The 56,462-nt window shown below is 70.8% G+C and carries 51 protein-coding genes and 5 pseudogenes (2 of these 56 running past the window's edge); 31 read left to right on the forward strand and 25 right to left on the reverse strand.

The annotated features are described in order from the left end of the window. Positions 1-145: the 5' end (the start) of a galactonate dehydratase gene (gene dgoD, locus ACXKR8_RS47800; RefSeq protein ID WP_458270809.1), read on the reverse strand. Its footprint begins 998 nt before the window's first position; 145 of the gene's 1,143 nt are visible here — the first part of the coding sequence; it begins with the start codon at positions 143-145; its stop codon lies beyond the left edge, outside the window. A gap of 324 nt (positions 146-469) precedes the next feature. Between dgoD and ACXKR8_RS47805 the strand changes: the two genes are divergently transcribed. The 8 genes from ACXKR8_RS47805 to ACXKR8_RS47840 all read left to right on the forward strand — a co-directional run bounded on the left by ACXKR8_RS47805 (position 470) and on the right by ACXKR8_RS47840 (position 8,413). After that, positions 470-1,228: an NAD-dependent epimerase/dehydratase family protein gene (locus ACXKR8_RS47805; RefSeq protein ID WP_458270810.1), complete on the forward strand. Its 759-nt coding sequence runs from the start codon at positions 470-472 to the stop codon at positions 1,226-1,228. Positions 1,229-1,292: 64 nt separating this feature from the next. Next, the gene (locus ACXKR8_RS47810) at positions 1,293-2,585 is read left to right on the forward strand and encodes an ABC transporter substrate-binding protein (RefSeq protein WP_458270811.1); all 1,293 of its coding nucleotides are present in this window, start codon (positions 1,293-1,295) and stop codon (positions 2,583-2,585) included. Further along, positions 2,585-3,550, forward strand: coding sequence for a carbohydrate ABC transporter permease (locus tag ACXKR8_RS47815; RefSeq protein WP_458270812.1), 966 nt, complete (start codon positions 2,585-2,587; stop codon positions 3,548-3,550). Before ACXKR8_RS47810 ends, ACXKR8_RS47815 begins: the two co-directional genes overlap by 1 nt. A 19-nt stretch (positions 3,551-3,569) precedes the next feature. Beyond that, positions 3,570-4,436 (forward strand): carbohydrate ABC transporter permease, encoded by an 867-nt coding sequence (locus tag ACXKR8_RS47820; protein WP_458270813.1) that lies wholly within the window; start codon positions 3,570-3,572, stop codon positions 4,434-4,436. Next, positions 4,433-5,518 carry an SMP-30/gluconolactonase/LRE family protein gene (locus tag ACXKR8_RS47825; protein WP_462100175.1) on the forward strand — a complete coding sequence of 362 codons (1,086 nt, stop codon included), beginning with the start codon at positions 4,433-4,435 and terminating at the stop codon, positions 5,516-5,518. Before ACXKR8_RS47820 ends, ACXKR8_RS47825 begins: the two co-directional genes overlap by 4 nt. Further along, entirely contained in the window at positions 5,421-5,837 is a 417-nt protein-coding gene (locus ACXKR8_RS47830) for a hypothetical protein (RefSeq protein ID WP_462100740.1), read from the forward strand. The genes ACXKR8_RS47825 and ACXKR8_RS47830 overlap by 98 nt, the downstream gene beginning before the upstream one ends. Positions 5,838-6,059: 222 nt before the next feature. Beyond that, the gene (locus ACXKR8_RS47835) at positions 6,060-7,163 is read left to right on the forward strand and encodes a carbohydrate binding domain-containing protein (protein ID WP_462100176.1); all 1,104 of its coding nucleotides are present in this window, start codon (positions 6,060-6,062) and stop codon (positions 7,161-7,163) included. After that, positions 7,148-8,413, forward strand: coding sequence for an RICIN domain-containing protein (locus tag ACXKR8_RS47840; RefSeq protein WP_462100177.1), 1,266 nt, complete (start codon positions 7,148-7,150; stop codon positions 8,411-8,413). Before ACXKR8_RS47835 ends, ACXKR8_RS47840 begins: the two co-directional genes overlap by 16 nt. A gap of 270 nt (positions 8,414-8,683) precedes the next feature. Here the strand turns inward: ACXKR8_RS47840 and ACXKR8_RS47845 are convergent, their stop codons facing one another. Together ACXKR8_RS47845 and ACXKR8_RS47850 are read right to left on the reverse strand one after the other, a co-directional pair. Continuing rightward, the gene (locus ACXKR8_RS47845; protein WP_458274906.1) at positions 8,684-9,718 is read right to left on the reverse strand and encodes an IS3 family transposase; all 1,035 of its coding nucleotides are present in this window, start codon (positions 9,716-9,718) and stop codon (positions 8,684-8,686) included. Then, positions 9,715-10,113: a transposase gene (locus tag ACXKR8_RS47850; RefSeq protein ID WP_458266979.1), complete on the reverse strand. Its 399-nt coding sequence runs from the start codon at positions 10,111-10,113 to the stop codon at positions 9,715-9,717. The genes ACXKR8_RS47845 and ACXKR8_RS47850 overlap by 4 nt, the downstream gene beginning before the upstream one ends. Before the next feature lie 752 nt (positions 10,114-10,865). On the opposite strand from ACXKR8_RS47850, the gene ACXKR8_RS47855 reads away from it, so the two are divergent. The 4 genes from ACXKR8_RS47855 to ACXKR8_RS47870 all read left to right on the forward strand — a co-directional run bounded on the left by ACXKR8_RS47855 (position 10,866) and on the right by ACXKR8_RS47870 (position 14,342). Next, the gene (locus ACXKR8_RS47855) at positions 10,866-11,015 is read left to right on the forward strand and encodes a hypothetical protein (RefSeq protein ID WP_458270817.1); all 150 of its coding nucleotides are present in this window, start codon (positions 10,866-10,868) and stop codon (positions 11,013-11,015) included. After that, positions 11,012-12,022 (forward strand): ROK family protein, encoded by a 1,011-nt coding sequence (locus ACXKR8_RS47860; RefSeq protein WP_458270818.1) that lies wholly within the window; start codon positions 11,012-11,014, stop codon positions 12,020-12,022. Before ACXKR8_RS47855 ends, ACXKR8_RS47860 begins: the two co-directional genes overlap by 4 nt. Before the next feature lie 652 nt (positions 12,023-12,674). Then, positions 12,675-13,826: an ISAs1 family transposase gene (locus ACXKR8_RS47865; protein ID WP_458270819.1), complete on the forward strand. Its 1,152-nt coding sequence runs from the start codon at positions 12,675-12,677 to the stop codon at positions 13,824-13,826. A gap of 27 nt (positions 13,827-13,853) precedes the next feature. Next, on the forward strand, positions 13,854-14,342 hold the full coding sequence (locus tag ACXKR8_RS47870; protein ID WP_458270820.1) for a DUF6215 domain-containing protein: 489 nt from the start codon (positions 13,854-13,856) through the stop codon (positions 14,340-14,342). A gap of 58 nt (positions 14,343-14,400) precedes the next feature. Here the strand turns inward: ACXKR8_RS47870 and ACXKR8_RS47875 are convergent, their stop codons facing one another. Further along, positions 14,401-15,339, reverse strand: coding sequence for a class I SAM-dependent methyltransferase (locus ACXKR8_RS47875; protein ID WP_458270821.1), 939 nt, complete (start codon positions 15,337-15,339; stop codon positions 14,401-14,403). 65 nt (positions 15,340-15,404) lie between these two features. Further along, a pseudogene (locus tag ACXKR8_RS47880) lies at positions 15,405-16,210 on the reverse strand (phytanoyl-CoA dioxygenase family protein). Between the two features lie 182 nt (positions 16,211-16,392). Between ACXKR8_RS47880 and eno the strand changes: the two are divergent. Beyond that, positions 16,393-17,676, forward strand: a complete 1,284-nt coding sequence (gene eno / locus ACXKR8_RS47885; RefSeq protein ID WP_458270823.1) for a phosphopyruvate hydratase — start codon at positions 16,393-16,395, stop codon at positions 17,674-17,676. Here eno and ACXKR8_RS47890 read toward each other — a convergent pair. The 6 genes from ACXKR8_RS47890 to ACXKR8_RS47915 form a co-directional block, all read right to left on the reverse strand. Next, complete coding sequence (locus tag ACXKR8_RS47890) at positions 17,665-18,141, reverse strand: DUF3291 domain-containing protein (RefSeq protein WP_458270824.1); 477 nt, start codon at positions 18,139-18,141, stop codon at positions 17,665-17,667. The two genes, eno and ACXKR8_RS47890, sit on opposite strands and share 12 nt — an antisense overlap. 32 nt (positions 18,142-18,173) lie before the next feature. Continuing rightward, positions 18,174-18,836 carry a helix-turn-helix transcriptional regulator gene (locus ACXKR8_RS47895; RefSeq protein WP_458270825.1) on the reverse strand — a complete coding sequence of 221 codons (663 nt, stop codon included), beginning with the start codon at positions 18,834-18,836 and terminating at the stop codon, positions 18,174-18,176. Between the two features lie 41 nt (positions 18,837-18,877). Continuing rightward, positions 18,878-20,131: a tetratricopeptide repeat protein gene (locus ACXKR8_RS47900; protein ID WP_458275263.1), complete on the reverse strand. Its 1,254-nt coding sequence runs from the start codon at positions 20,129-20,131 to the stop codon at positions 18,878-18,880. Positions 20,132-20,417: 286 nt separating this feature from the next. Beyond that, entirely contained in the window at positions 20,418-21,779 is a 1,362-nt protein-coding gene (locus tag ACXKR8_RS47905; RefSeq protein WP_458270826.1) for a M16 family metallopeptidase, read from the reverse strand. After that, positions 21,776-23,929: an ABC transporter permease gene (locus tag ACXKR8_RS47910; RefSeq protein ID WP_462100178.1), complete on the reverse strand. Its 2,154-nt coding sequence runs from the start codon at positions 23,927-23,929 to the stop codon at positions 21,776-21,778. Before ACXKR8_RS47910 ends, ACXKR8_RS47905 begins: the two co-directional genes overlap by 4 nt. A 48-nt stretch (positions 23,930-23,977) precedes the next feature. Further along, the gene (locus tag ACXKR8_RS47915) at positions 23,978-24,997 is read right to left on the reverse strand and encodes an ATP-binding cassette domain-containing protein (RefSeq protein WP_458270829.1); all 1,020 of its coding nucleotides are present in this window, start codon (positions 24,995-24,997) and stop codon (positions 23,978-23,980) included. 302 nt (positions 24,998-25,299) lie between these two features. Between ACXKR8_RS47915 and ACXKR8_RS47920 the strand changes: the two genes are divergently transcribed. The 9 genes from ACXKR8_RS47920 (at position 25,300) to ACXKR8_RS47960 (ending at position 37,130) form a co-directional block, all read left to right on the forward strand. Beyond that, the gene (locus ACXKR8_RS47920) at positions 25,300-25,512 is read left to right on the forward strand and encodes a thiopeptide-type bacteriocin (RefSeq protein WP_458270830.1); all 213 of its coding nucleotides are present in this window, start codon (positions 25,300-25,302) and stop codon (positions 25,510-25,512) included. An 88-nt stretch (positions 25,513-25,600) separates the two neighbouring features. Beyond that, on the forward strand, positions 25,601-25,816 hold the full coding sequence (locus ACXKR8_RS47925) for a thiopeptide-type bacteriocin (protein WP_458270831.1): 216 nt from the start codon (positions 25,601-25,603) through the stop codon (positions 25,814-25,816). Between the two features lie 145 nt (positions 25,817-25,961). Beyond that, a complete protein-coding gene (locus ACXKR8_RS47930) occupies positions 25,962-27,041 on the forward strand; it encodes a hypothetical protein (RefSeq protein ID WP_458270832.1) in 1,080 nt (359 codons plus the stop codon). Between the two features lie 63 nt (positions 27,042-27,104). After that, positions 27,105-28,187 (forward strand): LLM class flavin-dependent oxidoreductase, encoded by a 1,083-nt coding sequence (locus tag ACXKR8_RS47935; protein WP_458270833.1) that lies wholly within the window; start codon positions 27,105-27,107, stop codon positions 28,185-28,187. Then, positions 28,184-30,739, forward strand: coding sequence for a lantibiotic dehydratase (locus tag ACXKR8_RS47940; RefSeq protein ID WP_458270834.1), 2,556 nt, complete (start codon positions 28,184-28,186; stop codon positions 30,737-30,739). The genes ACXKR8_RS47935 and ACXKR8_RS47940 overlap by 4 nt, the downstream gene beginning before the upstream one ends. Then, on the forward strand, positions 30,736-32,535 hold the full coding sequence (locus tag ACXKR8_RS47945) for a hypothetical protein (RefSeq protein WP_458270835.1): 1,800 nt from the start codon (positions 30,736-30,738) through the stop codon (positions 32,533-32,535). The genes ACXKR8_RS47940 and ACXKR8_RS47945 overlap by 4 nt, the downstream gene beginning before the upstream one ends. After that, complete coding sequence (locus ACXKR8_RS47950) at positions 32,532-34,553, forward strand: TOMM precursor leader peptide-binding protein (protein ID WP_458270836.1); 2,022 nt, start codon at positions 32,532-32,534, stop codon at positions 34,551-34,553. Before ACXKR8_RS47945 ends, ACXKR8_RS47950 begins: the two co-directional genes overlap by 4 nt. Before the next feature lie 28 nt (positions 34,554-34,581). Continuing rightward, positions 34,582-36,150: a hypothetical protein gene (locus tag ACXKR8_RS47955; RefSeq protein WP_458270837.1), complete on the forward strand. Its 1,569-nt coding sequence runs from the start codon at positions 34,582-34,584 to the stop codon at positions 36,148-36,150. Further along, positions 36,147-37,130 (forward strand): lantibiotic dehydratase C-terminal domain-containing protein, encoded by a 984-nt coding sequence (locus ACXKR8_RS47960; protein ID WP_458270838.1) that lies wholly within the window; start codon positions 36,147-36,149, stop codon positions 37,128-37,130. Before ACXKR8_RS47955 ends, ACXKR8_RS47960 begins: the two co-directional genes overlap by 4 nt. Here ACXKR8_RS47960 and ACXKR8_RS47965 read toward each other — a convergent pair. After that, a complete protein-coding gene (locus ACXKR8_RS47965; protein WP_462100179.1) occupies positions 37,032-37,793 on the reverse strand; it encodes a hypothetical protein in 762 nt (253 codons plus the stop codon). The two genes, ACXKR8_RS47960 and ACXKR8_RS47965, sit on opposite strands and share 99 nt — an antisense overlap. A 134-nt stretch (positions 37,794-37,927) precedes the next feature. Between ACXKR8_RS47965 and ACXKR8_RS47970 the strand changes: the two genes are divergently transcribed. Beyond that, the gene (locus tag ACXKR8_RS47970) at positions 37,928-38,569 is read left to right on the forward strand and encodes a hypothetical protein (RefSeq protein WP_462100180.1); all 642 of its coding nucleotides are present in this window, start codon (positions 37,928-37,930) and stop codon (positions 38,567-38,569) included. Between the two features lie 66 nt (positions 38,570-38,635). Beyond that, positions 38,636-39,205 carry a hypothetical protein gene (locus ACXKR8_RS47975; RefSeq protein WP_462100181.1) on the forward strand — a complete coding sequence of 190 codons (570 nt, stop codon included), beginning with the start codon at positions 38,636-38,638 and terminating at the stop codon, positions 39,203-39,205. A gap of 96 nt (positions 39,206-39,301) precedes the next feature. On the opposite strand, the pseudogene ACXKR8_RS47980 reads toward ACXKR8_RS47975, so the two are convergent. Both ACXKR8_RS47980 and ACXKR8_RS47985 read right to left on the reverse strand, forming a co-directional pair. Next, positions 39,302-40,072 (reverse strand): annotated as a pseudogene (locus tag ACXKR8_RS47980) (LuxR C-terminal-related transcriptional regulator); the annotation flags it as partial. 26 nt (positions 40,073-40,098) lie between these two features. Then, positions 40,099-40,917 carry a helix-turn-helix domain-containing protein gene (locus tag ACXKR8_RS47985; protein WP_458270840.1) on the reverse strand — a complete coding sequence of 273 codons (819 nt, stop codon included), beginning with the start codon at positions 40,915-40,917 and terminating at the stop codon, positions 40,099-40,101. 339 nt (positions 40,918-41,256) lie between these two features. Between ACXKR8_RS47985 and ACXKR8_RS47990 the strand changes: the two genes are divergently transcribed. Continuing rightward, a complete protein-coding gene (locus ACXKR8_RS47990; protein ID WP_458270841.1) occupies positions 41,257-41,580 on the forward strand; it encodes a DUF1330 domain-containing protein in 324 nt (107 codons plus the stop codon). A gap of 103 nt (positions 41,581-41,683) precedes the next feature. Here ACXKR8_RS47990 and ACXKR8_RS47995 read toward each other — a convergent pair. Continuing rightward, positions 41,684-41,935 (reverse strand): annotated as a pseudogene (locus ACXKR8_RS47995) (serine hydrolase); the annotation flags it as partial. Between the two features lie 294 nt (positions 41,936-42,229). Between ACXKR8_RS47995 and ACXKR8_RS48000 the strand changes: the two are divergent. The 4 genes from ACXKR8_RS48000 to ACXKR8_RS48015 all read left to right on the forward strand — a co-directional run bounded on the left by ACXKR8_RS48000 (position 42,230) and on the right by ACXKR8_RS48015 (position 44,771). Next, positions 42,230-42,559 carry a hypothetical protein gene (locus ACXKR8_RS48000; protein WP_458270842.1) on the forward strand — a complete coding sequence of 110 codons (330 nt, stop codon included), beginning with the start codon at positions 42,230-42,232 and terminating at the stop codon, positions 42,557-42,559. 30 nt (positions 42,560-42,589) lie between these two features. Then, entirely contained in the window at positions 42,590-42,880 is a 291-nt protein-coding gene (locus ACXKR8_RS48005; protein WP_458266877.1) for a transposase, read from the forward strand. After that, positions 42,856-43,788 carry an IS3 family transposase gene (locus ACXKR8_RS48010; protein WP_458266876.1) on the forward strand — a complete coding sequence of 311 codons (933 nt, stop codon included), beginning with the start codon at positions 42,856-42,858 and terminating at the stop codon, positions 43,786-43,788. Before ACXKR8_RS48005 ends, ACXKR8_RS48010 begins: the two co-directional genes overlap by 25 nt. Before the next feature lie 62 nt (positions 43,789-43,850). Further along, entirely contained in the window at positions 43,851-44,771 is a 921-nt protein-coding gene (locus ACXKR8_RS48015; protein WP_458270843.1) for a tetratricopeptide repeat protein, read from the forward strand. A gap of 40 nt (positions 44,772-44,811) precedes the next feature. Here the strand turns inward: ACXKR8_RS48015 and ACXKR8_RS48020 are convergent, their stop codons facing one another. The 3 genes from ACXKR8_RS48020 to ACXKR8_RS48030 all read right to left on the reverse strand — a co-directional run bounded on the left by ACXKR8_RS48020 (position 44,812) and on the right by ACXKR8_RS48030 (position 48,040). Further along, a complete protein-coding gene (locus tag ACXKR8_RS48020) occupies positions 44,812-45,417 on the reverse strand; it encodes a dihydrofolate reductase family protein (protein WP_458270844.1) in 606 nt (201 codons plus the stop codon). A 125-nt stretch (positions 45,418-45,542) separates the two neighbouring features. Beyond that, a complete protein-coding gene (locus ACXKR8_RS48025; RefSeq protein ID WP_458270845.1) occupies positions 45,543-46,841 on the reverse strand; it encodes an amidohydrolase family protein in 1,299 nt (432 codons plus the stop codon). 26 nt (positions 46,842-46,867) lie between these two features. Then, the gene (locus ACXKR8_RS48030; protein ID WP_458270846.1) at positions 46,868-48,040 is read right to left on the reverse strand and encodes a trans-sulfuration enzyme family protein; all 1,173 of its coding nucleotides are present in this window, start codon (positions 48,038-48,040) and stop codon (positions 46,868-46,870) included. A gap of 171 nt (positions 48,041-48,211) precedes the next feature. Here ACXKR8_RS48030 and ACXKR8_RS48035 point away from each other — a divergent pair, with 171 nt between their 5' ends. Continuing rightward, entirely contained in the window at positions 48,212-48,649 is a 438-nt protein-coding gene (locus ACXKR8_RS48035) for an Lrp/AsnC family transcriptional regulator (protein WP_458270847.1), read from the forward strand. A 92-nt stretch (positions 48,650-48,741) separates the two neighbouring features. Here the strand turns inward: ACXKR8_RS48035 and ACXKR8_RS48040 are convergent, their stop codons facing one another. Beyond that, positions 48,742-49,389: a PhzF family phenazine biosynthesis protein gene (locus ACXKR8_RS48040; RefSeq protein WP_458270848.1), complete on the reverse strand. Its 648-nt coding sequence runs from the start codon at positions 49,387-49,389 to the stop codon at positions 48,742-48,744. A 223-nt stretch (positions 49,390-49,612) separates the two neighbouring features. Further along, a complete protein-coding gene (locus ACXKR8_RS48045) occupies positions 49,613-52,096 on the reverse strand; it encodes a DUF7617 domain-containing protein (protein ID WP_458270849.1) in 2,484 nt (827 codons plus the stop codon). Positions 52,097-52,773: 677 nt separating this feature from the next. On the opposite strand from ACXKR8_RS48045, the gene ACXKR8_RS48050 reads away from it, so the two are divergent. Continuing rightward, the gene (locus tag ACXKR8_RS48050) at positions 52,774-53,325 is read left to right on the forward strand and encodes an RICIN domain-containing protein (RefSeq protein WP_458275297.1); all 552 of its coding nucleotides are present in this window, start codon (positions 52,774-52,776) and stop codon (positions 53,323-53,325) included. Positions 53,326-53,463: 138 nt separating this feature from the next. Here ACXKR8_RS48050 and ACXKR8_RS48055 read toward each other — a convergent pair. The 5 genes and pseudogenes from ACXKR8_RS48055 to ACXKR8_RS48075 form a co-directional block, all read right to left on the reverse strand. After that, a pseudogene (locus tag ACXKR8_RS48055) lies at positions 53,464-53,547 on the reverse strand (DUF5372 family protein); the annotation flags it as partial. Between the two features lie 257 nt (positions 53,548-53,804). Next, a complete protein-coding gene (locus ACXKR8_RS48060; RefSeq protein WP_458270850.1) occupies positions 53,805-54,776 on the reverse strand; it encodes an NAD-dependent epimerase/dehydratase family protein in 972 nt (323 codons plus the stop codon). Beyond that, positions 54,773-55,210, reverse strand: a complete 438-nt coding sequence (locus ACXKR8_RS48065; protein ID WP_458270851.1) for a MerR family transcriptional regulator — start codon at positions 55,208-55,210, stop codon at positions 54,773-54,775. The genes ACXKR8_RS48060 and ACXKR8_RS48065 overlap by 4 nt, the downstream gene beginning before the upstream one ends. A 67-nt stretch (positions 55,211-55,277) precedes the next feature. Further along, positions 55,278-55,400, reverse strand: a pseudogene (locus ACXKR8_RS48070) (alpha/beta fold hydrolase); the annotation flags it as partial. Between the two features lie 479 nt (positions 55,401-55,879). Then, on the reverse strand, positions 55,880-56,462 hold the final stretch of the coding sequence (locus ACXKR8_RS48075) for an MFS transporter (protein WP_458270852.1). 845 nt of this gene lie beyond the right edge of the window; the window shows 583 of its 1,428 coding nt (coding positions 846-1,428); the start codon falls outside the window, past its right edge; its stop codon occupies positions 55,880-55,882.

Here is a 56,462-nt window from a genome sequence, read left to right on the forward strand (position 1 = left end):
CCAGCTCGTGGACTGCTGCGGCGACCGTTTCGGCCTTGCCCTCGACGATTGGCTCACCCCAGCCGATGACGCCCTCGTCGGTCTCGATCCGCAGGAAGAGCCAGCGGGGCGGGACCGGGAACGTCTCCATCTTCGTGATCTTCACATTGTCTCCGTGGATTGAGAGGGGGTGGGCGTCAGGCGCCTACTGGGCTGTTCGTGTGGTGCGGGCCGCTCGGGGGGGCCGAAAGGACGGGCGAGGTGCGGGACTGGCTGGCGTCTGGGAGTGATGGTTGCTGGAAGTGACCGTGTCAGCGCCCAGCAATCGTCAATAGCTCGTACGCAAATCCGTAATATCTTGATGCCGTGTGGCGCTTTGGTGCGGCTAAGTTAACTCTTGTTGCGGTTCTGCGTCCAGAGTCTTGACGAACTGCGGTGAGGGAAGTCTAGAGTGATGTCAATGGCAGTCCACAACCGGGAGGTGACTCGGATGCCACCCCTGCTGCTTGTCACTGGCGGTAGCGGAACTGTTGCGCGTGTGCTGCGGCCGGCGTTGAGCGGCCACTATCGACTCAGGACGCTGTCGCTGCCCACCGGTGACGCGGGGCTTCTCGGAGCCGACGAGGAGACGGTGTTCGCCGACATGCGCAACGCCGCCATGCTCGACCGCGCGGTTCGCGGGGTCGACGCTGTCCTGCACCTGGCTGCCCTGGCCGATCCCCGGGCGGATTGGGCGCGGGCGTCGGCGAATATCGAGATGACCGCGCAGTTGCTCGCCGCAGTTGAGCGGCAGGGCGTGGCCAAGGTGGTACTGGCCAGCTCCACCCATGCAGCCGGCCTGAACTATCGTGACGGCCCGTACCCGGTCGACCCCCGCGCACTGCCGCAGCCGTGCTGCCCGTACGGGGCGGCCAAGGTCGCAGCGGAGTCACTTGGTCGTATCCATGCCCGTCGCACCGGGGCGTCCGTGGTGAGCCTGCGTTTCGGGCTCGTCGGCTGGCCGCTGACCGAGCGCGACTACGCGCCCATGTGGCTGTCGGACCGCGACGCGTCCGCGCTGGTGCTCGCCGCCCTCGCTACCCGGGTCGGTGAAGGCGTCTACTTCGGCGTCTCCCGCTATGCAGCGTCCTTCTGGGACCTCGGACCGGGTCGGGCGGACCTGGGTTTCGAACCCGCCGACCCTCTTCCCCGGGCCCCGGAGGAGCTGCCGTGGTCGGTGGACCCGCCCTGCCTGATGTTCCCCGCATGAACCACCCTGGCTGACCGCCCGCTTTCGGGTACAGCCCTCCCCCTCTTATGAAATGAGCCATGACATGCGAAGAGTGCCTACCTGGCGTACCGCCTCGACGGCGGCCGGCCTCGCCGCGCTGCTCGTCTGCAGCGCGTGTACGGCGACAACCTCCAACTCCTCCTCGGCGGGAGCGAAGGAGTTCACCTACTGGTCGATGTGGAACCGGACCGAGCCACAGGCCAAGGCCTTGCAGGCGTCGATCGACTCGTTCACCAAGAGCACGGGCATCAAGGTCGACGTCCAATGGCAGGGCCGCTCTGTCCTGGACAAGGTGGGGCCGGCCCTGCTGTCCGGCAACGAGCCCGACCTGGTCGACCAGTCCCTCGACCAGCTGCAGCCGGCTCTGGGCGACAACGGTGAGGCCACCAACCTGTCGCCGGTGCTTTCGACGGACACGGGCGACGGGAGCAAAGTCTCCGACGTCATCCCGGCCAAGCTGATGAACCTGATCCCCAAGGACAAGGGCGGGAAGCCCTGGATGATCCCCTACACCGTCAGCAGCATCTCCCTTTTCTACAATGGGGCCGACCCGCTGGTCGCCAACGCCCCGAAGACGTTCAGCGACCTCCTCGCCATCTGTCGGCAGGCCAAGACCGCGGGCAAGGCGTGCATCGGCACCGACGGTGACCAGGGCTGGGCCACCCAGTACTGGCTCGACTACCTGCTCAACCGCAACGGGGTGTCCATCACCACCCTGGCTGCGGACAAGACCGGAGCCGCCTGGAAGGCGCCCGCGGTGCTCAAGTCCGTCCAGGAGGTGGAGCAGCTCATCAAGGGCGGCTACCTGATCAGCGGCTACGACGCCACCAAGTATCCGGCGCAGCAGAACAACTGGGCCCTGGGCAAGTCGGTGTTCTTCCTGATGGGCAGCTGGCTGCCCACCGAGACCGCTACATACGCCCCCAGCGGCTTCGACTACCGCTCCGTCAACTTCCCCACCACCAGCGACCCGAACAACAACGCAGTGGACATCGCACCCTTCGGCTTCGTCGTCCCCAAGAACGCTCCCCATGCCGCCCAGGCTGAGCAGTTCATCACCTACTTCATGCAGAAGTCGCAGCTCGCCGGCATCTCCACCATCGCGGGCAACATGACGTCGCGCACCGACACCGCGGCGCCGAAAGCCCTCACCGACGCTGCCGCCTCGTACCACGACGACCCGATCCGGCTGGCCGACGACAACCTCGACAACGACTACCTCAACAAGGCACTACTGCCCACGTTCAACAGCCTGTGGCTCGGCACCTCCGACGCGGCGACCTTCGTCGACAAGACCGCTGCCGATTCGGCCGCGTACTGGAAGGCCAAGGGCTGATGCCGAGCGGCCTCTCCACCCGGGCGGCGCCGACCGTACTGGCGGCCCGGCGCTCGCGGCGCCGGGCCGCGGCCAGCAGCCCTCTGGAACGCGCACGGAACCGCAGCTTCTGGCCCTTCCTGGCCCCCGCGCTGCTGCTCTTCACGGTCTTCTTCCTTGCCCCGATCGCCTTCAGCGCGTGGCTCAGCTTCCACAGCTGGGACGGAGTCAGCCAGATCTCGTACCGCGGGACGAAGAACTACGCCGGACTGTACGACGACCCTGTGTTCCGCACCGCCCTGAAGAACACCGGTGTCATCCTGGTCGTCGGCGGCCTGCTCACCTTCGTGGTCAGCTTCGCCGCCACCCTGTTCCTGCGGGACATGGCCGGCCGCAAGTTCGTCCGTTACGTGCTCTTCTTCCCGGTACTGGTCAACCCGCTCGTCTTCGGCGTCATGACCGGACTGCTCTTCCAGCCCGACGGCATCGTCAACCGACTCCTTGGCTACGTCGGCGTCAGCGACCCGCCCAAATGGTTGGCGGTGAACAACCTCAACATGATGATCCTGGCCACGCTGATCTGGGCGGCCGTCGGTTTCTACACCACCATCCTCATGTCCGCTGTCGAGCAGATCCCGCCCTACTACTACGAGGCCGCCGAACTCGACGGCGCCGGCGCTTGGCGAAAATTCATCAACATCACCCTCCCGCTGTCCTGGGAGGTGGTCACCGTCTGCGCCATGCTCTGGACGATCGCCTCCATCAAGGTATTCGAACTGGTCCTGGTCTTCGGCGGCAGCACCGGAGGGGAGCCACCGGTCCAGAGCTACACCACCGCCCTCTACGTCTACGAGAGCGGCTTCTCCACCAAATCCCAGAACGACTTCGGCGTAGCCTCGGCCGCCGCCCTGGCCAGCCTGGTTCTGATCACCGTCGTCGCCGTACTGCTGCGCCGCGTCATGCGCCGCGACACGGTCGAGAACTAACCACCCCAAGGAGTCCCTCGTGATCGCATCGAGCCGACTGGGCCGACCCCGGCCACGCCATCTGGGAACCGCAGTGATCTGGCTGATCGTTGTCGTCGACCTGTTCCTGCTGGTGTGGATGGTGACGACCTCCCTGCGCGACACCAAATCGATCTTCGAGCATCCGATCGACCTGCCCACCGAACCCCAGTGGAGCAACTACACCAGGGCCTGGGAAACCGGGGGCTTCGGCCAAGCCCTGGTCAACTCCACCATCGTGTCACTGGGCTCCGCCGCCCTCGCCGTGGCCATCTCCGCCCCGGCCTCCTACGCCCTGGCCCGCAGCCGACGACGTATCGGCGGTTCGCTGACCATCCTGTTCGCCCTCGGCATCGGCGTACCCGCCCAACTCCTCGTCATCCCTGTCTACCTGGCCCTCGCCAAAACCCAGGCCGCCACCCACATCAAGCTCCTCGACAGCAACCAGGGCCTGATCCTCGTCTATATCGGCCTGGCCATCCCCTTCACCGTCTACCTCCTCACCGGCTTCTTCAAGTCACTCCCGCTCGAAGTCGAAGAGGCCGCCATGATCGACGGCGCTGGCACCCTGCGGACCTTTACCCAGGTCGTCCTACCGCTGGCGCGTTCGGGACTGATCACCGCCTTCACCCTCCAGGTCCTGAGCGCGTGGAACGAGACCCTCTTCTCCATCGTGATGACAACCAGCACTCCGAACCGCACCCTTCCGGCCGCACTGCTGTCCTTCATCGACCAGGAGCAGTTCCAGGGAAGCGACTGGGGAGGCATGTTCGCCGGCGTTGTGATCATCATGGTGCCCGTCCTGATCCTCTTCGTCGTCCTCGGTCAGCGTCTGATCTCCGGCATGACCGTCGGAGTCGGCAAATGACCTCACTCCTCACCGCTCAACCCCTGGCTGGGTACCGCGGTGTCCTCGCAGAAGGCCCCCGCCACGACTCCCGCACCGGCGAACTGCTGTGGGTCGACATCCCCGCCGGTACGGTGCACCGCGGTCGCCTGACCCGAGGCGCCCTCAACCTCACCGCGACCTACCCCGTCGGCGGCATGGTGGGCGCTCTGACCCCCCTCGCCGACCCGGGAACCGGCTGGATCGTCGCCGCCGACGACGCGCTGTGCCACCTCGACGAACACGGCACCGTGACCGTCCTCACCCGCCCCGAGGCCGGTCGCGGAACCCGCTTCAACGACGGGGCCTGCGACCCTCTTGGGCGCTTCTGGATCGGCAGCATGCACCGACCCGTCCGCCAGGGTGCCGGACGCCTGCTGCGCCTGGAGACCGACGGAACCGTCCGCGCAATCCTGGACGACGTCACCATCTCCAATGGCATCGGATGGAGCCCTGACGGCACGCGGGCCTATTTCGTCGACACCGCCACCCATCGACTCGACGTCCTCTCCCTGGACGCCGACGGGGAGGTGACCGGCCGCCGACCGCTCATCACCTTCCCACCCGGGCACGGTGACCCCGACGGCATCGACGTCGACGACGACGGCTGCATCTGGGTCGCACTGTGGGACGGCTGGGCAGTCCACCGCTACTCCCCGGAAGGCGACCTCCTCGCGGTGGTCCACACACCCGTCAGCCGCCCCACTGCCTGCTGCTTCATCGACGACACCCTCGTCATCACCACAGCCGCCGATGGACTTACCCAGGCTGACCTGCGGACCCAGCCGACAGCCGGGCAACTGCTCACCGTCCGGGTCGGCGTACGCGCGCCTCAGGCCAGGCCCTACCGCGGCCCCTTTTCCCGAACCGGACGCCCTGATGACCACACCTGCCCAGAACCTGCGCCCGACCCTGCGGGCGCAGCCGCTCCTCGCCATCCTCCGCGCTCGCGACGGCCCCCACCTGCTGCCCGCAGTCCACACACTCATCGAGTGCGGAGTGCGCTGCCTGGAGATCACCCTCCCGACGCCTGGCAGCCTCGACGCCATTGCCGCCGCACGTAAAGCCGCTGGCCCCGACACACTGATCAGCGCAGGCACCGTGCTCACAGCCGAGCAGGTCCACAGCGCCGCCGATGCCGGTGCCGAAACGGTGCGAACCGCAGTCGCCCGCGCTCGCGCCAACGGCACGACTGTTTCCTTCGACGCCAACTACCGCCGAAAACTATGGGGCCGCGACCAGACCACCCGGGCCCTGCGCGACCTGATGCCCGGCATCGACATCCACTCACGGCCGCGCCGGCGCTGCGGCCTGTGTGAACAACCAGGTCCACCGCATTGCAGCGATACCCGTCACCGAGACCGACCCCGTTGGGGCAGGTGACTCTCTATCACATGGCCGTAGCCACTCCTGGCTGCGGCCATACTCTTTGCGGTAAAGCAGGATAGGGCAAGAGGATGGTCCAAACAGGTGGGATATATTGGATGAGCTGCCAATTTTATCTAAAGGTTCGTCCATTCTCTTGACGCACTTTAGGTGGAAGAAGAGACTGGCGGCCAACCGGACACAACAGCCTCCGGTCACCCCCACCCCAGGAGAACGGCAGTGATCCATCCTCTGCGCAGACCCTCACGCTCCACGCGTCTCAGGAGACCCATCGGCCTGGTCCTTCTCGCGCTCACCTCCATTGCCGCGGGCTTCGTCGTCACCCCCACGGCGTCGGCAGCTGCGGCACCAACCCCACCCATCAACCTCATCGGGAACCCCGGCTTCGAGTCCGGGACGCTCTCCCCGTGGTACGCCTGGAACAACTCCCAGGTCAGCTCCAACAGCCCCCGCACCGGCAGCTACGGACTGAAGATCATCGCACCGCCCGCCTCAGCGGAGCAGGTTGTCACCGTCCAGCCTCACACCACCTACCGCCTCTCCGGCTGGCTCAAATCCGGAGCCGCTGGCGAGGCAATGGTCCTGGGCATCAAGAACAACTACGGCGGCCCCGGTGAGATCGCGACCGTCACCGCCGCCACCTACACCGAGGCCGACGTCCAGTTCACCACCGGCGCCAGTAACACCCAGGTCACGGTCTTCTGCGACAAGGACACCGGAACCGCCCCCGGCTACTGCGATGACCTCAGCCTCACCCCGCTGTCCGACTGGACCACCGTCGTACCGGAGGCTGATTCGACGAGTGTGGTGAAGAACCCGGCGATGGGCTGGCAGTTGTACATGGAGAGCACGAGTGGTGCGTTTCCGGATGCCGCTACGTTTTGGAGTGAGGTCGATCCGTATCGTTCGGTGGCGGGTGAGTTGTACATCCGGATGCCGTGGTCGGCGTTCGAGCCGACCGAGGGGCACTATGCCTGGCAGGACGACCCGAACTTCATCGCGATCGTCGACGGTGCGCGGCAGCGGGGTCTGAGGCTGTCGTTCCGGATCATCGAGGACAGTCAGGACTACACGAGCCAGGCGACGCCGCAGTTCGTGTTCGACGACGGCGCAGCAAAGGCTCCGGTGCTGTCGGACACCGGCTTCCCGGACCCGATGCTGAACGATCCGGTGTACCGCCAGAAGTTCACCACGTTCCTGCAGGCGTTCGCGGCCCGGTTCAACGATCCCTCTGTCACCGACTTCGTCGACACCACGGGTCTCGGATGGTGGGGGAGGGGAACAATGTCCAGCTTGCCGGCGTTGACGTGGCGCCCACGTTGACCTGGGCGACCGGCCTGTACGCGAGCGCCTTCACGAGGGTGCTGCTGAACCTCAGCTACGGGGGCGGCAGTTTCCCCGTCGCCGCGCAGGACCAGGTCCTCGCCAGCGGGTTCGCGATCCGCCGCGACAGTCTCGGCAGTGCGGCCTACTTCCCGCAGAGCGCGCAGGACGCGATCACGGAGCACTTCCCGGCGACCCCGGTGTTCGGTGAGAACTGCTACCAGAACTTCGTGCTGCGCCCCACGACCTCGTGCGACGGCGCTATCGCCACCGACGGGCTGAGCACCGTCCTGACCCGCGTTGTCGCGGATGCCGAGAACATCCACGCCAACACTCTGGACCTGCGCTGGCCCACCACCGACCTCATCAGCTGGGTCCGCGACAACCCCGGCCTCGTCCAGGACTTCGCCCTCAACGGCGGCTACCGCCTCGCCCCCCATCAAGCCAGCTACCCCACCAGTACCATTGCTGGCGCTGCGGTACCCATCGACACCACCTGGTCCAACACCGGTGTCGGCGAACTCCCCAACGACCTCCACGGCTGGAACCAGAAATACAAGGTCTCCTACGCGCTGCTGAACCCCGACGGCACCGTGGCCGCCCAGTACGTGGACCCCAACACCGACCCCGGCACCTGGATCAAGGGCGCGCCGGTCACCAGTACCGTCCCAGCGATGTTCAACGCGCCGGCAGGTACCTACCAGCTCGCCACCGCCATCGTCGACACGACCCAGGGCAACACCCCTGCCATCAACCTCGCCCTCGCGGACACCCCCACCGCCACTGGCTGGCACCCACTCGGCGCGCTCACGATCACCCCCGCCTACACCGCGTGGTCCCTCAAGAACGTCAACAGCGGACTGGCGGTCGACGACAAAGACGGCTCCATTGCCGCCGGCAATCCGATCATCCAATACCCGTACTTCGGAACCAGCAACCAGCTGTGGTCTTTCCAGGACCTCGGCAACGGCTACGAACACGTGATCAACGTCAAGAGCAGCATGTGCCTCACCGTCGCCGGAGCGAGCCAGGCCGACGGGGCCGGGGTCGTGCAACTACCGTGCAGTACTGACACCAGCCAGTCGTGGGCTCTCCAGGACGTCGGCAACGGCAGTTGGCGCCTCCAGGCCGCCCAGAGCCTCAAATGCCTCGACGTGCAGACCTCGTCGACCAGTTCCCTGGCCGTGCTCGTCCAGAACGCCTGCAGCCTGACGTCAAGTCAGGAATGGGTCAGGGCCGGCGTTCAGTAACCGGTCCGGGTGTGCGGCGCGCACCCGGCTGTGCCCGCGCGCCGCACACCCAGAAGAGAACCGACCCCACACAAGGTCATACGTGCGAGTATTCAACTGGCTCGCGGCACTGGTCGCCGTCGCACTCGCCACACCGTTGCTCCCAGCCGTTGTCCCCGCCTCAGCAGCTCCCGCAGCGAACCACATGATCACGGTCGCACCGGTGGGAACGGAAGCAGTTGGCAGGCCCTCAAACCGGAACGTGTCAAGTCAAATGAGACGTTCGTACGGTTATGCGCTCTGTTGTGCTGATTCGGGTTCTCTGCGTTTGGCGGGGTCGTTGATCCACGCCTGATCGGGGATCTTGGGCGGGCGGGGGCGGCGGGCGAAGCGTTCGGGGTGGCGGGCGTATGCCTCGTTGAGCGTGACGGCGCGCTGGTCCTGGACTTGGCCGGCGGTGCCGAAGTGCACGGACGCAGGCGTGTGCAGCCCGATGCCCGAATGGCGATGCTCATGGTTGTAATAGGCAATGAATGAGTCGAACCACTCGCGTGCGTGGTTCAGGGAGTCGAACCGCGCCGGGTAGTCGGCCATGTACTTCGTGGTTTTGAACTGGCTTTCGCTGTACGGGTTGTCATTCGAGACCTTGGGGCGCGAGTGCGAGCGCGTCACGCCCAGATCGATGAGCAACTGCGAGACTTTCTTGCTGGTCATCGAGGTGCCGCGGTCCGCGTGCAGGTGCTCGGGGGCGATGCCGTTGCGTTCGACGGTCTCGCTGATCAACTCCTCGGCGCGCTCGGCCGATTCGGCCATCTCCACGGTGTAGCCGACGACGTAGCGGCTGAAGATGTCGATGATGACGTAGGCGTGGTACCAGATGCCCTTGTCTGGTCCGGCCAGTTTGGTGATGTCCCAACTGAAGACCTGCGAGGGGGCGGTGGCCACGAGTTCGGGGATGGACTTGGCGGCGTGGGTGGCCTGGCGGCGGCGCTCGCCGGTCTGGCCCTGGGCCTCCAGGATCCGGTACATCGTGCGCACTGAGCAGTAGTAGCGGCCCTCGTCCAGTTCGCGCGCCCAGATCTGGGCAGGTGCCAGTTCGGCATAGGCCGGGCTGTTCATCAGTGCCAGGATCCGCGCGCGCTCCGCCGGAGCCAGAGCTGAGGGCGGCGAGGGGCGCGGAGCGCGCTCGCGCGGCGGGGGCGGGTTGAGCCGACGGTAGTGCGTGGCCCGTGAGCGACCGGTCAGCCGGCAGGCCGCAGTGGTGTTCAACTCCCGCTCCAGCGACTGGAAGAGCTCGTCGGCGACCTGCTCGGCCTCGGCTTTCAGCCCGCACTCTTGGAGAGCAGTTCCAAGAGTGCGGAAGCTTTTCCCAGCAGCTCCAGGGCGGCGTCCTTCTGCGCCAGCTCCCGTTCCACGACGGCCAGCCTCTTGCGCAGCCGCTCGGCCTCGGCTGCTTCGGCGGGCCTCTTGGGGCGTGCGGGCGAGGTCCGCCGGTCGGCGAGCGTGGCCATCGCTCCGGCGTCTCGCGCGGCCCGCCACTCGATGATGTGCGAGTGGTACAACCGCTCGCGGCGCAGGACCGCGCCCTTCTCCCCGCTGGGGGCGGCATCGTACTCAGCGACGATCCGCAGCTTGTATTCCGCCGTGAACGTGCGCCGCTTCGGCCGCGGGGCCGGGTCGGGCTCGGGGGCTGTGCGTGAGGTGGTGGTATTGGAAGCCATGCCGGGAATCTCCTGTCTCGCCCATCCAGACTAACCCGGACGAACCGGACGTCTCAGTCGAGACTGTCAGAGAGGGAACACGGCGTGCTACTGACCTGGGACCGCAACGACTGGACCGTGTAAACCCGCGAGATTGACTTCCCAGCCGTGACGACGGGGCGGATCCGTATCACCGTCACCGCCGCCAACAGCCAGTGGGGAAACATCGCGACCAACGAATCACACCAGGTTACGCGGCCTGACCGCGCACGGAACTCCTCCGGGCTAGCTCTCCATCCGTGCGGCACCGTATCTGGGACCACGTTCCGGGCCGGCGGTCAGACCCCCACTCCAGGCCACTCAGTCGTAAGCATTGAGAAGCTGGACCCTGGGGTCGTGAGTTGACGATGTGACAGGTGTGTCCGGTAACTCAGTCAGGCGCTCGGATCCACTCTGAGCGCCCGTGGGGTGATCAATACTGCTTGGAAGGTGTGCAAGGTTTGCAATATTAAGCATGAACTTCTATCCTTATGAAGAGCCACGCCGCATTCTGCGGAATCGAATCCAAGCGCTAGTAGCGCCTCCCGCGACGTCCATGTGTTCAAAATGGCGGGAATGCGCAATCTCGTCCGACTCTTATTTCTCACGATGGCGTCGCCGTGAATTCCTCGGCGAACATCATGCGCACCGCCCCGGCGGTGCGAGCAACTCCCATGCACCGCCGCCAAAGGCTCACGCCGGCCTCGGCCCGATGATGAGAGGTAGACCCCGGCGTGATCAGCATCACTGAGCCAACCATCCGTCAAGTAGCTTTCTGGTGCGACGCGATGGGCTTCGATGACCCGCTGGCCAACCTGGCGCGTACACAAGAGCCCATCGCAGTAACGAACAAGGTCCGCTTCTCTAGGTCGGCCATCCTGTGAGCGGCCCGAAGCCCTTTCCCGTGCCAGGGGTTGTGCTCGCCGTCGATGTCGGCGGCAGACATATCGAGGCCACCGTCATGGCGCCTGACGGTACCGTCGTACATGCGGAGAGCAGGCCGACTGGAGCAGAGTGTGGTTCGGATGCCGTTGTTGAGAACGTCCTCGCTCTGGCCGCTGGCCTCGCCCGACGGTTCAATCCGGTTGGGGCAGGCTTCGCCGTCCCCGGAATCGTCGACGAGGTATCAGGAATATGTGTGTTCGCAGCGAACCTGGGCTGGAGAGAGGTGCCGATTCGGCAGTGGGTCGAGGAGGAATTGGGCGTCCCCGTCGTCCTGGGAAACGATGTGCGCGCCGGCGGAATCGCCGAGGCCCGCCTCGGCGCCGGCCGGGGCTGCCACTCCCTCTTGTTCGTGCACATCGGGACCGGGATCTCTGCAGCGATCATTGCCGACGGGCAACTCCTGATGGGGGGCCACGGCGGCGCAGGCGAACTCGGTCATCTCGTGACCCGCCCTGACGGTGTGTGCTGCGCCTGCGGTGGCCGCGGTTGCCTTGAGACCTATGCATCGACGTCTGCGATCGCCAGCCGCTACCGACAGGCCTCAGGTGAACCGGTGACGGCAGAGGAAGTGTGGCAGCGAGCGTATGCGGGTGATCCGGCTGCGGCCGAAATCTGGAGCGAGGCGGTTGCCGCCCTCGCGGACGGATTGGCCGCAGCTGTCTCGCTGCTCGATCCCCGCCGCATCGTGATCGGTGGTGAGTTGGCTCTGGCCGGGCGGTCGCTGTTCGTCCCCCTCTGCACTGCCTTGAACGAGCGGCTCCCCTTCCAGGCGCAGCCCCAAGTGGTACGCGGGGCGCTTGACGGTCGAGCCAGCTGTCTTGGGGCGGGTCTGCTCGCCCTCGACGCACGCAATCGCCCGGCGATTCCGAACCGCGGCCGGGGGCGGGCGCTAGCGCTTGTAAGACCCCCTGCCGCCGTCCCGCGCCAGCGGTACTCGCTTCCATGACATGCTGACTCATTCCGCCAGTGTCTTGCCGCCGATGCGCCTCGTCACGGCAGGTGGGACTTCTGGTACCGCCTGCAGCCGAACACGGCTCACGCAGGCAGTGTGACTTCGCCCAGATGGCGAAGCGTCCATAGGTGCTCCACACCGGGAGTAGCACATGTGACGTAGGCCGATAAGGCCGGTTGAGGGGAATCGGTCCGCTCCCATAGCGTCAAGACGCGGGGGCGGACCGATCGCCGCAATGATGCCCCATGAGGATTCTCCATCTGCGCCGGGCCCGGCGATGCCCGCCCTCGGGCGCGGGATGCGGCCACGTGCGACGCCTCCGGCTTGGATCTGGATGGCAGCTCGGGCCCCTGAGACTAGGGCGTCGATGTTCAGGTGCTCCAGGACGATGGCCTGGAGGGTGCGGCTAGGCCCAGGTCTCGAAGCCCATGGCCTCGAAGGGCTGGCGTACGAGGCGCTCGAAGTCGAACGGATTCATCTGCAACAGGTCGGGGCGGCTGTCCAGCCAGGGGCGTTTCAAAGTCCTCGCGAGTGTTGAGTCTGCAGGTCACGGCGGGCAAGGGGACGGGAGTGGCCGGTCACGAACGCAACGAAGCTCCGGTTGGACGAGGTGACCTCCAAGTCGCCTCGAACCACCGGAGCTTCGATGTGCCGCAAGTCTGACACCGTCTGCCTGATCAAGTCGCCCGTCCTGGACGGCGTGGCGGGACTTCCGCTGGCAGAGAGGCTGCGGATGCTGCCCGATCCGAGTCGACGTCGAGGGGTCCGTCACCCGTTCGTGGCGGTGCTGCTGGTTGCCGCCTCGGCGGTCGTCGCCGGGGCGCAGTCGTTCGCGGCGATTGGGCAGTGGGCCGCGAACGCCCCGCAGCACGCCCTGGCCCGGCTGGGAACTCGCGTGGCCGGAGGCCTCGGTGTACGGATCGCTCCGAGTACCGCCACGATCCGCCGGGTCATCGGCCCGGCCTGCCCGGGCGGCCTCGCCGATCTGACTGGTGCCGACCCCGCCGGCTCGGACTGCGTGGCGGTGGACGGCAAGGCTGCCCGCGGCTCCCGACACGGCAGCTCACCCGCCGCTCATCTCCTGGCGGCAATGACTGGCGAGGGCCGGACCATCACCCAACTGCGCGTCCCCGACAAGACCAACGAAATCACCTGCTTCACCGCGCTCCTGGAGCCCTACGACCTGACCGGGGTCACCGTCACGGCCGACGCGCTCCACACGCAGCGCGCCCACGCCCGCTTCCTGGTCGAGGAGAAGAGGGCCCACTTCCTGCTTGTGATCAAAGCCAACCAGCCCGAACTGCACCGTGCAGTTCGGGCGCTGCCATGGAAGGACGTCACCGCGCGTCGTTATGACCGAGAGACCGGTCACGGGCGCCGCGAGACACGGGTGACCAGGGCACTCACCGTCACGGACCTCGGCCTGGACTTCCCCTACGCCGCCCAGGCCGTGCGCATCCTGCGGCACCGCACCGACCTGAAGACCGGCAGGGTCAGCTGCGAGACCGTCTACGCGATCACGGACCTGACCTCGCATCACGCGTCGCCGCAGCGGCTGGGCCGCCTCGCCCGCTCGCAGTGGACCATCGAGAACCGGATCCACTTCGTCCGCGACACCACCTTCCGCGAGGACGCCTCGAAGGTCCGCACCGGCTACGGCCCCGAGAACATGGCAACCCTGCGCAACCTCGCGATCAACACCATCCGGGCAACTGGCCACCGGAACGTCGCTGCCGGCCTGCGGCACGCCTCCTACGAACCGTTCACCCGCCCGCTCGACCTCCTGGCCATTTCCTGACCAGCGCAATCACAAGATCATCAGACTTTGCAACACCCCTGGCTGTCCAGCCCGGGCTTGCGTGCTGCGTCCACGACGTCCTGCCGCCGCAGTAGCGCCTCGGGCAACGCCGACTGGATGACCCTGGGCGACACCAAGGTCGCCGCTCCGGAGGCCCACGTCCAACTGAGGGCCTACTCGGTGAAGCTCTCGGCGAATTACGACGACCTCTCGATCGCCGGCACTGTCCCGATCCTGGGCACGGGCGCCCAGCCGAGAACGGTCCTCGGCCACCCGGCCGTCCTCTACCCGAACCGGACCATCGCCCTTTCCTTCACCTTCGGCGGCGACAGCAAGGCCAGCACCGGCCCCGGCGGCATCGCCCGCAGCCTGCTGGTCTCCAGGAACGCGAAGGACGGCGGCGGCTCCTTCGAGATCGACATCTGGCGCCAGGACAACGTGCTTCCCGACGACACGGCGCTACTCCGGGTCGCCGAACAGGCACTGCCCACGCTCCCGGGCTGGACCGTCGGCTGACCCCAGGAGCCCGGTTGCACCTGGGCCCTGCCGCCGTCCACGGAGAGGTCGGTGCTGCTCAGGACGAGCCCTCGGCCCCCGGCCGCTGTCCGGTCAGCTGGAAATGCCAGATCACGATCGAGGGCACATCCATCGCCAGCGCAGAGGCCGTCGGCACCCAGCCGGGCAGATCCCAGTCGACCTGGGGCGCGGACGAGCCGGGCACGACGACAGCGATCCCGGCAGGCCGGTCGGAGGCCGGCTTCTGCCGCGCGATGTGCGGCTCGGCGCAGTGGCGCACCTGGAAGCCGACCGGGAGCGCGGCGGCGAGGTAGTCGCTCAGCGGCCGCTGGTACTCGGTGAGGATGGAGGGGCGTCCGTCCGCCCCGACCGCCCGCGCGACGGTGGGCCGCAGATAGGACAGCAGCAGATGCGGGTCGGAGATGACCAGGTGCCCCTCCGGCCGCAGCACGCGTGCGAACTCGGCGAAGACCGGGACCAGATCGGGCACATGACAGAGCGCAAGCCCGCAGGTGACGACATCGACGGACCCGTCCGGCAGCGGAATCGCAGTCAGCTCACCGTGGTGGAACGCGGACTCCGGGAGTTTGCCCGCGGCGATTGCGAGCATCTCGGGTGAGGCGTCGACGCCGATGACCTGATGCCCCAGCTCGGCGAGGTGGGCCGCGTGCCGCCCGGTGCCGCAGGCCGCGTCGAGCGCCGTGCCGACCGGCAGGTCGGCCAGGATCGCGCGGACAAGAGGTTCCTCGAGTTCGATCATCGAGTTGGGGCCGTCGTAGCTGGGAGCCCAGTCCTGATAGACCGCCCCGGTGGAGATGGAGCCGGGGGTGGCCTCGACACCCTCGGCGGTGCTGAGCGCGTGGTCGGCAAGCAGGGTGCGGATCTCGGTGATGCGGGCGTCGACGAAGGCCGCGTCTCCGGTGCCTTCGCGCAGTCCGCGCAGGAGCGCGGCGCCCTCCAGTCCGAGCAGGTAGGCCAAAGGGCTCAGATAGGTCACCCGACCGACGCTAGCGGGCAGCCGCTGGGCTGCTCAACTGCTTTTACGTCCAGGCTAGTTGACGCCTATCCAGATCTCGTCGGCGGCGCGCCCAGGCCGAGCCGCACCGCACGTTCGACGGTCGAGTACGCGCCGTCGTGGCGGTCGAGGTCGAGGAGGCCGGTCGGCAGCAGCGGCGGCTGGGCTATGAACCGGGGGAGGGTGCCCCGGTTGGGCTGGGCAGCGTGGATCAGGAAGGGGTGGCAGAGATAGACGTCGCCGGCGCGGCCGGTGGCCAGGGCGAGAGGCCGGTCCGGTGAGTCGAGCTTCCCGGCGGCGTCCAGGGTGCGGCAGAGGGTGAAGAACTCGACGCCGCGCTCACCCGCCGGCTCCAGGAACGCCGGGACGTCCAGATGGGAGCCGACTTTGATCCGGGTGGGGCCGTGGTCGGCGTCGATGTCGGAGAAGAGGAACAGCATCAGCAACGCGCGGCCGCGCGAGCGGAGGTTGATCCAGGATCCGGTCTCGCCATCGGGGTATAGCTGGCGTCCAGGTGCCAGCCGGTGTCGCCCGGGTCGTCCGGGTGGGGGAAGCGGACGGGGAAGGTGCCCAGCCCCCCTCGCGGCGCCCACCGGCCCGGGCCGACCAGTTGGTCGAAGGCCTGGTGCAGGCACGGGGTGGTGGCCGCGAGCTGGAACGGCTCGTCCGTGTAGCCGCCGAGCCTGACGACCGGGTGCTGCCAGGTTCCGGGGTCATCGGGGTCGAGGCCGGTCTCGCGCCACAGGAATGCCCGGCACTCCTCGGCGACCGAGCGGGGGAACGCCTCCGGGAGGTGCACGAAGCCGTCGGTGACGAACCGCTCTGTCTCATCTGCTGTCAGAACTGGTGGCATCCGCCAGATTCTCGGCGGGCCCCCGACAGCCCGCAACTGGTTTACGGCCTGGGCCGGTCACTGAACATGCGCCTTGGCACGATCCTTTCGGACGGTGGCGATCACGCCGCTGTCACCGGCGAATGCCGCGCGGGAGGCTGGGGGTGAACCGAGCAAGGGAGACCAGCCATGTGGGAGGAAGCATGACCGCCATCACCAGGGTCACTGGACGCGAGATCGTCGACAGCCGGGGCAATCCCACCGTCGAGGTGGACATCGAACTGCGGGACGGCTCGACCGGCCGCGCCGCCGTGCCCTCGGGTGCCTCCACGGGTGCGCGGGAGGCCGTGGAACTGCGCGATGCGGATCCGGGCCGCTTCCACGGCAAGGGCGTGCGGCGCGCCGTCGACTTCGTCAACGGTGAGATCGCGGACGCGGTCGTCGGCCTCGACGCCGAGGACCAGGCCGGCGTCGACGCCGTGCTGATCGACCTGGACGGGACGGCGAACAAGGCCCGGCTGGGCGCCAACGCGATCCTGGGCGTCTCGCTGGCGGTGGCCAAGGCCGCGGCAACGGCGCACCGCCTCCCGTTGTACCGGTACGTCGGCGGGGTGGACGCGCGGCTGCTGCCGGTGCCGATGATGAACATCATCAACGGCGGCGCGCATGCCGACAATCCACTGGACTTCCAGGAGTTCATGATCGCGCCGATCGGCGCGGCCACCTTCGCCGAGGCGGTGCGGATGGGCTCCGAGGTCTTCCACACCCTGCGCCGGGACCTGCTCGCCGCGGGCCACAGCACCGGCGTCGGCGACGAGGGCGGCTTCGCCCCGAATCTGCGCACCGCCGAGGAGGCGCTGGAGTTCGTCCTCGGCGCCGTCGAACGTACCGGCTACAAGCCCGGCCAGGACATCACCCTGGTGATGGACCCCGCCACCTCTGAGTTCTTCCGCGACGGTGTGTACGACTACACGGGGGAGGGCCTGCGGCGGACGGTCGAGGAGCATGTGGACTACCTCGCCGACCTGGTCGCGCGCTACCCGGTCGCCTCCATCGAGGACCCGATGGCCGAGGACGACCTCGACGGCTGGCGCCTGCTCATGGCACGTCTGGGGGACCGCTGCCAGCTCACCGGCGACGACGTCTTCTGCACCAACGAGGCGCTGCTGCGTGAGGGCATCCGCGACGGTGTGGCCAACTCGGTCCTGGTGAAGGTCAACCAGATCGGCACCCTGACCGAGACCCTGGCCACCGTCGGCACCGCCCACCGCGCGGGCTACACCGTCGTGATGTCGCACCGCTCCGGGGAGACCGAGGACACCACCATCACCGACCTCGCCGTCGCTACGGGCTGCGGCCAGATCAAGACCGGCTCGCTCTCCCGTTCGGACCGCACCGCCAAGTACAACCAGCTCATCCGCATCGAGGAGGAACTGGGCACCCAGGCCCGCTACGCGGGAAGCGCGGCCCTCGGCCTACGCCGGTAGCCGCTGCGCGGAGGTCGGTGCGGGGTGGGGGTTGCGGAAGGTGAACGCGTCAGGTCCTTCGCCGTGTTCGCGCAGCAGGGCGATGCGTTCCATGGCCTCGGCGGTGGTCGGGCGGTGGCCGACGGGTACCCACCACAGTGCCTGGTGGTGCTCGGACGTCCGCGCGAACCATTCCCGCCGGCGGCCGAGCACTCTCAGGTGGCCGCTGCGGTAGGTGAAGTCCTTCAGCGCCTGCACCGATTCCCAGACCGAGCAGTTGATCAGGAGCATGTCGTCCTCGCCGTCGGGCCGCAGGCTGGTCGAGTCCTCGCCCTGGTCGTCGACCAGGCGCCAGACGAAACCGGCAGCCTGGTCGGCCAGGGCGTTGATCTCGGGCAACTGTGCGACGAAGTCGGCCAGCGCGGGGCTGTCGAGCGGGGCGAGAATACGTCCGATGTTGACCTGAGCCAGGTGGTAGGTGGTCATGGGGTCAGCATGGCCGGATCCGCCTTCTATCGTCAAGAGTCATTTGTTTTAGAAATCAGGGTGACGCAGCACCCCTGCGGCGGCGGGTCCATCGCTGCCGTCCAGTCCCCGCCGCCGGCGCACCCGGTCAGCAGGCCCTCGACAAAGGCCAGGTTCATCCCGCAGACGAGCGCCGGGAACTCGTCGGCCAGCGCATGGAACGGGCAGTTGTTCAGACGCACCGTCCCTCCGTCCCCGTACGGCTCGTAGCCCCCCGACTGCAGGGCCGCGACCGGATCGACGTCACTGCCCAGCGCCGCTCCCTCGGCCGCACCGGCCGCCCGGGCTGCCGACTGCAGCTCCCGATCGAGCCCGGCACTGTCGACCACGGTCGCAAGCAGCCGACCGACGGCATCGTAGGAGCGCGGCGGCAGTGACACCGACCGTTCGCCCGGAGCCCGCAGATACAGCTTCGCCGGACGCCCCGCCCCGGGCCCGCTGCGCCCGGACAGCCGCTGGTACGAGACGGCCAGCAGGCCCGCCTCGACCAACTTGTCCAGGTGGAACGCGGCGAGCGAGCGGGAGATCCCCATCGCCGCGGCCGCGGCGTCGCGGCCGACCGCACCCGGCGTCGCCACCACCTGCCGATACAGTCCGCGGCGCACCGGGTCGGCCAGGACGCCCACGGCTTCGAGTGCTTCATCCTCACTGTTCACCGGGCGATTCTATAATCAACGCCTGCTGTCAATAGGCCCGGTCAGGGGTTGAGGTGCCTGAGGGCCTGTGCGGCCCGGGCGGCTTGGGTGACGTGCTGGGAGTCGACAGCGCGCTGGTACGCGGCGCGCGCGCCTTCGATGTCGCCCGCCTGTTGCCGCAGGAGGCCGAGCTCGAACGCGGCGAAGGGGGCCTGGGCGCTGTCGGGGTAGCCGCAGACCGTCTCGAAGGCGGCCTGCGCGCCCGGTAGGTCGCCGGCCTCTTTCAGGGCGCGTCCCTGGCGCTGTGCTCCTTTGGGCGCGTACACGGGGTGGTGGGAGTCGATCGCTACCTGGCGGGCCGCGCGAGCGCCGTCCAGGTCTCCGGCCTCCTTGCGCTGGACGGCGAGGTTGAGGGCCGCCCTGGGGGCGTACTCCTGGTGTCCGGAGTCGACGGCGCGCTGGTAGGCGGCCTGCGCACCGGCGGCGTCGCCCATCTCTGCGTGCAGTATCCCGAGGTAGAAGGCCGCGCGGGGGGCGTGGCTCCGGTGGCCGGAGTCGTCGGCGCGTTGGAGCGCGGTCCGAGCACCCGTCAGGTCCCCCTCCTCCCGGAGCAGCAGGCCGAGGTTGGCCCAGGCCATCGGGGCGACGTCGGTGTGGCCGGACTGTGCGGCCAGGCGGTAGGCGGCGCGGGCGCCGTCGAGGTCGCCCTTGGTCTGGAGCAGGCCGGCCAGGTTGTCCGTGGCCTTGGGTGCCTGGTCGCGGTGGTGGGAGTCGATGGCGAGCCGGTAGGCGGATTCCGCCCCGACCGGGTCGCCCGCGGCCTCCAGGGCCACCCCCAGATTGCGGGCGGCCACGGGGACGATGTCCTTGTGCCGGGAGTCGATGGCGACCTGGTAGGCGGCCCGCGCGCCGTTCAGGTCGTCGCTGCGGGCCAGCAGCGCGCCGAGGTCGTTGGCGGCCCGCGGTGCCCACTCGGGGTCGCCGGAGTCGACCGCCTGCTGCCACGCGGCGCGGGCCTTCTCGGTGTCGCCGGTTTTGCTGAGCACGGCGCCGAGCAGGAACGCCGCCTGTGCGGCCTGCTCCGGGTCCGGCGAGTCCGCGGCCCGCTGGAATGCCGCTCGGGCGCCGTCGCGGTCCCCGCGGTCCTTCAGCAGTTTGCCCAGCTGGAGGGCCGCCGCCGGAGCGTGGGTCCGGTGACCGGAGTCGACGGCGACCTGGTAGGCGGCCCGGGCGCCGTCCGGGTCGCCCTCGGTGCGGAGCAGCGTGCCCAGGTTGAGCGCCGCCACCGGGGCGTAGGTGGCGTCGCCGCCGTCGATCGCGTGGCCGTACGCGGCGCGCGCCGTCCAGGTCCCCGGCCCGGTGGCAGCGCAAGCCGGCGCGGAACGCCAGGAAGGGCGGCAGCTCCGGGTTGTACGGGTCGTTCATCTCACGGCGGATGTCCTGCACGCTCTCGCGGACGCTGTCGACCGCCTTGCCCAGCTTGTCCCACAACGGCTCCCGCACGGTTTCCCCCCGCTGTCGCCCACTGCGGTCACCCGCCGTCCCGGGCGCCGGTCCGAGCGAAGCCCCTGCACGGGGTCCGCGTCAACACCGTTGCCGTGGTCAGCGGAAACCGGCGGCCTCCACTTCTCCGGCGGCCTGGTCGGTCAGCGTCGGCGCCGTCAGGACGACTCCGCTGAAGCAGGCGGACGCCATCCCGGCCGCGGCAGCGCGGACGTCGCCGTCGCCGGTTCCTCCGATCCGTTCGGACTGCCCGGAAAGCCAGTCGGCGTGGTCCGCCGCCGGGGGCAACTGGTGCAGCAGGTTGGCGATGCCGTTCTGGGCGGCGGACAGGACCGCGAGTGAGCCGATGGCATAGCCCCGGGCGGCGGCGATCTCCTCGCCGGTGGGAGGGGCCTCGCCGGCGAACCGGTCCAGCTCCTCCCGGACCGCGGCCAGCGCGGCGCCGAGCTGCGCGGGACTGGTGTCCAGGTCCAGAATCTGCAGACCGCGACCCGGGTGGTCGGCCATCGAGCTGAAGACACGGTAGGTCAGGCCGTCCCGCTCACGGAGCCGTTCGATGAGACGGGAGCCGAAGGAGGCGCCCAGGACCAGGTTGGCCAGGCGCACGGCCGGATAGTGCGCTTCCCTGGCGTCCGGTGTCGGGGCCAGTAGCCGGATCAGCACCTGTCGGCCGCCGGAGCGGCCGCGCACCGCCACTCCGGGCCGCGGAACCGGCAGCGCCGGCATGGCGGCGGCGGGGCGCGGTCCGGTCCAGCCCTCCAGCGCGTGCTCGCCGAGGGCGACCGCGGCGACCGGGTCCAGGTCTCCCACCAGGATCAGCCGGGAGCCGCGGGGTACCAGCGCGCCCGCGTGCAGGGCGGCCACCCGCGCGGCCTGGACCTCGGCGACCTGCTCGGGCCGGGGCACTTCGCGGGCCAGCGGATGACCGGGGAAGCAGTGGTCGAGCAGGTGCTCCCGGGCGGCCGTGTCGGGCTGGGCCCGGTAGGCCCGCAACCGGTGGCCCAGTCTGGTCCGGCCGGTCAGCACCTCGTCCTCGGTTCGTCGCGGCTCGGCGAGCACCTCGCCGAGGATCGCCAGCGTCGAGGCGAGCCCGTCGGCGGCGACCGCGCCCTGGACGGTCAGCAGGCTGGGGGTGACCACGGCTCTCAGCGAGCCGCCCGCCAGGCCGAGCGCGGCGGCGAGACCGCTCCGGTCGCGTCGGGCGGTACTGCCGAGCAGGACCGCGGCCAGTACTTCGGCCGTGGCGGCATGGTCGGGGTCCTCGCTGCCGAAGGGGACGGCGAGCCGCAGCTCCACCACCGGGACCGAGGGACGGCGTACCGCGACGATGCGCAGCCCGCCGGGGGTGGTGTGCTCGACGATGGAGCCCGGCGCGACGAGGCCCGCCGTCGACATGCGGGCCGGAACGGGCGGCAGCAGGGGTGCCAGCGGTGGCACCGGTCCGGCGCTTCGGGTGCTCATCGGTCGGCTCCGGTCGGTCGGTCCGCGGCTTCCGGCAGGACGGTCACCCAGCGCCGCGGCTGCCCGGCCAGCGCGGCTGCCGCCTCGGCGACCTCCGCGACGGTGGTCCCGCGGACCCGGGCGGGCAGCTCGCGGGCGAGTTCGGCCCGGCCGTGCAGCAGCTCGAAGGCGCCGAGCCGCTGCACCCGGGTGCCCAGCGGGTCGAGGGCCCGGGCCCATGAGGTGGCCCAGGTGGCGGCGCAGCGTGCCAGCAGCTCGGGGTCGGGGCCGCGGGCGGCGAGGAGGTCGAGTTCCCGGTGGACGGTGTCGAGTACGGCGCGCGGGTCGGTTCCGGCGTGCAGCATGGCGATCAGCGCCAGCACGTCCGGGTCGCGGCTCCCGAAGGGGGTGCCGCCCAGGCCGGCCGTGGTGAACAGGTGCGAGGCGGCGCCGTCCCGCTGGACCAGATTCCGTTGCAGCACGGAGTCGGGCCCGTCCGCCAGCACCTTGGCCAGCAGCAGGGCGGCCTGGTAGCCGTTGCCGGTGCCGGCCGCGGCCGGCAGGGTCCAGCCGACCGCCAGCACCGGCAGGGCGGCGCCGGGGTGGTGGTGCTCGCGGTGGCGGTCGTCGCGCGGTCGCTGCTCGGCGGGCCGGGAGGTGTCGGGCGCGGGTCCGCGCCGACGCGGGGGAGCGGTGCCGCCCGGGATCGTGCCGAAGTGACGTTCGGTCAGCTCCCGCACGGTCCGGGGGTCGGTGTCCCCGCACACCACCAGCAGGGCGTTCGCCGGAGCGTAGAACTCCTCGAAGAAGTCCCAGCACTCGGCGACGGTCACCGTCCGCAGCCGTTCCACCGCGCCCCAGCCGTCGTGGGCGTTGGCGAAGTCGTCGAACATCACCTCGGTGAGGCGGGGACTGGGCAGCCCGCCGAGCGGATTGTCGAGGATCTTGCGGCGGAACTCCTGTTCCACCACGGCGACCTGGTTGGCCAGGTTGGCCTCGGTGAACCGGGGCGCCCGCATCCGGTCCGCCTCCAGGAACAGCGCCAGTTCCAGCGCCGCCGAGGGCAGCACCTGGTAGTAGCCGGTGTGGTCGCGGTGGGTGGTGCCGTTGAAGCTGCCGCCGCAGGCGTTGACGTGCCGGGCGTGGGCGAGCTTCTCCAGGTTGGCGCTGCCCTGGAACATCATGTGCTCGAAGAGGTGCGCGAAGCCCTCGCGGCCCTCGGGCTCGGACCTGTTGCCGACGTCGTACATCACCGCGACGGACACCACCGGGGCGCTCCGGTCGGGCGCCACCAGCAGCCGCAGGCCGTTGCCGAGGCGGCCGCGGTGGAGTTCGTCGGTGTGACCGCCGGTGTGACCGTCGCTGGCCGGTCGCTGCGCGCGGACCGCGGACGCGGGCATCCGGGCGGCCCTCAGCTCTCGGCGCGCAGGGCGCGCAGGCCGTACACCGACCCGAGCAGCAGGATCACGGCGGTGAGCGCCGCGCCGAGCAGGGTGGTGCCTCCGGTCAGGTTCCCCGGCGAAGAGCGCGCGTTCGGTGGTCACCACGTGCGAGAGCGGATTGGCCTTGGCCAGGTCGGCCAGCCAGGCCGGGGCGAGGGTCATCGGCAGCAGCACGCCGGAGAGCAGCATCAGCGGCAGGGTGATGCCGCTGAGGATCGAGCCGAACGCCTCCTCGCTGCGGATCCGCAGGGCCATTCCGTAGGAGAACGCGGATATCCCGATCCCCAGCAGGAAGACCACCAGGAGTGCCACCAGGACGCCGCCGACCGACGCGTCCAGCCCGGCGGCGTAGGCGCCGAGGACCAGCACCATGGCCTGGACCAGCAGCACCACCACATCTCTGAGCAGCCGCCCCAGCAGCAGCCCGAGCGGGCTGGCCGGGGTCACCTTGAGCCGGTCGAGGACTCCGGAGCGGGCCTCGGCGAGGATGCCGTACCCCGCGTACAGGCAGCCGAGGATGCCCTGCTGGATCAGCAGGCCGGGGACGAAGACCCGCCAGGAGTTTCCGCTGCCGAATCCGGGGACCGCCGAGAGGCTGTGCAGCAGTGGCCCGAACAGCACCAGGTAGAGCAGGGGTTGGGCCAGGCCGAGCACCACCCAGGCGGGGTTGCTCAGGGTGTAGCGCATGCTGCGCAGAAAGATGACGCGCGTGTCGTGGAGGGTCTTCACCGCGGTGCTCCAGGGTCGATGGCGGGCGTGGGGATCCGGGCCGGGTGGTCAGCCGACCAGGGAGTCGGGCTCCGGGACGGGCTCGGCCGCTGCCGGCACGGCCCGTTCGGCGGCCCGTTCGGCGTCCGGCTTCTCGTCCAGGGAGCGGCCGGTGAGGCCGAGGAAGACGTCGTCCAGGCTCGGCCGGGTGACCGCGACCGAGGCCAGCCGCACGCCGGCCAGGTCCAGCCCGCGCAGGAGTTCCGGCAGGTGGGACTGCGCGTCGCGGAGGTGGAACTGCACCGAGCCGGGCCGGGTGTCGAGGTCGGCGCCGGGGAACATCCGGGCGATGCTCCGGGCCGCCTCGCCCGGCTGTTCGGTGGCGAGCACCACCAGGTCTCCGCCGACCGCGCTCTTCAGGGCCTCCGGCGTGTCGGCCGCGACCACCAGGCCGCCGTCGATGACCAGCACCCGGTCGCAGAGCAGGTCGGCCTCCTCCAGGTAGTGCGTGGTGAGCAGCAGGGTCATGCCCTGCTCCTCGCGCAGGGCGCGCACGTGCTCCCACAGGTCCGCCCGCGCCTGGGGGTCGAGGCCCGCCGTGGGTTCGTCGAGGAACAGCACCTGCGGCCGGTGGACCAGGCCCATCGCGATGTCCAGCCGACGGCGCTGGCCGCCGGACAGGGTGCGCACCTGGCGCCGCTCCAGATCGGTGAGTCGGAACTCCTCGAACAGGGACCGGGCCCGCTCCGCGGCCTGGGCCCGGTTCATCCCGTACAACTGGGCCTGGGTGCGCAGTTCGTCGCCGGCCCGGTGGTCGCTGCCGGTGCCGCCGGCCTGGCTGACCAGGCCGATCCTGGTGCGGACCCGGTCGCGGTCGGCCACCACGTCGAACCCGGCCACCTCGGCGGTGCCGCCGGTCGGGGCGAGCAGCGTGGACAGCATCCGGACCGTGGTGGTCTTGCCCGCGCCGTTGGGCCCGAGGAAGCCGACGATCTCCCCGGCGCCGACCTCGAACTCGATGCCGCGTACTGCCTCCACCACTCCGGTGCGGCTCCTGAAGCTGCGGGTGAGTCCGTGTGTCCTGATCATCTCTGGCTCCTCGGCGGCGTTCCGGGTGCGGTGGCGGTCCTCTTCGGAGCCGCGGTGCTGACACCTTGGGTGGGTCGCGCGCCCACCGTCCACCCCTTCGGCCGGTTTCCCGCCGCCGCTGCAGCAAGCTGCCATCTCCCCTGGTGGGGCCGCTGTTCGCCGGTGCAGCTTGCTGCAGGCGGCGGGACCTTGAAGCCGACCTGATCCGCGCCACAGAATGCTGATCGCCCCGGCCGGTGGAACCCACTGAGCACGGGGCTCTCCCGCCCTCCTGGGCAACCTCCAACGAAAGGACTCCTCCGATGAGCGTGGACTTCGCCATGTTCGACCTGACCGAGCTGGTCGTACTGGACGCCACCGACGCGGTGGCGGTGCCCGAGATGGGCGCCTCCTCGGCCGTCTTCGGGCCCGTGTCGAGCTACGTCGAGGACATGGACGACCTGATCGGCGAGTCGACGACGCAGGACAGCACCTACTGCTGCTCCTCCTCGTCCTCGACCTGCTGCTGCTGCTGATCCCGGGGACCGGCCGCACGGCCGGCCACTGACGTCCGAGGCCCTTCTCCCGCCCTCCTGGGCAACCTCCAAGGAAAGGAGTCCGCCGATGAGCGTGGACTTCGCGATGTTCGACCTGACCGAGCTGGTGGTGCTGGACGCCACCGACGCGGTGGCGGTGCCCGAGATGGGCGCCTCCTCGGTCACCATCGCCCCCGGGTCGAACTACGTCGAGGACATGGACGACCTGATCGGCGAGTCGACGTCGCAGGACAACAACTACTGCTGCTCCTCCTCGTCCTCGACCTGCTGCTGCTGCTGTTGATCCCGGGCCGGCCGCACGGCCGGCCGCTGACGCCCGAGGCCCTGAGGCCGCGTCACCCCTTCGTCCGGCGGTGCCGGACCGGCCTTCTGCGCGATTCCGCTCCGGTTCACGGGCAGCGGGATCCCGCGTCACACCTGGAGACACCATGTATCGACTTGGACCGGGTCAGGCTGCTCATGTCTACGACTACTCGACCGACCCCCGGCTGCTGCTGCGACTGCTCGCGGAGCCGATCCGGGAACTGAGGACCGAGGGCGTGCCCCTGGTCCACGTACGGCGCGGGTGGCTGCACGGGACCCATCTGGTGGTCACCGTGCGGCCCCTGCTGTCGGTGCCGGTGAGCCTGGACGGCTTCGCCGCCGCGGCCGGCCGGGTCGCCTCGTCGCTGGGCGCGGCCCCACCGGAGGAGCACGCCTATCTCGCCCGGGCGGAGCAACTGGCCCGCTGGGAGGGTGTTCCCGCGCCCTACCTGCCGTTGCACCCGCAGGGCTTCAGCAGCACCGGGCCGGCCCCGGCACCCGACCACTGGAGCGAGGAACTGCTGGGCGCCCGGGACCAGTTGGCCGGACGGCTGCTGGGTCCCCTGCTCGGCAGCGCGGCCCTGCCGCCGACCGCCCTGCTGCCGCACGCCGCCCGGGTCCTGGCGCTCTGCGCCCGCGCGCACCCGTACGGCATCGGCATCGGCACTCTTCCGCTGCGGTCCCACACCGAGGGGATCTGGTCCGCCACCGGCGGCACCGCCGACCTGCGCACCGCCTTCACCGAGCGGTTCGAGCAGGACCGCGCCCTGTTCGCCGCGGCCCTGTCCGACCCGGAGGGCGGCGGCGACGGGGAACTGCCGCTGCTGCGCTCCTGGAACGAGGCGCTGCACTCCTGCTACGGCACGGCGACCGCCCTGGCCGCCGCGGGCGGCGTGGACGAGGAGTCGCTGGCCGTGTCGCAGCTGGCGCAGCCACCGCTGGAGAACGGTGTCCCCAGCCCGTTCCACCGGGCCGCCCGGCTGGCGGGGCTGGCCAGGCGGCAGCCCTACTGGCACATCGGCCACCGGATGCTGCTGAACGTGCTCTACAGCGCTCTCAGCTGCCTCGGCGTCACCCCCCTCCAGCGGTACTACCTCTGCTTCGGCATCAGCAGCGCGGCCGACGAACTCCTCGGTGAGGACTGGTCCCAGCGCATGGAGCGGATCAGCAGGCTGCAGGCCGGGACCCTCGGCGCCTCCGTCTGACGGCTGCCCCGCCGCATCCGCGTCCGACCGAACTCCCCGCGAACACAACCCTTGTGAGGAACCGTGCGCTTCGGCCTGTCCTTCCTGCCCGACTGCTCCCCGGACACACGACCGCCGTCCGACTACTACACCGACGTCCTGGCCCTGTGCCGGGAGGGTGAGCAGGCCGGCTTCGACTACGTCAAGATGACCGAGCACTACCTGCACCCCTACGGCGGCTACTGTCCCAGCCCGCTCACCTTCCTGGCCGCGGTCGCCGCGCAGACCGCCCGGATCCGGCTGATGACCGGCTGTGTGCTTCCGGTCTTCCACCACCCGGTGCAACTCGCCTCGCACATCTCCATGGTGGACGCCATCAGCGGCGGGCGGGTCGAGGTGGGCTTCGCCCGGGCCTACCTGCCCTACGAGTTCAGCGCCTTCCAGGTGCCGATGGACGGCAGCCGGGCCCGTTTCGAGGCGACGATCCACGCCGTCGACCGGCTGCTCACCGAGGAGCACGTGGACGAGGACACCCCGTTCTTCGCCTTCCGCGACGCCACGGTGCTGCCCCGGCCGGTGCAGCGGCCCCGGCCGCCGTTCTGGATCGCCGCGGTGCAGACCCCGGCGAGCTTCGTCCGGATCGGCGAGCTGGGGCACGGCCTGCTGATCACCCCCTCCGGGACCTCCTTCGACGCCTCGCTGGTGGACCTGTACCGCGAGTCCTTCCTGCGCCACCACCCGGACCGGCAGCCCCGGGTCGCCGCCAGCCTGCCGGTCCTGGTCGCGGACACCGACCAGGAGGCCAACCGCATCGCCGACCCGTATCTGACCCGGTACCTGGAGGTCTGGTCCTCGGCCCTCGCCAGTTGGGAGTCCACCGTGTCGACGGACTACGTGAACTACACCGGGTCGGGACACAGCATCGGCGCCATGACCGCCAAGGACATGCGGGTCTTCGGCAGCGCCGTGGTCGGCTCGCCCGCGCAGGCGGTCGACCGGATCGGCCGCTTCCAGGAGCGGGTACGCGCGGACGTGCTGCTGCTGCAGACCGACTTCGGCGGCCTGGGCGGCGCCGACGCCCGGCGCAGCCTGGACGCCTTCACCTCCTCGGTGGCGCCCGCGTTCGCCGAGGAACCGGCGCCGGCGCTGAGCGGGTCGGCGCGGTGACCGCCGACCCGGGAGGCCTCGCGGACACCCTCATGGTCCGGATCAACCCGCTGCCCGGCCGTCGGCTGGGGACGCCGGAACTGGTCTCGGCCATGCGCGCGCTCTTCGAGACCGAGCGGCTCTGCGCCGGGCTCGGCGACGCCGCCTGCGCCGAGCTGTTCGACCTCGCGGCCGGCACGACCGGCCGGGAGCGGCAGCAGATCCTCGGACTGAAGCGGGCGGTCCACAACCACCGCGCGCCCGGCCCGTCCGCCGACAGCCGCGACTGGCCCCCGGCGACCAGCGCCTGGCTCCAGGCGCGGAGCCGCGGCGATCTCGCCCGCAGTGTGCTGACCACCGGATACGACACCTGCCTGGCGCAGGAACGGGCCGGTCTGGCCGAGTCGGTCGCGGCCGAGCAGTTCCAGCTGGCGCTGGCGCTGACCTCGCCCCAGGTGCTGGACGCGGTGCGCCGCTACGCGCGCTCCGCCGGGAACCCGTCCAAGCAGGACCGCAAGTCGGAGCGGGGCATCCTGCAGCACTGGAACCGGGCCGTGGTGCGCACCTCGCCGCTCTCGCGGCTGACCGCGGTCGGCTTCGCCTCCTGGTCGGACCAGGGCACGGCCCTGGACCGGGTCCCGTTCCGGCGCCGCAGTGCTCATCCGGTCCTCTCCGCGGACCGGGTGATGGTCTCCGCCCTGGTCAGCGGCCTGATGGCGGAGCAGGGAGGCACTGATCAGGTGTCGGCGGAGACCACGCTGACGCTGAACCCCTCGCTGCGCACCAGCCAGGCCACGGTGCGGTTCCGGCACCGTGACGCCGGGCAGATCCGGGTGCTCTCCGCCCCGATGACCGCCCAGCTGCGGTTCCTGCTCGCCCTGTGCTCGATGGGGCCGGTCGCGGCCGGGACCCTGGGCCGCGCCCTCGCGGAGCGGCTCGACGTCCCCGGACCCGAGGGCGACCGGATCGTGCAGGGAGCAGTCCAGGCCCAGATCCTGCTGCCGGGACCGCTGCTGGACGAGCAGGCGGACGATCCGCTGGCGGCGGCCCGGGACCTGCTGCGCGACCGCGCGCCCGACGCGGCCGAGGAACTGGCGACCGTGTCCGCCGAACTCGGCCGGCTCGCCACCGCCACCGTGCCGGAGCGGGTCGCCCTGCTGCACCGGCTGCAGTCGGCGCAGCAGCGAATGAACACCCTCAGCTCGAGACCGGTCCGGCTGGCCGTCAACGAGGACTTCGTCCTCGACCCCTTCGAGGTCTCCGCCGCCGGCTACCGGCCCGCCCTGGACGACCTGGCCGAGGTCACCGAGTTCGCCTCGCTCTTCGACCGCCACCACGAGCTCCGGGCCCTCGCGTGCACCCTGTTCGTGGACCGGTTCGGCAGTGGCGCCTCGGTGCCGCTGGTGGACCACGCCGCGGACCTGGTGAACGGGGTGCTGAGCCGGGAGACCCGGATCTCCCACGGCGCCGCCGACGACTTCGGTCCACCGGACGGGTCGCTGGCCCAGCTGCTGAAAGTGCGGGAGAGCGCGGTGGCCGCGGTCGCCGAGCGGATCGCCGCTCTCGCCGCCCGGCAGCCGCAGGCCGAGGAACTGACCCTGGAGTCGGGCCTGTTGGCCCAACTGACCGCCTCGCTGCCGGAGCGGTTCCGCCGCTCGGCCTCCTCGTACGCGATGCTGGTGCAGCCGGTCGGCGGCCGACTGGTGCTCAACGGCTGCTACGCCGGCCATGGACTGCTCGGCGCACGCTTCCTCGGCACGGACCGGGACCTCGGCGGGAGGGCCGCCGACTCGGTGGCCCGGCGCGCCACCGCCCTGTTCTCCAGCGGCGGAGCCGAGCCGTGCGAGGACCGCGGGCTGCACGGGGTCAACATCAACTACCGCATTCCGCTGCTGGACCGGACCGTCGCGCCCGAGGACTGGCTCGGGATCCGGCTGGCCCACGACCCGGCCCTGGACGAGCTGGTGCTCCTGGACGCGGACGGCGTCCGGATCCGGCCGGTTTCGCTGGGGATGCGCTGGCTGGAACTGTTCCCGGCGCCGCTGCGGCTGGCCATGTGGCTGGCCGAGCCCGGCCGGGTGCTGCTGGAGTCCTTCGGCTGGGAGCAGGCCCCGGCGCCGGGCGCCGCGCCCGCGGAGCGGACCAGGTCGGCGCCCCGGCTGACGGTGGGCCAGGTCGTGCTGCAACGACGCCGCTGGTATCCGGGGACCGACTTCCCGTCCGCCGCCGGACCCGAGGGACCGGCCCGCCACCTGCTCGACCTGACCACCTGGCGGGCCGTGCACGGCGTGCCGGAGGAGGTGCTGGTCAAGACGGACCTGGACCAGGGCTTCGGCACCCATGACGAGGTCGCCCGCAGTCACCTGGCCAATCGGCGGCGGCAGAAACCGCAGTACGTCGACCTGGCCAGCGCGCTCGCGGTCCGGGTGCTGCCGAGGCTGCTGGAGCGCCGCGGTCCCGGCAGCTATGTGGAGGAGGCGCTGCCCGGGGTGCGCCAGGGCCGCCACGCCGTCGAATGGGTCATCGAGTTCGACCGCCCCGCCGGGGCCAGATTCCAACGGGGGACGTCATGAGGGTGAAGCTCCGGCCGGACGCGCACTGCGCGCCGGTGTCGCGTGGGGTCTACTGGGTGCGCGGGGAGCGCTCGTTCGTGCTGTCCGGGCCCCCGGCCCTGTACTCGCTGGTCGACGACCAGCTGGACGCGCTTCTCGACGGCACCAGCGTGGACGCCATGGTGGCCGCTGTCGGCGACGAGGCCGCCCGACCGGTGGTGGAACACGTGGTGCGCGCCCTGGTCGCCCAGGACGTGCTGATCGACCTGGACGCGGTGCAGGGTCCGCTGCCGGACCAGCAGGCCGTGCGCGACCACCTGGAACTGCTGGCCTACCTGGAGACGCACTGCGCCGAGCCGTACCGGGCCTTCGCCGCGGTGCGCTCGGCCCGGGTGGCGGTCGCGGGCCGAGGGCCCGCGGCCGAGTCCGGCCGACGCGGGCTGACCGCCCACGGCATCGGGGAGGTGACGGATCCTCACGTCCCTTACGGGGCAGCGGAGTCGGCCCCGCCGACCCTGGTGCTGCTGGTCGACGACTGCGAGGACCGGTTGGACCTGCTCGCCGCCGCCGCCGCGCTCCCGCCGGGCACCCCGGTGCTGCCGGTGGCGGCCGAGGCCGGCTTCGCCCTGGTGGGGCCGGTCTGCGGGAGTCCGCAGGAACTGCGCTCCTTCCAGGCACTGCGGGCCCGGGTGGCGGACTGGCAGCGATCGGGGTCCGAGTCCCCCGCGGTGCGTCCGATCAGCGCGGTGCTGGCCGGCTCCCTGGCCGCGCAGGCCGTGCTGGCCCGGCTGGCCGGGACCGATGAGGCACCGGCCCGTGCCCTGGTGGTGTACGGGCACGCCGCACAGACCAGGCCGGTGCCGCTGCCGGACGCAGGGGGCCGACCGGTCTGGCGGCAGGTCGACGCCGACGAGGCGCTGACCGCGCCCCCGGAGGCCGCTCCCGCCGCAGCCGACACCTCAGCCACCGACGCCGACCCGGCGGACGAAGCCGCCGATCCGCAGCAGGTGCACCGCCTCGCGGCTCCGCTCACCGCTCGATGGACCGGTCTGGCCCGCTGGGGCCGCGACCTCGACCTGCCGCAACTGCCGGTCAGCCTGGTCACCGCCGAGCAGGTGGCCCGACCGGTCGGCGCAGCCCCAGGACCCGCTGCGGGCCCGGCGTTCCTGGGATGGGGCGGCAACCGCGCCGTGGCAGGCCTGACCGCGGTACTCGCGGTGCTCCGCCGCTCCGTGGCCGAGCAGCCGGCCCCGGACGGCGGCGACGGCCTGCCCGCCGCCGGCCTGACCCTGGCCCACTGGCTGGCCGACGGACTGCTGCGCGGCGTCGGACAGGAACTGCTAACCCACTCCACCGGCGACCCGCTGAGCTGGGAGACGCTGGACAACCACGCGGTCCGCTCGGCCTGGAGCCTGCTGGGGGACTTCTTCGGTGCTCCCGCCGTGCTGCGCCTGCACACGGTGCCCGGTCTGGACTGGCGGCTGGTGCAGGCCGTCCACGAGGAAAGCGGTGAGGTCCTGGCCGCCGAGTGGGGGCCGTCCCCGATGTCGGCGGGCTACGCGGCACTGTTCGCCGCCACGGCCCGGGCCCAGTTCCGCGCGGCCGAGGAGACCGCGCCCCAGGCGCCGGTGCTGCCTGTGGACCCGGTCGGGACCTGGTCGCTGGAGGTCGCCCCGGAGCGCCAGATCCGCGCGTGCCTGCGCCAACTGCTCGACCACACCGGCGACCGCGGGCTGCGCCTGCGGGCCCGGCAGCTGGTCCGCGACGAGGCGCTCGGCGAACTGCCGCTGACCTGCGGATGGGTGGCCCTCGGATGACCCCCGCGATCACCGGGCGCCCCAGCACTGAGCGTCCCAGCACCCGACAGACCGCGGCGGACGCGGTGCTGCCAGGGCCCGACGCCCCACCGGCCCTGCTGGACCTGCCCTGGTCCAGGCGACCGGACGGACCGCTGGTCGCGGTCTCCGGCGGCTACCACGCCGACTGGGAGCGGTCGGCCCTGCGGATCGCCCGCGAGCAGGGCCGGTCCCTGCTGTCGGTCCGCGCGACCTCGGACGAGATCCTGGTCGGGCCGCTGTGGTCGCCCGACGGGGGCTCGGGCTGCGCCGGCTGCGCACAGGTCCGGGACGCCGACCGGCTGACCCCGGAACGCGCCCAGAACCCGTCCCGACCCGGCCCCCGCACCCCGGCCGGCGCGGTCGACCGCGCCGAGCCCGCCGTCCCGCCCGCGAGGCGGGGGGCCCAGGGCAGCCCCCGCGTCCTGCCGTTGGCTGCGGCGGAGCTCCTCGCCGAGCTGCTCCGGCAGCAGGAGGCACTGCTGCTCGCCCCCGGCGACCTGCTGTCGCTCGCTCCCCACGGCGTCCTGCGCAGGCACCGGGTCGCCCCCAGCTCCCGCTGCGCGGTGTGCGGGGGCGGCACCGCGCGGCGGGCCGGCCTGCCGACCGAGCCCCCCGCCCCCCGGCCCCTGATTCCGCGCCCCACCGGTGCGGCGATACCCGACCGGGGCCTGCCGCCCTTCGGCCTGGACCCCGACCGGATGCGTGCGGCGCTGGTCGACCCGCGGTTCGGACCGGTGCTCCGGGTCCAGCGCGACGGGCACGCCACCACGGCCATGGCCGAGTTCCTGCTGCTCGGCGCACGCTTCGCGGGCCACGGCCGCGGGTCGACCTTCCGTCATGCCGAGGCCGTGGGCTGCCTGGAGGCGTTCGAGCGCAGTGGCGGGTACCCGCAGGTCGCCCCGATCGTCTTCGACGCCACCGCACGCGAACTCGGCGACCGGGCGATGGACCTGGCCGGGTTCGGGCACTACACCGCCGAGCAACTGGCATCGCCGCTGAGCCGGCTGCGGCCCTTCGACGACGACACCCCGATGGACTGGGTCTGGGGCCATCGGCTGGACAACGGTGAACCGCTGCTGGTCCCCGCCGAGATCGGCTTCTACCAGTACAGCTACCCGGTCGCCTCGCACGCGCCGGAACAGTCCCGCCGGAGCCAGTTCCTGCACGAGTCCTCCAGCGGCAGCGCCCTGGGCGGCAGTTACGAGGAGGCCGCGCTGCACGCGCTGCTGGAACTGGCCGAGCGGGACGCCTTCCTGATCTCCTGGTTCCGCGGCCTGCCGCTGCCCCGGATCGACCCCGCGGACGTCACCGACCGCGAATGCCGGCTGCTGGTCCGGCAGATCGAGGACCAGGGCTACGACGTGCACCTGCTGGCCGCCACCGCGGACCTCGGGGTCCCGGTGATCTGGGCCATGGCCCTGCGCCGGGACGGCACCATGCCGACCAGCTTCAGCTCGGCCGGATCCGGGGCCGACCCGGCGCAGGCCGCCAAGGCCGCGCTGTGGGAGGTGGCCCAGCTCATCGGCTCCGGGCTGCACTGGGACATCGACGCGTTTCGTCCGGTGGTGGCCGACCCCTGGCTGGTCGACGACCTGTTCGACCACCACAAGCGCTACACCTACCCGGAGCAGCTGCCCCGGATCAGGAAGGCGCTGGGCGGCCCGGTCCTGAGCTTCGCCGAGGCGTTTCCCGGCTGGCCCGGCGTCTTCACCGACGCCGCGAAGGGAGACGTCACCGAGGCGCTGCGCTTCGTCGCGGGGCTCTTCCGGACGGCGGGTCTGGACCGGATCGTCATCGTCGACCAGTCCACGCCCGAGCACACCGCGGCCGGGCTGTGCGCGGTCAAGGCCGTGGTCCCCGGCATCCTGCCGATGTGCTTCGGGCAGGCGGAGCAGCGGCTGTCCGGCCTGCCCCGGCTGGTCCGGGCACTGACCGACGCGCACGGCACGCCCCCGCGGGACGAGGACTTCCCGTTCGATCCCCACCCGTTCCCGTGAGTCGCGCCGCCGAGGAAGGAAAGCACCGATGACCACAGCCGATGTCCGCCTGTTCGCGTATCTCCAGGGGCCCTGGCGGGGCAGGCTGAACCAGCAGCCCCAGGTGGACGACACCGTGCCGACGACGTCCACGCTGCCCCCGGCCGCGGCCCGGGGTGCGGCGGGACGGGTGCTGCCGTCGGGGACCCACCGGCTGCTGGCGGGGGCCCGCTACCCGCAGACCCCGGCGCTGCCCGCCTCCCAGGCGCTGCCGGCCGGGGAGCGGCTAGGGCATCTCCTGGTCAGCGCCCTCGGCCTGCAGCGGCGGGAGCCGTCCAACCGCTTCAACGACCACCGGGCGATCGCCTCGGTCCGCAGCAAGTTCCCGGTCCATGCCTTCGTCCTCGCGCCGGACGGGTCGATCGGCTACCTGGACGTCTACCGGCACGCGCTGGTCGACCTCCAGGACTCCGTCACCGAAGGCGCCGAAGGCGTCGAAGCCACCCCAGGCGCCGATCCGGCCGCCCTGCTCCCGGCCGCGGGCGAGGTGACCGTGCTGCTGGCCGCCCGCTACCCGGACCTGCCCACCCCCTACGGTCAGCTGCGGTGTGCGCTGAGCCTGCTCGAGCTGGGCATCAACCTGCGCAGCCTGCACATCGCGGCGGACCTGTTCGACGTCCGGATCCGCCTGCGGCTGGACGCCGCCGACGTGTCGGCGGCCGAGCGGCTGGTGGCCCGCGCCGACCCCGGCTCCTGGTCCCCGCCGCTGGTGCTGACGCTGGAGGGCGTCGGCCCGCCGGCCGTGCGCCGCCCGCTGCCCGGAGGCGCGGACCCGGACGGGGCCCGCTACCGGGAGGAGGACGCCCGGCTGATCCGCGAATCGGGCCATGAGTCCCTGGTGGAGGCCGCCGTGACCACGGCCGGGCTGCTCGGCCTGAGCGCCGCCCCGGCCGGGCCGACGCGCGGTGTGCCGGACCTGTCGGACCGTGACGCCGCCGCGGTCCGGCCCAGTTGGGCCGAGGCCCTGTGGAACCGGTCCGCCGGGAGGGTTCCGGCGACCGTCACCGGGTTCTCCGCCAGGCCGGCCACGCTGGGCGCCGACTGCCTGGAGGACCTGCTGGCCTGGAGCAGTCAGCCCGCGCCTGGACCCCTGCTCCAGGCCGTCGGCAGCCGGGTCCGCACCACCGTCGCGCTGCAGCGCCTGGCCGGTCTGCCCACCGGCCGCTACCGGGTGGACAAGGGGGTGCTGGAACCGGAGCAGGAGGACCCGGGACTGATGCAGACGCTGCAGGACAGCTTCAGCTATCCGTTGACCCCCGGCATGGACTGCGGACTGCGCCATGCCACCGCGATGTGGGTGTTCTCCGCGGACCTGGACGCCGTTCTGGAGGAGTTCGGGCCGGCCGGCTGGTCGCTGCTGCAGCTGTGGTGCGGTTGGACCACCCACGGTCTGACGGCCGCTGCCGCCGCGCACGGCCTGTTCGCCCGACCGGCCCGCTCCTTCGAGGAGTTCCGGATGCAGCAGATCATGGGGCTGCCCCGGGACGTGCTCCCGGTGTTCAGCGTCACCTGCGGACGCTCGCGGTTCGCCGAACCGATGCTGGACCTGCGGGCATGAGCGCGCAGCAGGCGGCGGCGCTCCGCGGCACCCGGTGGCGCAGCTGGCAGCTGCACGTCGCCACCTTCGCGCCGGGCGCCCTGGAGACCGTGCTCACCGAGGCGGTCGGCCCGCTGGCCGACCGGCTCGGGCTGCTGGAAGCGGACGGTCCGCCCTGGTTCTTCCTGCGCTACTGGCAGGGCGGCCCGCATCTGCGGCTGCGCCTGGGCGGGCTGACCGAGGCCGAGGCGGCGTCGGTCGAATCGGAGCTGGCGCGGCGGCTGCGCACCCTGGACGCGGCCGTGCCCGGCGCGCAGCGGATCGACCAGGAGGGCTATCGGCGCGCCGTGCGGCCGCTGGCGGCCGCGGGCGAGGCCGGGAACCCGCTGCCGGCCGGTGACCTGCTCGCGCCGGGCCTGCACCGCACGGCCTACGAACCCGAGTACGCGCGCTATGGCGGCCGGCAGCTCATCGGCCGGTCCGAGCAGCTGTTCCACCGCTCCAGCCAGGTCGCCCTGCGGGTGTGCCTGGCCCGGGCCGGCGTCCGGCACGGACTCGTCTCGGGCCTGGAGGCGACCGCCGCGGCCCTCTCCGTCCTCTCCGTCCAGGACGGAGAGCCGGCGACGGCCGCCCAGGTGCGCTTTCTGACGGTCCAGCGGGATCTCTGGCTGGACTGGGCACAGCCTGCGGACGCCCCGGCCGGGGCAGCGGCCGAGAGCCGCCGGCAGCTGGTCGAGGACGCCGCGAAGCAGGTCTCCGCCCTTTCCGTGCTCGGCCCCCGGCTGCGTGCGACCTTGCACGGGGGCGATCCGTGCTGGGCCTCCTGGACCGATCCGCTCAAGTCCGGGCTGCAGACCTGGACCACCGAACTGGGCCCGGCCCGCGCGATGGGGATCTTCGGTTCACACGTCCATATGACGGCCAATCGGCTGGGCGTCGGTGCCGGACGCGAGGCCCACCTGGCGCAGCTGCTGCTGGCTCTGCTCGGCCCGCTCGGGTGAACGGGCCCGGGGGGACCGGTGCGGGGTGGCGAGCCGGGTGAGCCGGGCGCGCAGGGCGGTGACGTCGGCGGCCATGCGCGCCGCGCCGCAGCGGTCGGCCAGCAGCGCGGCCCGGTCCAGCCAGCCGCCGACCGCGCCGGTCCGGCCCGCGTCCAGGGCCAGTGCGGCCGCCGTGACGAGGGTGCGGCCCAGTTCGAGGCGCTCGCCGCCGGCGGAGAACGCCGTGATCGCGTCCTGGGCGCTGCGCAACGCGAGGTCGGTGTCCCCGCGGCCGGCGTGCGCGCGCATGCGGGCCCGCAGGGCGAAGCCCCGACGGCCCGCTGAGGGGAGCTGCTCCAGGCACACCTCGGCCAGGCGGGCCCAGTGCTCGACCGAGGCGAGGTCGCCCGCCTCGGCCGCGGCCTGGGCCAGGGTGTCGCACCAGCGGGGTCTGCGCCAGGCCGTGAGCCGCGGCAGCTCGCTGCCTCCCGCGGCGTCCAGCAGCAGCAGCCGGGCGCGGGCCGGGTCACCGGTGTGCAGGACGAACTCGGCGTTGAAGCAGCACACGGCGACCGCCCAGGCCGTGTGCGCTCCGCCGGTGGCGGCGACGGCGCGTTCGGCCATCGCGGTGGCGTGCTCCAGGTCGCCGGGGCGGTCGCGCCAGAACAGGGCCTCGGCCCGCACGTTGGTGAGAATGGCCTCGGTGGCCGGGTGGCCGATCCGGCTGACGTGGGGTCGGCCTCGTCCAGCGTGGCCAGTGCGGCTTGCAGTCGGCCCGAACGCAGCTGGGCGTTGGCCAGCACGGTCAGGATCTGCGGATGGATGTAGGTCTGCCCGGTGCGGCCGGACAGTGCCGCGCCGCGCGCGAGGTGGCGTTCGGCGTCGGCCAGCCGTCCCAGCATCCCTTCGGTGATGCCCAGTTGAAGGGCTGCGTCCAGGTTGGTCACCAGGGTCGCGTCGTCGACCGCGTCGATGAGTTCGGCGGCGCTCGCGGTCGTCGCCAGTGCTGTGTCCTGGTCGCCGGTGAACAGATGGCTGAGGGCCTCCTTGCCCAGGGCGTTGGCCTCGCCGAGCCGGTCGCGGTGCCGGTGCGACAGGATGGCCGCCGTCTCGGCGTGGTGGCGCGACGTCCGGTAGTCCTGCACGTCGTAGGAGTAGTCGGCCAGTTCCAGGTGCAGTGCCGCGGCGGTGGCGGAGCCCTCGTCGGTCAGCGCGGCGAGTCCGGACCGGGCGATGGCGCCGGCCTCGGTGTAGCGGCCCAGAAAGCGTTCGATCCGGATGGAGTCGGCGAGCGCCGTCGACTCGTCCGGCGGTTCGCCGGCCAGGGCCGACCGCAACGCTCCGAGCAGGGCGCGGCCCTCCGAGGCGTCCCCGGTCAGCAGACGGCTGCGGACCAGCAGCACCTGCGCCTCGTACCAGTGCGGCCCGCCTTCCTGGAGCAGCGACAGCGCGACCTGTAGATGGCCGGTGGCGACGGCGGGGGAGGAGTAGAGCAGGCCGCGGGCTGCGGCGATCAAGGTGGTGGCGTGCTCGGGGCGGTTCGGGTCGGCGGCCTGGGCGATGTGGTGGGCCCGCTCGGCGATCGGCGCCGCGCGTCCGGCGAGCTCGGCCTCGGCGCGGCGGTGCAGGGCGGCGCGGCGGCCGGGTTCCAGGCGCTCGTACACGACCTTGCCGATCGCCGGGTGACGCAGCGACAGGTGGGGAGCCGACTGCGCGGGGCGGACCAGGTCCAGGCGGGTGAGCGCGTCCACGGCGGCCATGGCGTCCGGCCGCTCCAGGCCGGCCACGGCGGCCAGCAGGTCCGGGCGGAACTGGTCGCCGAGCACCGCTGCGGCCTGGACCACGGTCAGCAGGGTGGGGTCGAGACCGGCCAGCTCACCGAGGATCGCGGTGCCGGCGTCGAGCACCGCCTCGTCCTCGGCGGCCAGCACCTGGAGGTACTGGGGGTTGCCCTTGGCCGCGCGGTGCACCGCGTCCAGATCCGGGTGGTCGCCGATGAGCTCGCGGGTCTGGGCCAGGGAGAGCGGGCCGAGGTTCCACACCTCCAGCAGCCCGGCGGAGGCGGCGCGGGAGAGCAGGGCCGCGAGCGCGGGTGAGAGCTGGCGCTGCCGGTAGGCGAGGAAGCACAGGACCGGGCCGGTGGCGGTGGACTCGATCAGTCGCTCGATGTCCGCGATGCTTTCGGCGTTTCCGGCGGCGAGGTCGTGCAGGTCGTCGAGCACGTGCACGACCGGGAGGCCGGCGTCGGGTCCGGTCGGGACGGCTCGGCCGCCGCGCCCGGCGCGGACCGGGACGCCCGCGGCACGGGCCAGCGCCGTGGCCGTGTGCAGGAACGAGCTCTTGCCGATGCCGGGTTCGCCGACCAGGGCGATCGCCCGGCCCGACCCGGAGGCGAGGGCGGCCAGCGCCGCGGTGGCGGCCTCGGTCTCGTGGTCCCGTCCGATCAGCCGGCGCCCCTGGCCGGTCCGGGGAGGCCGGCCGCCGCCCGGCCCCCGGTCGACCGTCGGGGAACGCTCGTGCGGTGCTTCGCCGCGGGTCACGACGGAGGCGAGCGCGGCGCGGGAGGAGACACCGGCCTTGCGGTAGATCCTGGCGAGGTGGGATTCGACGGTGCGCGGGCTGAGGCAGAGCCTCTGGGCGATCGCGGAGCTGGTGAGACCCGCGGCGACCAGGTCGGCGACCTGCCGCTCACGGGAAGTCAGCGAGGCCAGGAGGTCGGCCGGTTCGGCCGGAGCGGTGGGGACTGCCGCCTGCGGCTGTCCGGGCAGGCGTAACTTCCGGTCCCGCGCCACGGCCGTGCCGTCGTCGTCCCCTCGCCCCTGCGGGCCGCGGTACGCGTCGACCACTGGTGGCTCCCTCCCAGGCGGATCCGCAGCACGGCGCCGGGGATCGAGCGGCGCACAGGCGTCGCCTGGTTGGAGCATAGGGTTCAGGTGCCCACGTAGGGCACATTTGTGCACCATACGCTCAACGGTTGGCCGGATCCGCCTCAGATCGTCGAGGTGGGGGAGTGCGCCGGGAGCGTGCCCAGCATCGCTGCCCTGACGCCGGCCTGGAAACGACTGGTGGAGCCCAGCGCGTCCAGGATCTCCGCGACATGGCGGCGGCAGGTGCGCAGCGAGATGCCCAGGCGGCGAGCCATGGTCTCGTCCTTCGCGCCTTCGGCGAGCATCTGGATGATCCGCTCCTTGATGTCGGCCCCCGCGTGGACGCCGACCGCGGGGCCCTCCGGCCCGCCCGCCGCCTGCGCCCAGGCCGCCTTGAAGAACTGCGACAACTGCCGCACCACGTAGGGCTGCTGGATGACGGAGATCCCGACGGAACGGTCCGCCCGCAGCGAAGGGACGAAGGCCACGGCGTCGTCGACGATCGCGATCTCGTGCAACTCGGTCCAGGTGGCCCGGATCGAGATCCGGCGCTGTCCCTGCAGCGCGCGCGGGATCCGCTTCGGCCGGCTCACCAGTTCCATGGCGGAGATCTGGGGATTGGCCAGGATCACCGCGCGGGTCTCCTTCCCGTCCAGCAGCGAGGCGGCCGGGGGACGGACGTAGGAGACCTTGTGCGCACCCGGAACCAGCAGTTCGCTGACCATCAGGGCGGCCTGGCTCCGATTCAGCACGGTGGATTCGTCGTGCCCCCGACATGGTTGCCGGTCGTCGCGCTCTGCCAGCGCCCTGATCCTCGACCTGGCCAGCTCCAGGCCGGTCTGCCAGCGCTCCGCCTGCTCCGACAGGGCCGCCAGGAGTTCGGTCACCTCGGTGCCGGGATCTCCAGCGGGAGCGGCGGTGCCTTCGAAATCTCTGTCCATGGTTGACCGACCCTGTCCGAGAGCTGCAGCCGCTTGCGATCGACCTGCCCAGTCTCGTCCAGGGGAGTCGTTCGCACATCCGTAGAAGTACCGAATCCGTCTACCTACTGGTGCGCGGCAGGCGCGTGAGCTGGAGCGGGGCCCGTCGGCACACGGCTGGTCGGGCGTCTCCTGGCAATGCCACTGAATAGCCGAGGCCCCGAGCGTGACCGAACCCCTGGTCGAACAGGCCCTCGCGCCATGGCCACCGTCCTACCTATGCGTGACGGATTCGCTGTCGGGTCGTGGTGCCTAGGTTTGTCTCGTCAGCATGTTCGCCCCTGCACCGGGAGAGTTCCGATGACCGCCTACGCCATCATGCATGTCCGCTCGGTCCGTCCCAGCCCGCAGATCGCCGAGTACCTGCAGCGCATCGACGCCACCCTCGACCCGTTCCAGGGCCGGTTCCGCGCCCACGGCGACGACTTCGAGGTCCTCGAGGGCAGCTGGGGGCCCGCCGTGATCGTCATTGAGTTTCCCGACCGGGACCACGCGCACGGGTGGTACTCCTCCCCGGCCTACCGGGCGATCGCGAAGCTGCGCACCGACCACATCGATGGCGACGTCGTCCTGGTCAACGGAGTCCCGCAGGGATACCGCGGAGCGGACTCACTGGACCACTGACCCGCACTGGCCGGAAGGCGACCCGGATCACGGGTGTCGGATCTAGCTGGGCGGGACCGCTCCGTCGTAGACGTTGTCCGGGGTCACGATCCTGGTGATGGCCTGAGCCGTTGTGTCCGATCCATCCGCCGGTCTCCAGGATTCCGAGGCCGTAGCTCGTGCCGGGATGGCCGGTCGGCAGCACCTTGAGTCGCTCCCGCTGGGTCCGCGGGCTCAGCAGTGCTCCGGTGGCGAGGATCTCGGCCCAGCGGCGCAGGTCCTCCAGGTCCGAGATCATGGCCCCGGCTGCCCAGGCCCAACTCGGGTTCCAGCGCGTGGAGTCCTCGATCCGGCCGCTCAGCGTCTGGTTGGTGTCCAGCTGCGCGGTCAGCTCGGGACCGAGGCCGTACCGGTCCGCGCTCGCGCGGTCGAGGGCTGCGGCGGAAGCCGCCGCGATCGGAGCCGACAACGACGCGGTGAGCAGGGCTGTGGCCCGGACGGATGCCCCCATCCGCGGCACGCTCCGACGAGTCCACTCGTTCGGAGCCGCGCGGACCTGCCTGCCGCGGCATCCGGCAGGTGCGAGGTGCGTGCGGTGGCCGTGTCGCCGTCGATCTCGACGTGGAACGGGCTTTACCGGGGGCTCGTCCGGCTGGAAGGATCACCGCTCGTGACCACCTCACCCGCGGCCGAGCCCGCGATAGACCCGGCGGCGCTCCGGCCCCGCCCGCGCCGCAAGCCGTGGCTGACCCTCGTGGGGGTGGGTGTTCTGATCGGCATCCTGATGGTGGTGAAGTCGGTGTACGAGGGCTCAGGCTCCGGGAACCAACAGGGCTCGGCGCTGTGGACCGGGCTGGGCACGATGGTCGGGGCGCTGCTGGCGATGCAGTTCCAGATGCTGCTGACGCTGCTGCTGGGAAGGCTGGGCGGGACCGCGGCCAACGCGGTGTTCGTCGGCAGCGGCCTGAACCCCGACCACTTTCGTGGACACTGGAAGTAGTTCACTCAAGTGTCAAGTGGGAAGTGCACGATGGTTTCAAAGCGGAAGAAGTACACCCAGGAGTACAAGGCAGAGGCCGTAGAGCTAGTGGTGAGCTCCGGCCGGCCCGTGGCTGAGATTGCCCGGGACCTCGGTCTGAACGAGGGAACCCTAGGAAACTGGGTAAATGCCGCGAAGAGGAGCGGAAGCATCAAAGACAAGCCGCTGACCATCGACGAGCGCGTCCATATGAAGGAACTCGAAGACGAAGTACGGAAGCTCCGCATGGAGCGGGACTTCCTAAAAAAAGCAGCGGCGTGGTTTGCGAGCCAGAACCAATAAAGTTCGCCTTCATCCTGCAAGTCCACGACGAGCAGGTCGGCAAGCCACGCCGCTTCATATATCCCATCAACTTCATGTGCAAGATGCTGGACGTATCGCGTACCGGATTCTACTCGTGGATCCGCCGTGAGGAGTCCGCACACGCACGACGCGATGTCGAACTTACCCGACTCATCATCGCTATCGACAAAGTCAACAGGGGTCGCTACGGGATCGACCGGATACACGCGCAGCTGGCCCGCCAGGGCGAGCGCGTGTCACCCAAGCGCGTCCGACGCCTGGCCAGGGCCGCTGGGCTGGCGTGCATCCATCCACGGCCCTACAAGGCCACCACCGTCCAGGATCCGGCGAACAGGCGCGGCCTGGTGGACCTCGTCGAGCGGAATTTCGTCCCGGAAAAGAAAGACCAGATATGGTACGGTGACATCACTTACATTCACACCGCAGAAGGCTGGGCCTATATGGCGACAGTCATCGACGGGTATTCGCGGAAGCTCATCGGCTGGTCGGTCGCTGACCACATGCGCGAAGACATGGTGATCCAGGCGCTAGACATGGCGATCCGAAATCGCCAGCCGGCACAGGGTGAAGTCGTCATGCATACAGACCGTGGCAGTCAGTACACCGGTAGTAAATTTCGCGACCAATGTCTTGACAGCGGAATCCTGCCTTCGGTAGGAAAGACGGGGATCTGCTTCGACAACGCCGCAGCAGAGTCGTTCAACGCAACCCTGAAAAAGGAATTGATCCACCTGCACGTGTGGACAACAATAAAGCAGGTCGGGAGTGCAATATTTGAATACACCGAGTCTTACTACAATCGACACAGGATTCAACGTGAGCTCGGCTACCTATCTCCCTATGAATACGAGAGTGGGTCCACACTAAGCGCAGCACTAGCAGCATAAAAGACTGTCTTCGAAATCGGTCGGCCTCCAGCCCGCTGCTGGCCCGGCTGAGGGTGCGCGGGGTGCCGGTGGCGGTGCGGCTGGTGCCGCTGCCGCTGCCGCTGATCTCAGGGGCCGTGGTGGTGCGGGTCCCCGCGCTGCGACTGCGGTTCTGGCTGTCCAATGCCGCGATCACCGCCGTGCAGTGCTGGGCGGGCGTGGTGCTGCTGTTCAGCGGTCCGGGCATGGGTTTCACCCAGTCGGTCGGCTTGGGCCTGCTGCTCCTGGGGACCATGACGGCGGTGCTCTCCCCCCGCTCCACGGGCAGCCGTGCCTGGATCCTGTGGCGGATGCCGTTCGACCGTGACGGAGCGGGTCTGCGCGAGATCGGCTTCGAACCGGCCGGCGTGGCCGCCTCGCGGGCGCTGCTGGCGGGCCGGCTGGACGAGGCCGACGTCTGCGTGTCCGAACTGGTGGACCAGGACGCCGTGCCGGCGCTCTTGCTGCGGGCCGCGGTGGTCCTGGGCCTGGGCGACTACCGAAAGGCCGCGCTGCTGGCGGTGCGCGGGCTGGGGCGGTCGAACTCCCCGGCCCAGCGGGCCATGCTGGCCGGGATCCATTCCCGCGCGGCCGCCTACGAGCTGGAGGCGGGGACGCTTGCGCCGGAGGTGGCCCGTCCGGCGATGGAGTACGCCTTCGACGTCATCCGGGCGGAGTTTCCGCAGCTGCTGAGGTTCGGCGACCTGGCCGCGACCGCCGCCCTGCTGCAGGGCCGCGCCCCCGAAGCGCTGCGGCTGGCCCGCAAGGCCACCAAGCGGTACACCGACGTGCAGACCACCGCCTTCGGGCTGTGCACCCTGGCGGCGGCCCAGGCCGTCACCGGCGACCGGCGCGGCGCGGCAGCCACCCTGGACGGGGCCAGGGCGGCGATGCCCCTGCTCGCGCGGATCGCGGTGATCGAGCAGCGGATCGCGGAGCTGGACCGCTCCCCGGCCAGGCCGTAGGTCCGGACACCCTGGGAAACCAGCGGTCGGAGCAATGGGCCTAGTAACTGTCGTAGCTGGGCTTGCCGTTGGGCCGGTAGACGCCGACGACGGTGCCGCCCTTGGTCGTCGAGACGCTGACGGGCTCCAGCGCGGTGGGGATTGCTCCGCCGGCGAACAGCCGCTTGCCGGTGCCGATGATCACCGGGTGGATGGTCAGCCGGTATTCGTCGACGAGTCCGCCCCGCATGAGGGTCTGGGCGAGGTCACCGCTGCCGACGACGTTGATGTCGCCGCCTTCGGACGTCTTCAGGCCGCGCACCGCCTCGACGACGTCGCCCTCCAGCAGGGTGGAATTCTGCCACTCGAGCGACGTCAGGGTCCGTGATGCCACGTACTTGTGCATGCTGTTCATCCGTCCGGTGAACGGGTTGTCGGGATCGGCGGTCGGCCAGTACGACGCGAAGATCTCGTACGTCTTTCGGCCGAGCAGCATCGCGTCGGCGTGCTCGTACCAGCCTGCGATGGCCTGGCCGACCTCGTCGTCGTCGACCGGCTTCTGCCAGCCGCCGTGCTCGAAGCCGCTTCCCGTGTCCTCGTCCGGGCCGCCCGGAGCCTGCATGACGCCATCGAGCGTCAGGAACGTGGAAATGATGACCTTGCGCATGGTGCGCTCCCTTCGTTGATGGGTAGACGGAACCGCCGCCGGAAACTCATCGGCGGACGATGCGCGGCTTCCCCGGTGATCCACCGTGGCTGGGGTGTCCGGTCAGGCTCGGTGGCCAGGTGCTTCTACTCCGATCCTGGTCCGGGGTTCCAGGTGCCGTCGAGCGGAACGCCGGCGGCGGCGGAGATCCGGTCGCGTGATGCGAGCAGGCGGTTCCTCAGCTCGGACAGATCCACGTCCGTCAGCGCGCCGTCACGCTTGACCACGCGGCCGGCGACCAGGACGGTGTCCACCAGTCCGGGGTGGCCGGCGCTGACGATGCTGCCGGCCGGGTCGGTGACCGGGAAGACGGTCAGGTCGTCGGTGCGCAGCAGGATGATGTCGGCGTCCTTGCCCGGGGTGAGGCTGCCGGTGCGGGCGTCGAGTCCGCACGAGGCGGCGGCGTCGATGGTGGTGAACTCCATGAGGTCGCGGGAGCGCAGGCCGCCGTCCAGGCCGCGCTGGACGGCGTAGGCGGTGCGCATGGTGGAGAACATGTCGCCGCCGACCGAGGGCACGTCGTCGACGGACAGGGTCGGGCGCAGGCCGGCTGCCAGGGCCCGGCCGGTCATCGGTGCGCCGAAGCCCATCTTCAGTTCGACGTCGGGGCTGATCGAGATCGAGCTGCCCGCGTCGGCGAGCATGCGAAGTTCCTCGTCGCTGATGCCGTTGGCGTGCACGAAGGTGGTGGTCTCGCGCAGCAGGCCGTGCTTGCGCAGGTCGGCGACGGGGCGCTGGGTTCCGTCGGAGCCGGTGTGCAGGCTGGTGCGCAGGCCGAGTTCGGCGGCCAGCTCCAGTTCCCGGGCGAGGGTGTGCATGCCCGTGTCGTCGGCTCCGCGCAGTCCCCAGGCCATGGTGACCAGGTCCTGCCCGGTCAGGTCGGAGCGGACGCGGCGGATGTCGTCGTCGACGCGGTGGGGGGTGGCCCATCCGGCGCCGAGGCAGAAGATCGAGCGCCCCGGTGCCTCGCGCAGCGCGGCGATGGCGGCGTCTTCGTGGTCGTGGCCTTGGGCGACGTGGTACCAGTCGAGCATGGTGGTGATGCCGGAGTGCAGGGCTTCCAGGCGGCCGAGGAGGGTGGCGATGTAGACGTCCTCGGGCGTGTAGTGGGGTTTGACGGTGCCGTGCATGGCTGCGGCCCACTGGGGAAAGGTCCAGTCCGCGCCGATGCCCCGGAACGCGGTCTGCCAGTTGTGGCGGTGGTTGTCGACGAAGCCGGGCATGACGATCCGGTCGCTGGCGTCGATCACCTCGGCGTCCGGCGCGTGGATGCGCTCGGCAACCTCGACGATCACGCCGTCCTGGACGAGTACGTCACCGCGGTCGAGGTCGCCGACGGCCGGGTCCATGCTGACCACGGTGCCGCCGGAAAGCAGCGTCTTCATGGGGGGCTCCTTCACTACGGGGTCGTTCACGAGCAGGGGGCGACGGCTTCGGCGAGCACGGCGTCGGCCGCGGCGAGCGCGTCGGTGACCAGGTCGGCGGTGTCTTCCAGGCCGGCCGCCAGCCGGACCAGGCCCGGCGGAACGGATTCGGTGAGCTGTTCGTCGCTGAGCATTCCGGCCCACATGGCCGCCGGATGCACGGCGAGTGAGCCCACGCCGCCGAGGCTGGCCGAGCGCCGGGGATAGCGCAGGTGTCCCAGGAAGGCGTCGGCCCTCTCGAATCCGCCGGTGAACTCGATGCTGAGCACCCCGCCGAAGCCCTCCATCTGGTCCGCGGCCAGTTTGTGCTGGGGGTGGCTTGCCAGACCGGGGTAGTGCACCTGCGACACGGCCGGATGCCGACTCAGCGCCTCGGCGAGCGCCAGGCCGTTGTCGTTGTGCCGCGGCATGCGCAGCGGCAGGGTCCGTATGCCGCGCAGCAGCAGCGCGGCGTCGATCGGGCCGAGGACGGCGCCGGTGAGCAGGCTGGTTTCCCAGATGCGGTCCAGGATCGCGGCCGGTCCGGCGAGCACTCCGGCGGAGACGTCGGAGTGGCCGTTGAGGTATTTGGTCGCGCTGTGCCAGACGACGTCGATGCCGAAGTCCGCAGGGCGCTGGTTCAGCGGGGTGGCGAAGGTGTTGTCCGCCAGGGTCAGTACGTCGTGCGCGCGGGCCAGGTCGGCGACGGCGCGCAGGTCGGTGATCTGCAGCAGCGGGTTGCTCGGGGTCTCCACCAGGATCAGGCGGGTCGTGGGGGTGAGGGCTTTCTCGAAGGCCTCGGGGTCCCTCTGGTCGACCAGGGTGGTGGACACGCCCAGGCGCGGCAGCAGGTTCAGCAGCACTGAGGCGGTGCCCCCGTAGGTGGACTTCTGTCCGATGACGTGGTCGCCGGCGGACACCAGGGCGAGCACGGCCGTGGTGATCGCTGCCATGCCGGACGCGGTGACCATCGCCGCCTCGGTGTTCTCCAGTGCGGCGACAACGGCGGCGACCTGGGCGTGGTTGGGGTTCCCGTAGCGGGTGTAGAAGTCCTTGCCCCGCGGCTCGACGGCGCCTGCGGCGAACGTGTCCGCGTCCTCGGCCGCGAACGCCGCCGTCTGATAGATGGGCGGTGCCACGGCACGGCTGGGGTGGGTCTCGCGGTCAGCATGGACAGTCACGGTGCTCTTGCCCGGCATGGACAGCCCTCCGGAATTCGACGTTGTGTCTGCATCCAGCATGACCGGCCGCAACCTTGACATGACCCCATTGTCAGCAACTTTGGCAGAAGATTGCGCCACGGGGAGGCACTAGTTTGTGCTAAGTGCTCTATCACCGCAATAATCTGCTGCATGGATGAAGTGGACCGGTCGATCCTGGCCGTGCTCGAACGGGATGGCCGTATCAGCAACAACGAGCTCGCAGCCCGGGTCGGGCTGACCCCCTCGCCCTGTCTGCGGCGCGTTCGTCAGCTGGAGGAATCAGGGGTCATCCGCGGCTACCGGGCGCTGATCGACCCGGCGGCAGTCGGCCGTGGTCTGCGGGTGCTGGCAGGGGTGCGGCTGATGCGGCACAACCGCGCGGACGTGGTCGCCTTCGAACAGGAGGTGATGGGGCTGCCCGAAGTGACTGCCTGTCACCACATCACCGGCAACTTCGACTATCTGCTCCAGGTGGAGGTGGCCGACCTCGCGGCCTATGAGGACTTCCACGCCAACCAGTTGGCTGCCCTGCCCGGGGTGGGCACGGTCAACAGCTTCGTCATCATGAAGACGCTCGACACCGCGTGACAGCACGGCCCTGTCCAGGTCGGCGCACCCCTGCGGCGGCGGTGGCCTGCTGCGGGGGACCGGTGGGTCCGACGGACTTGGCGGTCGGGCCTTCACGCGGTGATGGAGCCCCGGATGCAGACGGTGGCGGCCCCGCTGACCCAGACGGTGCCGTCCGTGTCGGCGGTGATCTCGATGCTGGCGGCCCGCCCCAGCCGTGTGCCCTGGGAGACCCGGTAGGTGGAGGGGGCGGCGCCGGTGCCGGTGAGCCACTGGCCGACGGCGGCGTTCATGCTGCCGCATGCGGGGTCCTCGGGAACGCCGGCGCCGGGGGCGAAGGTGCTCCGCAGGCGCGGCGGCCGGCCGTCGGGCGGCGTGAACACCAGGGCGGAAATGCCGCCGAGGGCGGTGCCGGCGATGACCTGGGCCATGGTGTGGGCCTTGAGGACCAGGCGGGACCAGCCGACGGCGACGGGGATGAATGCTGCTGGGACGGCGATCGGGCCGAAGGTCAGAATCAGGATCAACGCGGCGCCGCCGGCGACGGCGTTGTGGATGGAGATCTGCCACCGGACGGTGACGGCGAGGGCTGAGACCAGTCCGACCAGCATGGCCACGACGAGGGCGGCGATGGCCTGGGGCGCGTGCAGGACGTAGAGCAGGACGGTGCCGGCAATCACCGACACCAGGCTGGCTGCCATGGGCACGACGCGCTGCCTGCGGACGCGGATGTGCTTGTCGGTCAGTCCGCCGCGCTTCACGCCCAGCATGATGATGCCCAGCGGAATCACCCCGCAGAACAGCGCCGCGAACAGGCCCCAGCCGATCCCGGTGAATCCCTTGGCGCTGTGTCGGCCGATCAGCAGCAGCAGGGCTACGGAAAGAGGGTCGGAAGGGGTGGATGTGACAGCCCGATCGCACCCGGACCAGCCTCCGGCTGTCTGCGCGGAGGCTGGTCCCGGGTGTCAGCGGGTCAGGGCGCGGTCAGGACGGGTCGGGGGCGGCCAGGACGCACAGCAGGGAGCAGGCCACCGCGGAGGACGGAGGGGAGGTGGTCGACGGGGTGCCGTTCGGGGCACCGGCCGGGTAGTAGGTGGCGGTGGCGGTGTTCTTCACAGGCAGCGCCAGCAGGAAGGAGCTGCAGTAGACCTGCTTGCTCGCACCGGCCGCCAGCGTGAAGGTGCCGGCCGCCCGTGAACAGGCGGTGGTGACCGCGTCGTTGACGGTGACGCCGGAGGCGTCGACCGGCCCGGTGTTGGTCAGGGTGATCCGCCAGTAGGCCGTGCCGAGCAGCTGCAGCAGACCGACGGGGCTGGACTTGGCCCAGGGGCCCGCACCGCCGGGGCCGCAGGCGTGCGGCGAGGCGACCGTGCAGATCTCCTTGTTGACGGTGACGTTCGGGTGGCACAGCGCACCGGGGGCGACGGCGACGGAGACGGGGTTGGAGGTCAGCGCGCCGGTGCCGTCGGTGCCGGTCGCGGTGTCGTCGACGTGGGTGGTCGCGCAGTTCGCGGTGACGACGGTGCGCAGGCAGACCTGCGGGTCGTCGCCCTGGAAGGAGGCCGTCAGCGCGGGATGGTTGGTGGCGGTGAAGTCGCTGGTGTCGGTCAGGCTGAGCTGCACGGTCACGGTGATCGACGGATGGTCGGCGGCCGAGATGCCGGACAGGTCGACGGTGCCGGTCGCGGAGAGCGGCGGGGTGGCGAGCACGGTGCCGCCGGGATCGGTGACCGAGACGGTCGCGCCGGCCGGATCGATGTGGGTGAGGTCCAGGCCGGTCAGCCTCGCCTCGGTGTACCCGGCGACGTGCCCGGTGCCACCGTCGCAGTAGAAGCTCGTGGGTTTGAGGGTGACGGCGGCGCCACTGTGCAGGCACGGCGAGACGCCGGTCGCCGGGTCCAGGGAGAACAGCACCCCGGCGTCGCCGAGGCCGATCAGGCAGCGGGTCGTCGAGTCGTAGGCGTAGCCGTAGTCGCGGGTGGCACCGTTGCTGACGTTGGGGTGGCCCGCCACCGCGGGGAAGCCGGCGCAGGGCTGGGCGTGCGTCCAGCTGTAGCAGACGGTGTCGCCGGGCAGCGGCCCGCCCCACACACCGAAGTAGCTGCGGTTGTCGCCGCCGGAGTTGACGACCTCGGGGGCGAAGACCAGAACACCGGCCGGCAGGGCGTCGAGTCCGGTGGCGGGCGCAGCCAGTGCGCTGCCGTCCAGTGCGTAACAGCTGGTGGACGGCGCGCCGCCGGTGGCGTTGGTGGTGCACACCCCGTTCGGGTGGCCGGCGGTGTCGAACGAGGTGTACGCGCTGTAGGTGTACGCGCCGGGGTTCGGGCCGGCCGGGTGCGGGGTGGTCCAGCCGGCGCAGACCGTGCCGGTGGCCGGGTCGAAGCAGCCGAGTGCGGTGACGCCCGCTGCTGTCGATCCGGACGCGGTCGGGGACGAGGAGGCGTAGACGCGTCCGTCGGCGACCGTCATACCGCCCTGGTAGAGGGCGTAGGTGTGGCCCGGCAGGTCGTGATTGGGCGGCACGATCGCGGCGAACGGCTGCCCCGGGCACGGTGCCTGGCTGGCGATGTCCAGACACAGCACGTGTCCGTCGCTCGCCGTCCCGTACGCCTTCCCGCCGTAGTCGACCAGCCCCGCGAGACCGTTGGCGCTGGAGGGGCTGGCACCGCTGGTCTCCAGCGGGATGAAGCCGCAGTTGGCGCGGGCGCCCATGTCCAGACAGCCCGCGCCGACGGCGGTGGCGGTCGTCGCCGGGTAGTAGACGATGCCGGGTCGGCCCGGGTCCAGGACGTACTGCGGCGACAGTGGCGTGAAGATGTTCCCGGTGTTGCCGGTACCGAGCGGTCCCGGCGCGGTGTTGAGCGGGCGCGGCCAGGGGCCGCCGGAGCACGGCTGGCCCGAGGACAGGTCGTTGCAGACCACCAGCGGGTTCGCCGGGCCGGTGTGGTGGTAGATGTTCCACGCCTCGACGTCACCGGACGGGGCGCGGTAGAGGATCGGGGTGAACCCGTCGCCGCCGGTGGCGCGGGTCGCGGCCTGCACCGGCGGCAGCAGGTCGCCGCTCACACCGGTCCCGGTCCCGGTTGTGGCCGGGCCGGTGGCCCGGACGGCGGTTGTCGCGGCGCCCTGGTCGGTGCCGGTGAAGCTGCTGCCGTCGGTGGACCAGGCGGGCGTCCAACCGGGCGGCACGCGCAGCGAACCAGGCACGTAGGTCTGCGCGGTTCCCGCGCCGGTGATCGGGTCGGTGACGGTCGCGGCGGCCGGGTCGCCGGTCGCCGAGTTGTGGTAGCCGACCGTCCAGTTGACGGTGTCGCCGTGCTGGACCGGGAGCTGGCCGGGGCTGGTGACGTCCTGCGCTGTCTTGAGCAGCGTGGAGCCGGCGGTGGCCGGAGCCGTGCCGCTGGGACTGCCGTCGGCCACGACGGGTTGCAGCGATCCGGCGGCTATCACGAACAGTGCCGCGGACACGGCGACGGCCGCTCTTCGAGCGAGCGGCCGCGGCGGTACGGCGGAGGAAGGAAATCGTGGGTGTCGGAGCATGTGTGTCCCCACCTTCGTCGGGAAGGACGCGGGCACCGTGGAGTGCCCGCCCCGCGAAATACGGTAGGGAGAAGGGAGCCGTTCGTCACCCGTGCGGGCGAAAGGCGAGGGGCGTTGAATTAAATCGTTCGTTTACTTTCCCATTAGTTCCATGAATTGCACTGTATTGGCCGCGATGAAGAGGAGCGGGCGTACGACCGGCGCGCGTGGAACCCCTTGTGTGCTGCCGTGTGTTTTCGCGGGTACGCCCCCAGGGCGCCAATGCCGCAGCCCTGCGGGAAAGGCCGCGGAGCGCCCTCCGGCGCCCTACGCGGGCCACCGTCAACCCGACCACACCGCCGACCGTGACGGCCAGAACATGCTCGAGGTCCTCGCACAGGCCATGTGCGGCAGACCCTGGACGCCCGGCGCCCACTGAACTCTCACTCACCGGTCCCCGCCGACCGGCGATCACCCACGCCTCCGACCGGCGATACCCGTCCAGTCAGTGCGCCGCACGTGTCGAAGCGCCATGCGAACGCCAACTCAACGCCATGGACTGGGCGGCGGCCCCGGACAAGGATGTTCCTTGTCCGAACAGCCTTCACGGAATAGGGGAATGCTCCATGAAGCTCAAGACCAAGTCAGCGGTGGCTGCCACTATTGGCGTCGTGGCCCTGGCGACCCTCACCGCAACCGGAACCGCTCAGGCATACAACGGCACCCCGGCCGGTTCCTTCGGCGGCTACGGCAGCGCCTACACCATCCAGTCCAACTGGAACGGCAACTGCCTCGACAACTCGGCTCAGTACGGCCTTCGCTCCTACCCCTGTAACTCCAGCAGCGTAAGCGGCGGTTGGCAGAAGTGGGTGGTCGTCAACTACAACAGCGGCTGGGTGGAGTTGAAGAACGCCAACACCGGCGACTGCCTGGACTACTCCACCGGAAACGGGCTGCGGGAGTTCCCCTGCAACCAGAGCAGCTTCAACAGTGGCTACCAGGCGTGGACGATGGTCTGGCGGACCGCCGCAAACGGCCAGTCGCAGCAGGTCCTGAAGAACGCCGCATACAACCCCGCCTACTGCCTCGACAACTCGCAGTACGGTCCGCGCGGATACAGCTGCAATGGCGCGTCGCAGGACGCTGGATACCAGGCCTGGACCATCGTCCCGGCCTGAGATCTGATGCCGCACCGCTCTCGGAGCCGTCGCCGCGGCGCCAGTACGGTGCGGTACGTATGGACGAAGCCCCAGGCCGGCAGGCCTGGGGCTTCGTCCATGGGCCAGGGACCGGGTTCGGAGTGACATGGCCACCCGGTCCTCGCGCCAGTTCCGACGCCGGTTGACGAACTCCAACTCCCGGCCGAACCACGGATGGAACCGGTGCGTCACCCGCACCACCGCTGGATACTGCGGATCGCCACCGCCCGCAGCAGTCGACTGCCCTGTTGAACAACCCGGCCGAGCAGACGATCAGGATGGCGAACCACCTGAGCCCTCACCGGTCCCCGCCGACCGGCGACCACCCTCACCCCCGACCAGGGGCACCTATCCAGGCACGCGTTGATATGGCGTTTGTATGGCGTTCTGCGGGGCTCATGCTGTGGAGTACGGCCAATGCTGTGACCGGGTAGGTTCGCCGGGTTGTGCCGCGCGGCTCAGCCGCCGACCAGGCCCAGCGCACGCAGGCTCTCGGCGGTCTCCACGACGGTGGTCTCGACCGTGCGGGGGCGCCAGCCCAGATCCGCGCGGGCGCGGTCGTTGTGGATGACCAGGCGCGGGAGCTCGTCGCCGGCGGCCTCCGTGGTGGGGGCGTTCGCGGCCTGCGGGCCGAGGTGGCGGCGCAGGATCGCGGCCACCTCCAGGAAGGTCAGTGTGGGGCCGTCGGCGACGGCCAGGTAGCGCTTGCCTGCTGCCTCGGGCACCGCCATGGCGCGAAGGTGGGCGTCGGCCACGTCGCGGACGTCGACCAGGCCGAAGCGGAAGCGCGGGGCGACGCTCATGGTGCCGTCCAGCATCGCCTTGACCAGCTGGGTGGAGGAGCGCAGGTCGGTGGTGAGGGTGGGACCGAGGATGAACGTCGGGTTGACCACGACCAGCTCGGTGTCGCCGCCCTCGCGGTTCGTCCACTCCCAGGCGGCGCGTTCGGCGACGGCCTTGGAGCGGGGGTAGGGGGCCAGTCCTGGGGTGTCCGGATCGGTCCAGTCCTCCTCCGAGTAGTCAGCACTGGGCTTGGGGGTGTAGCCGACCGCGGCGAAGGAGGAGGTCAGCACCACCCGCCGGGCCCCGGCGTCGCGGGCGGCGCGCAGCACCCGCAGCGAGCCCGCGCGAGCCGGGACGATCAGCTCGTCGGGGTCCTGCGGCTGGACGGAGGGAATCGGCGAGGCGGTGTGGTGCACCTCCTCGCAGCCGGCCAGGGCCGCGGCCCAGCCGTCGTCGGACATCAGGTCGGCGGTGACCACGTCCAGCCCGGCGTCCTCGGCTCCGCCTCGGCGCACCGCTGTCCGCAGGCCCTCCTCCTGGCCCTTGGAGCGAATGGTGGCGCGTACGGTCCTGCCGTCCCGCAGCAGCGCGGCGATCAGCTGCGTGCCCAGGTAGCCGTTGCCGCCGGTGACCAGGACCGGGCTCATCGCAGTACCTCCAGACGACGGGCGGCGTCCATGGACGCCTGGACGGCTGCGGCCTCGGCGACGGTGTCGCCGCGGTCGCGGGCATCCCACAGCGCGGCCTTCTCGCGCAGGTAGTCGAGCCGCAGTCGTTGGGCGGCGATCTCAGCCTGGATCCGTTCGGCGTGCCGCAGCAGCAGGTCCCGTTGCTCGCCCGCGGTCTCCTGGCGGCGGCCGAGGTTGGCCTGGTAGGTGCGCATGTCCTCGATGCCCACGCCGACCGCACGCAGGCAGGCCAGGGCTTCCAGGGTGTGCAGGTCCTCGTCGTGGTAGCGGCGGTGTCCGCTCTGCTCGTCGCGGTCGATCGGGCCGACCAGGCCGACCTGCTCGTAGTAGCGCAGGGTCGGCTCACTCAGCCCGCTGCGCCGTGAGACGTCTTGGATGGTGAACGCTGTCATACCCGTAGCGTCACACACCTCAAGCGCTTGAAGGCAAACCCGGCAGCGGGACCCGGCTGCGCTCCGGTCACTCCTCGATGAAGGCGAGGATGTCGGGATTGAGGACGTCTGGGTGCGTGGACAGCCCGCCGTGCGGGTAGCCGTCGTAGGATTTGAGATGGCCGTTCTTGAGCAGTTCGGCGGACTCGGGGCCGGTTCAGGTACTCGGTGAAGTCGGTCTCCGAGAAGGCCTTGATGCACTCGTAGTGCGCGTTGGCGGCCGGCGCGGAGCGGAACCGTCGAACACCTCGATCGCCATGCAGCGCGCGACCTCCCCGCCACCGGTGGAGTGACCGGCGGGACGCCTTGGACAGGGCCGTCGCAGCGATCAGCACCGACCCGACGCTGGGATTGCCGATCCCGGACTCCGTGCTGCGCGACTACCAGGACGACGACGACCAGGTCCGGATCCAATTGCGCAGCGTCGTTAGAGCGCGACCGCGTCGACATCCGGGGTCAGGGCCCTGATTCGCCTGGTTCGTGTGTGGATACCTTTGGTGCGGCCGTTTTGTGTGGTGCGGAAGGATGAGGCAGGCGTTGAAGGCGGCACGGTCGAGTTCGAGCCGCAGGCGGTGGTGGGTTCGCGGAGGAGTTCGGCATCCTTGTCGCGCGGAGGTTGCTCATCAGGTACTACTTCCTCGATCGGGGGTTGTATCGGAGTCCGTACAGACCGTACAGAGCCTGGTCCACGGCTTGGTCGCGCCCACGGTAGCCCTCCTGGTACAGCAGGTGCGCGAGCTCGGCGCGTTCGAGGGCTGAGCGCTTCGACCGCCGGCGGCGGGTGGTGGGAGGGCCGGAGTGGTCCGGGCGTCCCGTGTCGGTGGGGGCGTAGACGACGATCAGGCCCGCGCTGAGGGCAGTCGCCGCAGCGAGCGGGAGCCAGAGCGCGGCGGCCGTCACGCTGAGGGCGGCGGTGATGGTCAGGGGGGCGAGCGCCCGGCCGATGCCCAGCGACAACTGCCAGCGCGCGATGACGCGTCCGCGCAGATGGGGCGGGGCTGCGTCGATGACGAGCGCCGTGCTGACGCCGGTGTAGAGGATTTCTCCCAGGTTGTAGAGGACGGAGACGAGCGCGACAGCTCCTGCGCCGGCGTTGCCGTGCCCGGTGCCGGCTTGGAGGAATCCGAGGTAGGAGGCCGCCAGCACCCATCCGGACAGGGCGAAGACGTGGCGTCTGGGCCGCCGCGACATCCAGAGGACCACGGGGAGCTGG

This window comes from Streptacidiphilus sp. PAMC 29251, assembly GCF_054208735.2.

Excerpts from the sequence above, each read along its gene's own strand:
- ACXKR8_RS47905 (WP_458270826.1), bottom strand. The coding sequence starts at position 21,779 with ATGAGCACCCGAAGCGCCGGACCGGTGCCACCGCTGGCACCCCTGCTG.
- ACXKR8_RS47985 (WP_458270840.1), bottom strand. The coding sequence starts at position 40,917 with ATGGACAGAGATTTCGAAGGCACCGCCGCTCCCGCTGGAGATCCCGGC.
- ACXKR8_RS47865 (WP_458270819.1), top strand. The coding sequence starts at position 12,675 with ATGTGCCGCAAGTCTGACACCGTCTGCCTGATCAAGTCGCCCGTCCTG.
- ACXKR8_RS47925 (WP_458270831.1), top strand. The coding sequence starts at position 25,601 with ATGAGCGTGGACTTCGCGATGTTCGACCTGACCGAGCTGGTGGTGCTG.
- ACXKR8_RS48020 (WP_458270844.1), bottom strand. The coding sequence starts at position 45,417 with ATGCGCAAGGTCATCATTTCCACGTTCCTGACGCTCGATGGCGTCATG.
- ACXKR8_RS47805 (WP_458270810.1), top strand. The coding sequence starts at position 470 with ATGCCACCCCTGCTGCTTGTCACTGGCGGTAGCGGAACTGTTGCGCGT.
- ACXKR8_RS48035 (WP_458270847.1), top strand. The coding sequence starts at position 48,212 with ATGGATGAAGTGGACCGGTCGATCCTGGCCGTGCTCGAACGGGATGGC.
- eno (WP_458270823.1), top strand. The coding sequence starts at position 16,393 with ATGACCGCCATCACCAGGGTCACTGGACGCGAGATCGTCGACAGCCGG.
- ACXKR8_RS47815 (WP_458270812.1), top strand. The coding sequence starts at position 2,585 with ATGCCGAGCGGCCTCTCCACCCGGGCGGCGCCGACCGTACTGGCGGCC.
- ACXKR8_RS47990 (WP_458270841.1), top strand. The coding sequence starts at position 41,257 with ATGACCGCCTACGCCATCATGCATGTCCGCTCGGTCCGTCCCAGCCCG.
- ACXKR8_RS47955 (WP_458270837.1), top strand. The coding sequence starts at position 34,582 with ATGACCACAGCCGATGTCCGCCTGTTCGCGTATCTCCAGGGGCCCTGG.
- ACXKR8_RS47930 (WP_458270832.1), top strand. The coding sequence starts at position 25,962 with ATGTATCGACTTGGACCGGGTCAGGCTGCTCATGTCTACGACTACTCG.
- ACXKR8_RS47825 (WP_462100175.1), top strand. The coding sequence starts at position 4,433 with ATGACCTCACTCCTCACCGCTCAACCCCTGGCTGGGTACCGCGGTGTC.
- ACXKR8_RS47960 (WP_458270838.1), top strand. The coding sequence starts at position 36,147 with ATGAGCGCGCAGCAGGCGGCGGCGCTCCGCGGCACCCGGTGGCGCAGC.
- ACXKR8_RS47850 (WP_458266979.1), bottom strand. The coding sequence starts at position 10,113 with ATGGCTTCCAATACCACCACCTCACGCACAGCCCCCGAGCCCGACCCG.
- ACXKR8_RS48005 (WP_458266877.1), top strand. The coding sequence starts at position 42,590 with ATGGTTTCAAAGCGGAAGAAGTACACCCAGGAGTACAAGGCAGAGGCC.
- ACXKR8_RS48065 (WP_458270851.1), bottom strand. The coding sequence starts at position 55,210 with ATGACAGCGTTCACCATCCAAGACGTCTCACGGCGCAGCGGGCTGAGT.
- ACXKR8_RS48060 (WP_458270850.1), bottom strand. The coding sequence starts at position 54,776 with ATGAGCCCGGTCCTGGTCACCGGCGGCAACGGCTACCTGGGCACGCAG.
- ACXKR8_RS47915 (WP_458270829.1), bottom strand. The coding sequence starts at position 24,997 with ATGATCAGGACACACGGACTCACCCGCAGCTTCAGGAGCCGCACCGGA.
- ACXKR8_RS47920 (WP_458270830.1), top strand. The coding sequence starts at position 25,300 with ATGAGCGTGGACTTCGCCATGTTCGACCTGACCGAGCTGGTCGTACTG.
- ACXKR8_RS47950 (WP_458270836.1), top strand. The coding sequence starts at position 32,532 with ATGACCCCCGCGATCACCGGGCGCCCCAGCACTGAGCGTCCCAGCACC.
- ACXKR8_RS48050 (WP_458275297.1), top strand. The coding sequence starts at position 52,774 with ATGAAGCTCAAGACCAAGTCAGCGGTGGCTGCCACTATTGGCGTCGTG.
- ACXKR8_RS47945 (WP_458270835.1), top strand. The coding sequence starts at position 30,736 with ATGAGGGTGAAGCTCCGGCCGGACGCGCACTGCGCGCCGGTGTCGCGT.
- ACXKR8_RS47810 (WP_458270811.1), top strand. The coding sequence starts at position 1,293 with ATGCGAAGAGTGCCTACCTGGCGTACCGCCTCGACGGCGGCCGGCCTC.
- ACXKR8_RS48025 (WP_458270845.1), bottom strand. The coding sequence starts at position 46,841 with ATGAAGACGCTGCTTTCCGGCGGCACCGTGGTCAGCATGGACCCGGCC.
- ACXKR8_RS47890 (WP_458270824.1), bottom strand. The coding sequence starts at position 18,141 with ATGACCACCTACCACCTGGCTCAGGTCAACATCGGACGTATTCTCGCC.
- ACXKR8_RS47970 (WP_462100180.1), top strand. The coding sequence starts at position 37,928 with ATGGATGTAGGTCTGCCCGGTGCGGCCGGACAGTGCCGCGCCGCGCGC.